General features: G+C 38.2%; 69 protein-coding genes, 2 tRNA genes and 1 pseudogene (2 of these 72 cut by a window edge). 31 read left to right on the top strand and 41 right to left on the bottom strand.

The genetic code is table 11. The features are described 5' to 3' along the window. The 6 genes in view from K1720_RS07025 to K1720_RS07000 are tightly spaced (at most 45 nt apart) and all read left to right on the top strand, a layout consistent with a single transcriptional unit that may run on beyond the window. Positions 1 to 647: the 3' end of an NAD(P)/FAD-dependent oxidoreductase gene (locus K1720_RS07025; protein ID WP_251947986.1), read on the top strand. 1,117 nt of this gene lie to the left of the window's left edge; 647 of the gene's 1,764 nt are visible here — the last part of the coding sequence; its start codon lies beyond the left edge, outside the window; the stop codon is at positions 645 to 647. Next, on the top strand, positions 644 to 1,900 hold the full coding sequence (locus K1720_RS07020; RefSeq protein WP_251947984.1) for an NAD(P)/FAD-dependent oxidoreductase: 1,257 nt from the start codon (positions 644 to 646) through the stop codon (positions 1,898 to 1,900). Before K1720_RS07025 ends, K1720_RS07020 begins: the two co-directional genes overlap by 4 nt. Further along, on the top strand, positions 1,884 to 2,249 hold the full coding sequence (locus K1720_RS07015; protein ID WP_251947982.1) for a DUF1667 domain-containing protein: 366 nt from the start codon (positions 1,884 to 1,886) through the stop codon (positions 2,247 to 2,249). Before K1720_RS07020 ends, K1720_RS07015 begins: the two co-directional genes overlap by 17 nt. Then, positions 2,250 to 3,755, top strand: a complete 1,506-nt coding sequence (locus K1720_RS07010) for an FGGY family carbohydrate kinase (RefSeq protein ID WP_251947980.1) — start codon at positions 2,250 to 2,252, stop codon at positions 3,753 to 3,755. A gap of 45 nt (positions 3,756 to 3,800) precedes the next feature. Next, complete coding sequence (locus tag K1720_RS07005) at positions 3,801 to 4,790, top strand: AIR synthase family protein (protein WP_251947978.1); 990 nt, start codon at positions 3,801 to 3,803, stop codon at positions 4,788 to 4,790. A gap of 30 nt (positions 4,791 to 4,820) precedes the next feature. Further along, positions 4,821 to 5,144, top strand: a complete 324-nt coding sequence (locus K1720_RS07000) for a hypothetical protein (RefSeq protein ID WP_251947976.1) — start codon at positions 4,821 to 4,823, stop codon at positions 5,142 to 5,144. Here the strand turns inward: K1720_RS07000 and K1720_RS06995 are convergent. Further along, a complete protein-coding gene (locus tag K1720_RS06995; RefSeq protein WP_251947974.1) occupies positions 5,128 to 5,949 on the bottom strand; it encodes a hypothetical protein in 822 nt (273 codons plus the stop codon). The genes K1720_RS07000 and K1720_RS06995 overlap by 17 nt on opposite strands. Positions 5,950 to 6,010: 61 nt before the next feature. On the opposite strand from K1720_RS06995, the gene K1720_RS06990 reads away from it, so the two are divergent. Further along, positions 6,011 to 6,232, top strand: a complete 222-nt coding sequence (locus tag K1720_RS06990) for an LSm family protein (protein ID WP_251947972.1) — start codon at positions 6,011 to 6,013, stop codon at positions 6,230 to 6,232. A gap of 5 nt (positions 6,233 to 6,237) precedes the next feature. Further along, positions 6,238 to 6,975, top strand: a complete 738-nt coding sequence (mobB, locus tag K1720_RS06985) for a molybdopterin-guanine dinucleotide biosynthesis protein B (RefSeq protein ID WP_251947970.1) — start codon at positions 6,238 to 6,240, stop codon at positions 6,973 to 6,975. Position 6,976: 1 nt separating this feature from the next. Here the strand turns inward: mobB and K1720_RS06980 are convergent, their stop codons facing one another. Continuing rightward, positions 6,977 to 7,381 carry a M67 family metallopeptidase gene (locus K1720_RS06980; protein WP_251947968.1) on the bottom strand — a complete coding sequence of 135 codons (405 nt, stop codon included), beginning with the start codon at positions 7,379 to 7,381 and terminating at the stop codon, positions 6,977 to 6,979. Positions 7,382 to 7,524: 143 nt separating this feature from the next. On the opposite strand from K1720_RS06980, the gene K1720_RS06975 reads away from it, so the two are divergent. Continuing rightward, complete coding sequence (locus K1720_RS06975) at positions 7,525 to 7,668, top strand: hypothetical protein (protein ID WP_251947967.1); 144 nt, start codon at positions 7,525 to 7,527, stop codon at positions 7,666 to 7,668. Between the two features lie 24 nt (positions 7,669 to 7,692). Here the strand turns inward: K1720_RS06975 and K1720_RS06970 are convergent, their stop codons facing one another. After that, entirely contained in the window at positions 7,693 to 8,403 is a 711-nt protein-coding gene (locus tag K1720_RS06970) for a 2,3-bisphosphoglycerate-dependent phosphoglycerate mutase (RefSeq protein WP_251947965.1), read from the bottom strand. Between the two features lie 178 nt (positions 8,404 to 8,581). On the opposite strand from K1720_RS06970, the gene K1720_RS06965 reads away from it, so the two are divergent. The 4 genes from K1720_RS06965 to K1720_RS06950 are packed head-to-tail and all read left to right on the top strand — an operon-like array spanning position 8,582 to position 10,999. Continuing rightward, positions 8,582 to 8,812: a PspC domain-containing protein gene (locus tag K1720_RS06965; RefSeq protein WP_251947963.1), complete on the top strand. Its 231-nt coding sequence runs from the start codon at positions 8,582 to 8,584 to the stop codon at positions 8,810 to 8,812. After that, a complete protein-coding gene (locus K1720_RS06960) occupies positions 8,778 to 9,227 on the top strand; it encodes a PspC domain-containing protein (RefSeq protein WP_251947961.1) in 450 nt (149 codons plus the stop codon). The genes K1720_RS06965 and K1720_RS06960 overlap by 35 nt, the downstream gene beginning before the upstream one ends. Before the next feature lie 2 nt (positions 9,228 to 9,229). Beyond that, complete coding sequence (locus K1720_RS06955) at positions 9,230 to 10,102, top strand: DUF4097 family beta strand repeat-containing protein (protein ID WP_251947959.1); 873 nt, start codon at positions 9,230 to 9,232, stop codon at positions 10,100 to 10,102. Between the two features lie 6 nt (positions 10,103 to 10,108). Continuing rightward, entirely contained in the window at positions 10,109 to 10,999 is an 891-nt protein-coding gene (locus tag K1720_RS06950) for a triphosphoribosyl-dephospho-CoA synthase (protein ID WP_251947957.1), read from the top strand. Here K1720_RS06950 and K1720_RS06945 read toward each other — a convergent pair. Then, the gene (locus K1720_RS06945) at positions 10,989 to 11,273 is read right to left on the bottom strand and encodes a family 4A encapsulin nanocompartment shell protein (RefSeq protein ID WP_251947955.1); all 285 of its coding nucleotides are present in this window, start codon (positions 11,271 to 11,273) and stop codon (positions 10,989 to 10,991) included. The two genes, K1720_RS06950 and K1720_RS06945, sit on opposite strands and share 11 nt — an antisense overlap. Positions 11,274 to 11,307: 34 nt before the next feature. Then, positions 11,308 to 11,706 carry an OsmC family protein gene (locus tag K1720_RS06940; RefSeq protein WP_251947953.1) on the bottom strand — a complete coding sequence of 133 codons (399 nt, stop codon included), beginning with the start codon at positions 11,704 to 11,706 and terminating at the stop codon, positions 11,308 to 11,310. 58 nt (positions 11,707 to 11,764) lie between these two features. On the opposite strand from K1720_RS06940, the gene K1720_RS06935 reads away from it, so the two are divergent. Continuing rightward, a complete protein-coding gene (locus K1720_RS06935; protein WP_251947951.1) occupies positions 11,765 to 12,607 on the top strand; it encodes an SPL family radical SAM protein in 843 nt (280 codons plus the stop codon). 73 nt (positions 12,608 to 12,680) lie between these two features. On the opposite strand, the gene K1720_RS06930 is transcribed toward K1720_RS06935, so the two are convergent. From K1720_RS06930 to K1720_RS06900, 7 genes are all read right to left on the bottom strand, one after another. After that, on the bottom strand, positions 12,681 to 13,388 hold the full coding sequence (locus K1720_RS06930) for a hypothetical protein (RefSeq protein ID WP_251947950.1): 708 nt from the start codon (positions 13,386 to 13,388) through the stop codon (positions 12,681 to 12,683). 252 nt (positions 13,389 to 13,640) lie between these two features. Beyond that, the gene (locus K1720_RS06925) at positions 13,641 to 14,063 is read right to left on the bottom strand and encodes a PPC domain-containing DNA-binding protein (RefSeq protein WP_251947948.1); all 423 of its coding nucleotides are present in this window, start codon (positions 14,061 to 14,063) and stop codon (positions 13,641 to 13,643) included. Positions 14,064 to 14,150: 87 nt separating this feature from the next. Then, on the bottom strand, positions 14,151 to 14,582 hold the full coding sequence (locus K1720_RS06920; protein WP_251947946.1) for a chromate resistance protein ChrB domain-containing protein: 432 nt from the start codon (positions 14,580 to 14,582) through the stop codon (positions 14,151 to 14,153). 109 nt (positions 14,583 to 14,691) lie between these two features. Beyond that, the gene (locus K1720_RS06915) at positions 14,692 to 15,150 is read right to left on the bottom strand and encodes a 6-pyruvoyl trahydropterin synthase family protein (RefSeq protein WP_251947944.1); all 459 of its coding nucleotides are present in this window, start codon (positions 15,148 to 15,150) and stop codon (positions 14,692 to 14,694) included. 36 nt (positions 15,151 to 15,186) lie between these two features. Beyond that, complete coding sequence (locus tag K1720_RS06910; RefSeq protein ID WP_251947943.1) at positions 15,187 to 15,327, bottom strand: hypothetical protein; 141 nt, start codon at positions 15,325 to 15,327, stop codon at positions 15,187 to 15,189. 635 nt (positions 15,328 to 15,962) lie between these two features. After that, positions 15,963 to 16,124 (bottom strand): hypothetical protein, encoded by a 162-nt coding sequence (locus K1720_RS06905; protein ID WP_251947941.1) that lies wholly within the window; start codon positions 16,122 to 16,124, stop codon positions 15,963 to 15,965. Positions 16,125 to 16,461: 337 nt separating this feature from the next. Further along, the gene (locus K1720_RS06900) at positions 16,462 to 16,791 is read right to left on the bottom strand and encodes a hypothetical protein (protein ID WP_055282663.1); all 330 of its coding nucleotides are present in this window, start codon (positions 16,789 to 16,791) and stop codon (positions 16,462 to 16,464) included. 881 nt (positions 16,792 to 17,672) lie between these two features. Here K1720_RS06900 and K1720_RS06895 point away from each other — a divergent pair. Beyond that, on the top strand, positions 17,673 to 18,455 hold the full coding sequence (locus tag K1720_RS06895; RefSeq protein ID WP_251947939.1) for a ParA family protein: 783 nt from the start codon (positions 17,673 to 17,675) through the stop codon (positions 18,453 to 18,455). A gap of 34 nt (positions 18,456 to 18,489) precedes the next feature. Next, entirely contained in the window at positions 18,490 to 18,783 is a 294-nt protein-coding gene (locus K1720_RS06890) for a hypothetical protein (protein WP_251947937.1), read from the top strand. 243 nt (positions 18,784 to 19,026) lie between these two features. Here the strand turns inward: K1720_RS06890 and K1720_RS06885 are convergent, their stop codons facing one another. The 4 genes from K1720_RS06885 to nikR form a co-directional block, all read right to left on the bottom strand. Continuing rightward, entirely contained in the window at positions 19,027 to 19,662 is a 636-nt protein-coding gene (locus K1720_RS06885; protein WP_251947935.1) for a DUF257 family protein, read from the bottom strand. A 125-nt stretch (positions 19,663 to 19,787) separates the two neighbouring features. Then, entirely contained in the window at positions 19,788 to 21,023 is a 1,236-nt protein-coding gene (locus K1720_RS06880) for an Nre family DNA repair protein (protein WP_251947933.1), read from the bottom strand. Positions 21,024 to 21,158: 135 nt separating this feature from the next. Next, positions 21,159 to 21,235, bottom strand: a tRNA-Thr gene (locus tag K1720_RS06875). A 276-nt stretch (positions 21,236 to 21,511) separates the two neighbouring features. Then, positions 21,512 to 21,928, bottom strand: coding sequence for a nickel-responsive transcriptional regulator NikR (gene nikR, locus K1720_RS06870; protein WP_055282673.1), 417 nt, complete (start codon positions 21,926 to 21,928; stop codon positions 21,512 to 21,514). A gap of 88 nt (positions 21,929 to 22,016) precedes the next feature. On the opposite strand from nikR, the gene K1720_RS06865 reads away from it, so the two are divergent. After that, positions 22,017 to 24,074: a hypothetical protein gene (locus K1720_RS06865; protein ID WP_251947931.1), complete on the top strand. Its 2,058-nt coding sequence runs from the start codon at positions 22,017 to 22,019 to the stop codon at positions 24,072 to 24,074. Here K1720_RS06865 and K1720_RS06860 read toward each other — a convergent pair. Continuing rightward, on the bottom strand, positions 24,038 to 24,571 hold the full coding sequence (locus tag K1720_RS06860; protein WP_251947929.1) for a flavoprotein: 534 nt from the start codon (positions 24,569 to 24,571) through the stop codon (positions 24,038 to 24,040). The genes K1720_RS06865 and K1720_RS06860 overlap by 37 nt on opposite strands. Positions 24,572 to 24,631: 60 nt before the next feature. Here K1720_RS06860 and K1720_RS06855 point away from each other — a divergent pair, with 60 nt between their 5' ends. Next, entirely contained in the window at positions 24,632 to 25,078 is a 447-nt protein-coding gene (locus tag K1720_RS06855; protein ID WP_251947927.1) for an HAD family hydrolase, read from the top strand. On the opposite strand, the gene K1720_RS06850 is transcribed toward K1720_RS06855, so the two are convergent. Continuing rightward, positions 25,068 to 26,177 (bottom strand): AAA family ATPase, encoded by a 1,110-nt coding sequence (locus K1720_RS06850; RefSeq protein ID WP_251947925.1) that lies wholly within the window; start codon positions 26,175 to 26,177, stop codon positions 25,068 to 25,070. The two genes, K1720_RS06855 and K1720_RS06850, sit on opposite strands and share 11 nt — an antisense overlap. A gap of 111 nt (positions 26,178 to 26,288) precedes the next feature. After that, positions 26,289 to 26,774, bottom strand: a complete 486-nt coding sequence (locus tag K1720_RS06845) for a type II toxin-antitoxin system VapC family toxin (RefSeq protein ID WP_251947923.1) — start codon at positions 26,772 to 26,774, stop codon at positions 26,289 to 26,291. 62 nt (positions 26,775 to 26,836) lie between these two features. Between K1720_RS06845 and K1720_RS06840 the strand changes: the two genes are divergently transcribed. From K1720_RS06840 to K1720_RS06830, 3 genes are read left to right on the top strand one after another with little or no spacing between them, the layout of a single operon-like run. Continuing rightward, positions 26,837 to 27,604, top strand: coding sequence for a LamB/YcsF family protein (locus K1720_RS06840; protein WP_251947921.1), 768 nt, complete (start codon positions 26,837 to 26,839; stop codon positions 27,602 to 27,604). 4 nt (positions 27,605 to 27,608) lie between these two features. Continuing rightward, positions 27,609 to 28,301, top strand: a complete 693-nt coding sequence (gene pxpB / locus K1720_RS06835) for a 5-oxoprolinase subunit PxpB (protein WP_251947920.1) — start codon at positions 27,609 to 27,611, stop codon at positions 28,299 to 28,301. Further along, on the top strand, positions 28,298 to 29,299 hold the full coding sequence (locus K1720_RS06830) for a 5-oxoprolinase subunit C family protein (protein WP_251947918.1): 1,002 nt from the start codon (positions 28,298 to 28,300) through the stop codon (positions 29,297 to 29,299). The genes pxpB and K1720_RS06830 overlap by 4 nt, the downstream gene beginning before the upstream one ends. Here K1720_RS06830 and K1720_RS06825 read toward each other — a convergent pair whose 3' ends face one another. After that, a complete protein-coding gene (locus tag K1720_RS06825) occupies positions 29,300 to 29,728 on the bottom strand; it encodes a UPF0179 family protein (protein WP_251947916.1) in 429 nt (142 codons plus the stop codon). A gap of 24 nt (positions 29,729 to 29,752) precedes the next feature. After that, positions 29,753 to 30,793 carry an NAD(P)-dependent glycerol-1-phosphate dehydrogenase gene (locus K1720_RS06820; protein WP_251947914.1) on the bottom strand — a complete coding sequence of 347 codons (1,041 nt, stop codon included), beginning with the start codon at positions 30,791 to 30,793 and terminating at the stop codon, positions 29,753 to 29,755. Between the two features lie 95 nt (positions 30,794 to 30,888). On the opposite strand from K1720_RS06820, the gene K1720_RS06815 reads away from it, so the two are divergent. The 4 genes from K1720_RS06815 to K1720_RS06800 all read left to right on the top strand — a co-directional run bounded on the left by K1720_RS06815 (position 30,889) and on the right by K1720_RS06800 (position 33,582). Further along, complete coding sequence (locus tag K1720_RS06815; RefSeq protein WP_251947912.1) at positions 30,889 to 31,695, top strand: DUF63 family protein; 807 nt, start codon at positions 30,889 to 30,891, stop codon at positions 31,693 to 31,695. Between the two features lie 2 nt (positions 31,696 to 31,697). Continuing rightward, positions 31,698 to 32,453 (top strand): bifunctional fructose-bisphosphatase/inositol-phosphate phosphatase, encoded by a 756-nt coding sequence (locus tag K1720_RS06810; protein ID WP_251947910.1) that lies wholly within the window; start codon positions 31,698 to 31,700, stop codon positions 32,451 to 32,453. A gap of 552 nt (positions 32,454 to 33,005) precedes the next feature. Next, positions 33,006 to 33,113, top strand: a tRNA-Met gene (locus tag K1720_RS06805). 25 nt (positions 33,114 to 33,138) lie between these two features. Further along, a complete protein-coding gene (locus tag K1720_RS06800) occupies positions 33,139 to 33,582 on the top strand; it encodes a hypothetical protein (RefSeq protein ID WP_251947908.1) in 444 nt (147 codons plus the stop codon). Positions 33,583 to 33,590: 8 nt separating this feature from the next. On the opposite strand, the gene K1720_RS06795 is transcribed toward K1720_RS06800, so the two are convergent. The 9 genes from K1720_RS06795 to K1720_RS06755 all read right to left on the bottom strand — a co-directional run bounded on the left by K1720_RS06795 (position 33,591) and on the right by K1720_RS06755 (position 42,439). Beyond that, entirely contained in the window at positions 33,591 to 34,250 is a 660-nt protein-coding gene (locus K1720_RS06795) for a segregation and condensation protein A (protein WP_251947906.1), read from the bottom strand. A gap of 10 nt (positions 34,251 to 34,260) precedes the next feature. After that, on the bottom strand, positions 34,261 to 37,794 hold the full coding sequence (gene smc, locus K1720_RS06790; RefSeq protein ID WP_251947904.1) for a chromosome segregation protein SMC: 3,534 nt from the start codon (positions 37,792 to 37,794) through the stop codon (positions 34,261 to 34,263). 65 nt (positions 37,795 to 37,859) lie between these two features. Next, a complete protein-coding gene (locus K1720_RS06785; RefSeq protein WP_251947902.1) occupies positions 37,860 to 38,264 on the bottom strand; it encodes a type II toxin-antitoxin system VapC family toxin in 405 nt (134 codons plus the stop codon). 35 nt (positions 38,265 to 38,299) lie between these two features. Then, entirely contained in the window at positions 38,300 to 39,532 is a 1,233-nt protein-coding gene (eif2g, locus tag K1720_RS06780) for a translation initiation factor IF-2 subunit gamma (RefSeq protein WP_251947901.1), read from the bottom strand. A gap of 105 nt (positions 39,533 to 39,637) precedes the next feature. Continuing rightward, positions 39,638 to 40,018 carry a 30S ribosomal protein S6e gene (locus tag K1720_RS06775; protein ID WP_055282705.1) on the bottom strand — a complete coding sequence of 127 codons (381 nt, stop codon included), beginning with the start codon at positions 40,016 to 40,018 and terminating at the stop codon, positions 39,638 to 39,640. Positions 40,019 to 40,658: 640 nt separating this feature from the next. Beyond that, positions 40,659 to 41,174 carry a permease gene (locus K1720_RS06770; protein WP_251947899.1) on the bottom strand — a complete coding sequence of 172 codons (516 nt, stop codon included), beginning with the start codon at positions 41,172 to 41,174 and terminating at the stop codon, positions 40,659 to 40,661. Next, positions 41,171 to 41,653, bottom strand: a complete 483-nt coding sequence (locus K1720_RS06765) for a permease (RefSeq protein ID WP_251947898.1) — start codon at positions 41,651 to 41,653, stop codon at positions 41,171 to 41,173. Before K1720_RS06765 ends, K1720_RS06770 begins: the two co-directional genes overlap by 4 nt. Beyond that, positions 41,654 to 41,998: a winged helix-turn-helix domain-containing protein gene (locus K1720_RS06760; protein ID WP_251947896.1), complete on the bottom strand. Its 345-nt coding sequence runs from the start codon at positions 41,996 to 41,998 to the stop codon at positions 41,654 to 41,656. It lies immediately after the preceding gene. A gap of 117 nt (positions 41,999 to 42,115) precedes the next feature. Continuing rightward, a complete protein-coding gene (locus tag K1720_RS06755; protein ID WP_251947894.1) occupies positions 42,116 to 42,439 on the bottom strand; it encodes a hypothetical protein in 324 nt (107 codons plus the stop codon). Positions 42,440 to 42,785: 346 nt separating this feature from the next. Here K1720_RS06755 and K1720_RS06750 point away from each other — a divergent pair, with 346 nt between their 5' ends. Next, positions 42,786 to 42,956, top strand: a complete 171-nt coding sequence (locus K1720_RS06750) for a preprotein translocase subunit Sec61beta (RefSeq protein WP_055282715.1) — start codon at positions 42,786 to 42,788, stop codon at positions 42,954 to 42,956. Here the strand turns inward: K1720_RS06750 and K1720_RS06745 are convergent. Next, positions 42,953 to 43,612, bottom strand: a complete 660-nt coding sequence (locus tag K1720_RS06745; protein WP_055282717.1) for a hypothetical protein — start codon at positions 43,610 to 43,612, stop codon at positions 42,953 to 42,955. The genes K1720_RS06750 and K1720_RS06745 overlap by 4 nt on opposite strands. A 71-nt stretch (positions 43,613 to 43,683) precedes the next feature. Here K1720_RS06745 and engB point away from each other — a divergent pair, with 71 nt between their 5' ends. After that, positions 43,684 to 44,259 (top strand): GTP-binding protein EngB, encoded by a 576-nt coding sequence (gene engB, locus K1720_RS06740; protein WP_251947892.1) that lies wholly within the window; start codon positions 43,684 to 43,686, stop codon positions 44,257 to 44,259. Here the strand turns inward: engB and K1720_RS06735 are convergent. After that, positions 44,228 to 44,692, bottom strand: a complete 465-nt coding sequence (locus K1720_RS06735) for an Lrp/AsnC ligand binding domain-containing protein (protein ID WP_167887402.1) — start codon at positions 44,690 to 44,692, stop codon at positions 44,228 to 44,230. The genes engB and K1720_RS06735 overlap by 32 nt on opposite strands. Before the next feature lie 152 nt (positions 44,693 to 44,844). Here K1720_RS06735 and K1720_RS06730 point away from each other — a divergent pair, with 152 nt between their 5' ends. From K1720_RS06730 to K1720_RS06720, 3 genes are read left to right on the top strand one after another with little or no spacing between them, the layout of a single operon-like run. Then, a complete protein-coding gene (locus K1720_RS06730) occupies positions 44,845 to 45,915 on the top strand; it encodes a Clp1/GlmU family protein (protein WP_251947890.1) in 1,071 nt (356 codons plus the stop codon). Positions 45,916 to 45,962: 47 nt separating this feature from the next. Further along, positions 45,963 to 46,802, top strand: coding sequence for a geranylgeranylglycerol-phosphate geranylgeranyltransferase (locus K1720_RS06725; protein ID WP_251947888.1), 840 nt, complete (start codon positions 45,963 to 45,965; stop codon positions 46,800 to 46,802). 3 nt (positions 46,803 to 46,805) lie between these two features. After that, a complete protein-coding gene (locus tag K1720_RS06720) occupies positions 46,806 to 47,186 on the top strand; it encodes a ribonucleoside-triphosphate reductase (protein ID WP_251947886.1) in 381 nt (126 codons plus the stop codon). Between the two features lie 31 nt (positions 47,187 to 47,217). On the opposite strand, the gene K1720_RS06715 is transcribed toward K1720_RS06720, so the two are convergent. The 7 genes from K1720_RS06715 to K1720_RS06685 form a co-directional block, all read right to left on the bottom strand. Further along, complete coding sequence (locus K1720_RS06715) at positions 47,218 to 48,018, bottom strand: OB-fold nucleic acid binding domain-containing protein (RefSeq protein ID WP_251947884.1); 801 nt, start codon at positions 48,016 to 48,018, stop codon at positions 47,218 to 47,220. Next, complete coding sequence (locus K1720_RS06710; protein WP_055282727.1) at positions 48,015 to 48,386, bottom strand: hypothetical protein; 372 nt, start codon at positions 48,384 to 48,386, stop codon at positions 48,015 to 48,017. Before K1720_RS06710 ends, K1720_RS06715 begins: the two co-directional genes overlap by 4 nt. 1 nt (position 48,387) lies before the next feature. After that, positions 48,388 to 49,449: an OB-fold nucleic acid binding domain-containing protein gene (locus K1720_RS06705; RefSeq protein WP_251947882.1), complete on the bottom strand. Its 1,062-nt coding sequence runs from the start codon at positions 49,447 to 49,449 to the stop codon at positions 48,388 to 48,390. A gap of 118 nt (positions 49,450 to 49,567) precedes the next feature. Beyond that, positions 49,568 to 50,140, bottom strand: a complete 573-nt coding sequence (scpB, locus tag K1720_RS06700; protein ID WP_251947880.1) for an SMC-Scp complex subunit ScpB — start codon at positions 50,138 to 50,140, stop codon at positions 49,568 to 49,570. A 113-nt stretch (positions 50,141 to 50,253) separates the two neighbouring features. Continuing rightward, positions 50,254 to 50,553, bottom strand: a complete 300-nt coding sequence (locus K1720_RS06695) for an antibiotic biosynthesis monooxygenase (RefSeq protein ID WP_251950600.1) — start codon at positions 50,551 to 50,553, stop codon at positions 50,254 to 50,256. 113 nt (positions 50,554 to 50,666) lie between these two features. Beyond that, positions 50,667 to 51,629, bottom strand: coding sequence for a hypothetical protein (locus K1720_RS06690; protein ID WP_251947878.1), 963 nt, complete (start codon positions 51,627 to 51,629; stop codon positions 50,667 to 50,669). 128 nt (positions 51,630 to 51,757) lie between these two features. Next, positions 51,758 to 52,540 carry a class I SAM-dependent methyltransferase gene (locus K1720_RS06685; RefSeq protein WP_251947876.1) on the bottom strand — a complete coding sequence of 261 codons (783 nt, stop codon included), beginning with the start codon at positions 52,538 to 52,540 and terminating at the stop codon, positions 51,758 to 51,760. A gap of 266 nt (positions 52,541 to 52,806) precedes the next feature. Here K1720_RS06685 and K1720_RS06680 point away from each other — a divergent pair. After that, positions 52,807 to 52,950, top strand: a pseudogene (locus K1720_RS06680) (helix-turn-helix transcriptional regulator); the annotation flags it as partial. Positions 52,951 to 52,990: 40 nt separating this feature from the next. On the opposite strand, the gene K1720_RS06675 reads toward K1720_RS06680, so the two are convergent. Further along, on the bottom strand, positions 52,991 to 53,179 hold the full coding sequence (locus K1720_RS06675) for a hypothetical protein (RefSeq protein ID WP_055282736.1): 189 nt from the start codon (positions 53,177 to 53,179) through the stop codon (positions 52,991 to 52,993). A 64-nt stretch (positions 53,180 to 53,243) separates the two neighbouring features. Continuing rightward, positions 53,244 to 53,892: the 3' portion of an SDR family oxidoreductase gene (locus tag K1720_RS06670; protein WP_423837310.1), read on the bottom strand. The gene runs 140 nt beyond the window's last position; the window shows 649 of its 789 coding nt (coding positions 141–789); its start codon lies off the right edge, out of view; it ends in the stop codon at positions 53,244 to 53,246.

The raw sequence follows: 53,892 nt of genomic DNA, 5'->3' as shown, positions 1-53,892 counted from the left end.
TGTGGGGACCAACTGCAGTTGAAGTTCCAGATAAAGAGGACACTTCAGTAAAAAGAGAGGAAATAGAGTTTGTTCTAGAGAGATATTCTACAATAATCCCCAACTTTCCCAGAGAGCAAATGATAAGATACTTTGCCGGTGTAAGAGCTCCCACATTCACAGAAGATTTTATAATTAGACCCGCAAAATGGGTGAAAAACTTCCTTCATGTTGCAGGAATACAATCTCCCGGCCTTGCATCAGCGCCAGCAATAGCAGAGTATGCAATAGATAAACTCAAAGCAATGGGATTAGAATTGAAAGAAAATCCACTCTTTAACCCAAGGAGGAACCCAATTCCAGCAACTGCAGAAATGAGCATAGAGGAATTAGACAAACGAATAATGGAAAATCCAAAGTGGGGAAATATCGTCTGTACATGTGAGCTCGTCTCAGAGGCGGAGATTATCGAAGCTATCAATCGAGGAGCTTACACACTAGATGCCATTAAAAGACGGACACGAGCAGGAATGGGTACTTGTCAAGGGAGTTACTGCACACTAAAAATAGCTGAAATTCTCTCCAGAGAACTTGGAGTCCCACTAAATGACATACTCAAGGAAGAATCCAAGCTCTTTAATGGGCCAGTAAGAGGTGAGGCCCCTTGAAAGCCTATAACTACGACGTTGTTGTAATTGGTGGTGGTCCATCAGGCCTCGCCGTAGCCACAAAACTTGCTGAAAAGGGATACAAAGTCGCACTCATAGAAAGAAAAGATGAACTGGGAGGAATCCTAGATCAATGCATTCACGATGGGTTTGGAACCAAGCTCTTCAACAAAGCCCTTTCAGGGCCTGAATTTGCAAGCGTTTTCATAAACAAAGCAGAGACACTTGGAATTGGTATACATTTAAACACGTACGTAAAGAACGTTGAAATCAGAGAAAACGAGAAAGAGATAGTAGCTATAAGTCCACACGGTATCAAAAACATAAAAACAAAAGCAATAGTGTATGCGGTAGGATGTAGGGAAAGGCACCAATTTGAAATAAAAATTGGTGGCACTAGGCCTGCAGGTGTATACACAGCCGGAATGGTGCAACGACTTATCAATCTTTATGGTATCCTTCCTGGAAAGAACATACTCATAGTGGGTGGTGGAGATGTGGGAATGATCGTCGCGAGGCATCTTTATCTTGAAGGAGCAGAAAACCTCCTTATTGTATTTCCCGAAAAACGATTTGCTGGATTACCAAGAAATGTACAACAATGTATTTTAGATTTCGGAATTCCATATCAGCCCCAGACAGTAGTAAAAGAGATAATCGGAAAAGAAAGGGTTGAGGGGGCTATTCTAGTTAGAGTAGATGAAAAATGGAAACCTATACCTGGAACTGAAGAACTTTATCCCTGTGACACAATCATCCTATCTGTAGGTCTTATTCCTTATTCATTAAAACTCAAGAAAATCGGAGCAAAAATAGATCCAAGAACTAAAGGACCCGAAATAAACGAATTCTTTGAAACCACAATTGAAGGAGTATTTGCAGTTGGAAACCTTGTTCAAATATTTGACTATGTAGATGACGCAGTTGAAAGTGCACTAATAGCTGCCGATGGAGTGGAAAAGTATCTAAACCAAGAACCAAAGGAAAAAATCATAGAATTCGTTCCCGGCAAATACATTAGAGCCCTTATCCCACACAGAATCGAGTGGAAAGACGATAGAAATATCATAGCATTTTTCCGAGCAAATATAGAAAAAGAAAACGCCCATATAGAACTAAGAGACGAGAATGGTAACTTGCTCAAAAGATACTTCCGAAGATACATAAGGCCTTCTACACTTGAAAGAATAGAAATCCCAAGAGAGTTACTACAAGACAAAAGGCAGGTGACCCTAAATGTCTCAGAGGACTGAGATTTTATGTATAAAATGCCCAAAAGGATGTCTTCTGAGAATAACTATTGTAACCAACGAAGTAAAGGTAGAGGGTAATGAATGCCCATTAGGAGAGAGATATGGAATAGAAGAGATTAAAAATCCAAAAAGAATCGTTACATCAACTGTTAGAATATTAAATGCTAGATATCCCCGTCTACCAGTTAGAACGTCTGAACCAGTCCCCAAAGAAAAGATAAAGGAAGTTATAAGCAATCTTAAGAATGTAGTAGTTAAGGCCCCTGTGAAAAAAGGGCAGATTATTGTTAAGAACGTAGCTAATACTGGTGTTGATATTATAGCAGAGAGGGATATGGAGAGGGTTTAGATGAAGTATTTTCTTGTTTTAGATGTTGGAACAACTAATGTGAAAGCATTGGCCTTTTCAGACGGAGAACTAATAGCTAACTTCGAGAAACGCCTAAAACCTCACTACCCAAAGCCTGGGTGGGTAGAAGAAGATCCAAATGAAGTTGTTAAGATTGTGTACAAGCTTTTAGACAAAGCTGAAGAAAAACTTGGAAATCCTCTCGGAGTAGCACTCACCAACCAGAGAAGCAGTACTGTCTTATGGGATAAAAATACCGGCGAACCACTTTACAACATGATTACCTGGCAGGATACTAGAACCGAGGCAATCATTGAAGAGTTCTCCTCTAAGTTCCTCGTTAAATTAGGAAATGTCCTTGGGAAGGTTCTTGGTCTCCTTTCCAAACCCCTACCATTCATAAAGAATACAAAAAAAGGAGCATATATAATTACACTTGCATACGTAAAGTTTGGCACCACTCACTCCTCAATGCATCTTCGATGGCTCATAGACAATATAGCAGAAGTAAAACCGGCAATTGAGAATGGAACTGCTCTTTTTGGTACTGTTGACTCTTGGATTGCATGGAACTTAACTGGAAAACAAGTAACAGATTGTACAAACGCAAGTGCCACCGGCCTCTTTGATCCTTTTTACTTAAAATGGAGTGATAATATTGCCAAAATCGTTGGCATCCCCCAAGGTATTCTTCCTAGTGTCGTGACAAATGACACCCCTATTGGAGAGATTAGGAACTATGGAATTCCTCTATTGACAATGATCGCAGATCAACAAGCTTCTCTGTATATGGCAGGAGTCTCAAAAGGAACTACAAAAATGACAAATGGGACCGGAACATTCATAGATATAAATGTTGGAGAAAAACCCTTGCCTGGAGCAACTGGTCTTTATCCAATGATAGCTCTAGGAACTAGAAAAAAAGTTCTCTATCTCCTCGAGGGTTCAGTGATAACATCTGGCTCTGCAATAGACTGGCTTATGAATCTAGGAGTATTAAAAGACTATTCCGATATTCCCAAGGCCTTTGATCAAAGTGAAGATGAAATTATTGTCATTCCCGCTCTCTCCGGGCTTGGAACACCTTATACTAAACCAAATGTAAAAGGAGCAATTTTTGAACTTACACGAGGGACGAAAAAGGAGGATCTCATCTGCGGAATGATAAAAGGCATAGCAATGAGATGCTCCGAAGTAATTGAACACATAGAAAAAAATTCCCAGATAAATATTCATCAGATAATGGCTGATGGTGGACTCTCGATAAGTGATGAATTCCTTCAGGCAGTGGCTGATTTCTCCTCAAAACAAATTTTACGGCCATTATATCTCAATGGATCAGCCTATGGAGCCTACATGATTGCAAATGCTGTTTACTTTAAAAAAGACATAATAAAATCTTGGAAAACTCCCCCCATTGGAAAAACATTTTTACCAAGAAAGCAAAAAATGGAATTTAAAGAGAACTGGAAGAAGAAAGTGGAAAAGTTGATTGAAGCTTCTTAGGCAACCTTTATATTTCTCCCCAGTGACTCAATAAGGGGATGAAAGATGCTTCCAGGAAAAGTTCCTCCAGAAGTTCTTGAAAAGATTGTATTTGGCTTTTTGGGAGCCAAAGACGAGAGAGTAATACTTAAATCAGGGGTAGGTATTGATGCTGCTGCAATTGACTTTGGTGAGAATGTTTTAGTTGCCTCAAGCGACCCAATAACTGGAGCAGAGAAACACATAGGCTTTTATGCAATTCACGTAAATGCAAATGACGTTGCAACTTTTGGGGCAAAGCCAAAATGGTTCCTCGCAACTATTCTCCTTCCCGAAAACTCCGATGAAACATTACTTAAAGAAATCATGGAAGATATGCACGAAAATGCGAAAAAACTTGGAGTTTCTATAGTAGGAGGTCATACAGAGGTAACAATTGGACTAAACAGGCCAATAGTGATAGGAACAATGCTTGGAGAAGTTAAAAAGGAAAAACTCGTCAGGTCAAATGGTGCTAAACCAGGAGACATGATAATTCTAACTAAGGGAGCTGGAATCGAAGGAACAGCAATCATAGCAAGCGAACATGAAGAAAAACTAAAAAACGCTTTTGGTAAAGAGTTTGTTAACAGAGCAAAAGAATTTTTAGAAAAAATTAGTGTTGTAAAAGAAGCCCTCATTGCAGCAGATATCGGGGTTAATGCTATGCATGACCCCACAGAAGGGGGAATCGCAAACGGTTTTCATGAGATGGCAGATGCTGCTGGTTTAGGGTTTAGAGTTTACCATGAAAAGATACCTATTGCCGAGGAAACTAAAAAACTGTGTGAATACTTCAATCTTGATCCACTGGCATTAATAAGCTCTGGCTCCCTTTTAATTGCTGCTCCAAAGGAGAAAGCGGAGGAGATAGTTGCAGCAATACAAAAGGAAGGAATAACCTCTGCAATAGTCGGAGAGTTTTTAGATGATAACAATATAAAAACTATTGTAAAAGAAGGAGAAGAAATCCCTCTAAAAAGGCCAGAAACCGACGAAATTTGGAAACTTTTTTAAAGTTTTTTTCTTACTATTCATGGTGGTTATATGGCCGATGTTGAAATGGCCAAAATGCTCATAAAAGTTGGAGGAATATTAAGTGTTATAGAGCCATTTCTTATAGCATTTATGCTTCTGTTAACGGTGATAGGAGTATTATTTGCAGTCCCCTTCGCCATCCTCGGCTTTTGGATATATAACAGGGCAAACGAATGCATTGAACTAATCGAAAATGAAGAGTACAAAAAAGCAAAAGACAAACTTTTGATCCCAGCTATAATTGCCCTCATTTTAACCAGTCGAGTTGGTGGAATCCTAATGCTCCTTGGTTTGGTGTTGCTACCCTCCGAGGAATCTACTTCAGCCTTCTAATCTTTCCTCCTTTTATATCTATACGACCTTCTTTTTCCAAGAGCCTGAGGATTCCTTCAAGGGCTTTTGTATTCACTACGTTTATTATCATTATCCCTTTTTCAGTTGGAATTTCCATGGGCATTGCCTTGAGAAAACTTGCAACTAAGTCATCTTTTGGAATCTTCTCATTATTAATGATGGTTAATATTTCATTTGAAACTATTCCTCGAGAGATAGCTGCAAAATAAGCTCCCATCACTATATCTTCCTCAAAGTACTTCGCTGCTATATGAAAAGCCCTGTTGATTTTGTCTATTTCCACTTCCCTTATTTCTATTTCATACTCCGGGAGCAAGTCTACAAAAGCAAACTGCTTTGCTATCTTCTCAATACTCTCCAAATCCTTTGCAAGTTGATATGGAAAACGGAACTGGAACTTAAGCTTTGTAACATCTACATCCTCTTTAAGCTTGGCCTTCTCTCCCTCAACAGTGATAGCCCCATTTTTAAAAAGCTGATCTAAGACATCCCCCATCCAATATCCTTCTTGGAGAAGGAGATTTATACTTTCCCCCTCCCTAAGATGCTCAAGAGCGTGATTAATTTGTTCCTTAAAGTTTAAAAAGCCCTGAAGGAGAACTTCCTTTTCTTCTCCTTGAAAAGAGTTTATAGTAGCACTAATCTCGTCAAGAGTTCCCTCAATCATATACCCAATAAAAGCCTCATACCCAAGTCTTTCTTTGACTACAAACTTTATTCTCTCTTTTCTAAGCTCATTCAAAAATGCTTCCTTTACAACTTCATTTTTTGTGACCAATCTCATAAAACCCACCAGATGGAAAAGGCTAAAAGACATTTATAGTCTTTTTGTATTAGGTGAGAATATGAGTGAAGAAAAAGTGGCCTTGCTTGACAAGACACTTGAGAAATGGAAGGGAAAAAGAGTTGCTCTTGCAGTTAGTGGAGACCATTCTTTCACTGGAACTCTAGAAGAATTTGATGAAGAAGTCATTGTGCTTGAAAACGTCGCAGATGTTGTTGGAAATAGAGGGAAATCCTTAATAGTTAAAATAGATGATATCAACTGGATAATGCTTCTAGAGTGATTAAAATGAAAGCCATAGCTTTTGTAGGTTTTAAAAAGAGTGGGAAGACCTCCACATTAGAAAAAGTTGCAAATGAACTCAAAAACAGAGGATACAAAATAGCAATAGCCAAAAGCATGCATACTAATTTTGATAACAAGAACACAGACACATGGAAATTTAAACAGGTAGCCGATTACATCATCGTTAAGGCCCAGGAAACCGACGCTTTACTTTTCGAGGCCAAGGATATAAATGCATTATTTTCAATAATTCCCGAAGTGGATTTCCTTCTTCTTGAGGGATTTAAAACAGTCAAGCACATTCCAAAAATAATATGTGCAAAAAGTGAAGAAGAAGTAGAGGCTCTCAATGACGGCCTAGCAATTGCAATTAGTGGAATTGTAGCAAATAACAAAATACACCAAATAAAAGGATTACCTGTGATAAATGCTCTCGAAAACCCTGGGAAACTAGCTGATTTAATCGAAGAGAAAGCATTTATGTTGCCAAATCTCGATTGTAGAATGTGTGGTCTCACTTGCTATGAAATGGCAAAATTAATTATAAGAGGAGAGAAAAGCATCAAAGACTGTGTTGTCATAAGCTCAAAACCTCAAGTAGTTGTGAAAGTTGATGGAAAAGAACTCCCAATGAAAGATTGGGTTCAAGAGTTAGTAAAAAAGACTATTAAAGGTATGCTTTCAGCCATGAAAGGGTATAAAGAAGGGCGAAAAATTGAGATTACAATAAATAACGAGTGATTCAATCCAGAACTACTACTCTAATCTCTTTAATTTCTCCGTCCTTTAAAAGGAATGCTCCATAAGTTCCAAGAGTGCTGACTATTAACCATGCATTTCTCCATAAATCCATTCCTTTTAGATCCTTGCCAGAGGGATAATGAGGACAATTAACATGAGAATGGAAAATTCCAATTATCTCTAACTCTTCCGTTTCAGCTTTTTGAAAAACTTCTAAAGTTTCCAATGGATCTACTTCAAATTCTACTGGAGAATTCAACTTATTTTTCGTGAAAACTATTTCCTCTACGAAAAATCCATCTTCATGTTCTTGTCCAAGTAAAAAACCACATATTTCAACATTGCTTTCTTTTGCCCTCTGAAGTATTTCGTACAGATGTACTCTTTTTATATAAAGGAACCTCATGACGGATTTTTCACCTTTGTTGTTTAAACATTTTTTGTTCATTAACGTATTTTTTTGTGCAGAAAGGCTTATAAAAATGTTTACAAACATCAAGATTTGGGCCTAATGTACTACTACTTAGGGTGATATGTGGGGGTGAAGGAATGCTCGCAAGAATAGTTTACTACAGATTAAATTCAATCCCCGAAGAGGAAATAATAGCTGCTAATAAAATTGAAAAAGCCATTGAAATGGCTGAGAAAAAGTTGAGGAACGATATAGTGGAATTTGAAATCGAGATAATCTGATTACGATCGCCTTCTTCTCCCCTTTTATTTTATATGCAAGCTTTTATCGTATCCCCATTCATAAAGATATCCCATTCTTTTAAGCTTTCCAGCTTGGTATTCATAGATTAATGGCACCCCAGTAGGAATATTAAGCTTCAAAACCTCTTCCTTAGTCAATCCTTCAATATGCATAACTATTGAGCGCAAACTGTTCCCGTGAGCTGAAACAAGGACATTTTTATCCCTCTCAAGTTCGGGCATTATTTTCCCCCTAAAGTACGGGATGGTTCTCTTGGCAGTGTCTTTAAGACTTTCTCCACCGGGTGGAGCAACATCATAGCTTCGCCTCCATAAAAGCACTTGTTCCTCCCCATAAATCTTTTTGGCTTTATCCTTGTTTAACCCTTGAAGTTGCCCATAATATCGCTCATTCAAATGCCATGACTTATATGTAGGCACATACCTTTCCCCATCTTCTCCATAAATTAGACTCCATTCTTTCATCATTCCATTTTCATGCTCTATCTTTGGAATCCCAGAATAGTTTTTACTCATTACAAGCATTGCTGTTTGGATTGCACGTACAAGCTCGGAAGTAAAAATCACATCAATCCGCCAGTATTTAAGAAGCTCCCCAGCATTCAAGGCCTCTTTTACACCTTTCTCGCTTAAAGGAACATCCACCCATCCAGTGAAAAGGTTTAATTTATTCCAAAGGCTCTCACCATGTCTTATTAGTATGAGGTTACTCATTAGGTCCACCTAAAATTTCTCGGCACTTGAATATAAATCCTTTTCTGCTCAAAAGTGAACAGTACTCTATTGTATCTTGACCATTGAAACTATCAGTGACAATACATTTAGAGAAGATTAAAGCTATATAAAACAAAGACCCAATACAATTTGGGTTTGGAAAGTGAGGTGACATCCCATGGAAAAAAAGCTGTATAGAAGCAGAAAAAATAGAATGTTATTTGGAGTTTGTGGTGGACTAGCAGAATATTTTAACGTCGATCCTACTCTTGTAAGGATACTTTTTATAATACTACTCATAGGAAGTGTAGGGACGGCGGTTTTGTTATATCTCCTCCTGGCGGTTGTAATGCCCGAGGAGCCTAAGGAAGGAGGTGAAGAAGTTGGAAAAGAGATTAAAGAGGAGTAAAAGAAACAAGGTATTTTTAGGAGTTTTAGGTGGTATTGCTGAATATCTTGAAGTGGATCCCACAATAATAAGGATATTATTTATCCTCTTGTGTCTCGTAGAACCCGTGTTCATCCTAGCATACTTCCTAATGGCTATAGTTATGCCCGAAGAGGAAGAAATAGTTACTGCAGAAAAGATCCCTCAAAAATTTGAAAAGATAGTTGAAGAGACTGGAGAAAAAGTGGAAGAATTCGCCAAGAAAGCTCCAAAAATTGAGAAAAAAGACGATACAAAACTCTTTGGAATAGCTCTCGTCATCCTAGGAACCGCATTACTCTTAAAAGAATTTATCCCAATTCCTTTCCTAGGTCTTAGAGAAATCGTTGCCGTGCTTATCTTGGTCCTTGGACTATACTTGGTGGCGAGGGGATAAAAATGAAGAGGCTTCTTGGCGTATTTTTAGTATTTTTTGGACTCTTACTACTTTTAAGAAGTTTCCAGCCACAATTTTATAATTATTTGCTACCTTATGCACAATACATCAAACAAACATTCTGGGGAGTCACATTACTTATCGCTGGTCTTTACATCTTAATAAAAAACCGAAATGCAAGAACCCTCTTGGGAGTCGTGTTTATTCTTTACCTCGCCCTTTATCTTGTAACCCCTGAGACAAGTTTCAGATGGCACTTTTCCTTCAGAGAGGCTGGAGATGTTAAAGAACTTGGAGAGTTCCAAGCATCCAAGATAGATATAGAGAACATCGCCGCGGAGATCAGCATCGTGAGAGTGTCTGGAGATGGTATAAAAGTCCTCAGCAATTTGCCATTAAGGATAAACGAAGGAGATGTTTTAGAGATAAGTTGTTCTGGATGTCCTGAGTACAGAAATGGGAAACTTTTCATTAAAGTTGGGGAAGAAGCAGACATTAATTCTCTAACTTTAAGAAACACCGTGGGAGATGTAGACATCAACATAGCTGACGTTACCTCAATCAATATAGAAAATGTTATTGGAGACTTTAAAGTCTCAGGGTCATTTAGCAGCCTCACAACAGCTAACTTCGTAGGGGAAATGGAAATAAGCCTCGAAAGATGCCCTGATATTGAAATTGAGGGATATTGCTCTCAAATTGGCATATACCGGGGAAGCGGTGAAGTTACTCTCTACATACCAGACAATATTAAGGTAGCACCAGAAATTGAAGGATCTTTAACATCAATAACCATAGATAAGGGGTTTGAAGTTGGAGAAAAGACTTTAAAATTAACAGCCAAGAACTTTGTAGGCAAAATAATCGTGGAATGATGTAGCATGGAAACATGGGAGGTTGTTAAAGCCTTTACCATAGGACCGTTACTAGAAGTAGCAATACCCAAACCAGGAAATGTAAATAGATATAAAGACTTTGAAGACCTTACATTTTATCATTTTCTTTTTGCCAACACAGCAGTTATGGATGTGTTTTTCGAGGCTGCAGAAAGAGGGAAACAAATTAAAAATAAAGAACTCTTACCCCGAGACGCAAGGCTTGGGAAACTCATAGAAAAAGCTGTTGAAAACTCCAAGAAAATCCAGAACTCCAATCCAAACTTTGGCATCATAACTTTAGCAGTCCCCTTAATCGTCGCTCTTACATGGAGTGGAGACATTGATTCCGCTAGAGAAAAAACTAAGCTCTTAATACGCTCCTCAACCCCCCAAGATACTATTGAGTTCTACAGAGCAATAAGAATTGCAAATCCAAAAGGAATTAGAAAAGGAGTAGAATACGATGTATATGACGACTCCTCATTTGATGCAATTGTGAAAGATGAAGTAAACTTGTGGAAACTCGCCGAAGTCTCAAGCAAAAGAGAGTTGATATTCAAAGAATGGCTAAATGGATATGAACTTAGTTATTCTACCTTTGAAAAGCTTAAACAACTTACCTCCTCACTTCCTCTTGAAAAAGCTGCCTTACGAGCATTTCTAGAACTTTTAGCAACTAACGTGGACACACTTATAATAAGAAAAGCAGGTATTGAAGAAGCTATTCTTGTCCAAGAGACTGCTAAAAAAGCATTGAATGGGAAAGTCACCTTCCAAGAACTTGATAGCTTTCTGAGAGAAAAGAAAGATCTAAGAAATCCCGGAAGTCTAGCGGACATTATGGCCATTGCTCTAAGTATGCTCGTTCTAAGTGGATACAAACTTAATCTTTGATTATCTTAACTCTCTTAGCCCCTCCGAGGCCAAGGCCTAAAATTTTTGAATCAATAACGACAGCATCTTTTCCGAGCTCTTCCACCACCCTTATTGTAAGTCCAGAAATCTCTGAGACTGTATCTTCTCCTCCAAATTCTGCATTAACTTGACTTTTCAGGAATTCGTATGCCTCTTTCCCAAACAGAACAATATCTGGCTCAAATCCTTCCATCTTAAGTTCATTGGCCTTTTCTTCAACACCACTTAAAACCCTAATAAGTTCTCCCCTCATTAAACCCACCATATAAAATTTAGAAAAGAGAGCCTTAAACTTTTTCCCTAATAATCTCGTAAGAATAAGTTACCTCAGTGCCACTTAATTTCAAATGAGCCCCCACAGAACAGTATTTTGTTTGACTGAGGTCTATTGCTCTTTTAGCTTTTTCCTCGTTTACGTCTCCATAGATTTTATAATGGAGATGGGCTTTTGTGTAGATTCTAGGGTGCTCATCTCTCCTTTCACCAGTTATTTCGACCTCTAGACCTTCTATGGGCTCCCGCATTTTTTGCAATATCATTACTACATCTATTGACGTACATCCAGCAACACTAAGAAGGAGAGTCTTCATTGGAGAGATGCCACTTTCTCCAAAAATTATTTTCCCACCCTCCTCTGTCAGAGCTTCGAACTTCTTATCCTCAATCCATTTGACAACTCCTTTCATAGGACCACCTAACCAAAATAGGGAGAATTTTTTAAATCTCTTTTGTGAACCTTAAGTTATGTATATTAGATCTTTTGACCCATGGAAATCCAAACTTTGCACATGTCCTTTTAAGTACACTCTCAATATATATACTGGATGCGACCACGCGTGCGTTTACTGTTATATAACCTCATACATCCCCAAGGCCTTTAAAGTGAGGACAAAGGAGAATCTTTTCCTATACCTAGAAAAAGAACTCAGAAGCTTCGACAAACGCTTTATAATAGCCTTGTCATATTCCTCTGATCCATATCCTACAATAGATAAAGAGCTTAAAATAACCCGAAAAGTCCTCAAACTCTTACAAAGATACGATGTCAGATGTTTAATCCTCACCAAGTCAAATTTATTCGAACGAGACTTGGATATACTAAAAGGTCTAAAGTGTGCTGTGGGAATCACTATAACAACAGTAGACAAGAAAAAAGCCAAATTATTGGAACCAAATGCTCCTTCTCCATCAGAGAGAATTAAAGCCCTAAAAAAGGCAAAAGAAGAAGGAATTCCCATCTACGCCAGAATTGATCCTATAATACCATTCTACACTTGGAAAGATTTTGATAAGACTCTAAAAGCATTGGACTTTGTCTCCCATATTACTGTTTCCACCCTAAAATTGCGGGCTGACTCATGGAAGAGAATGGAAGCAAAATTCCCTGCATTAATGGAAAGACTTTCCCCTCTTTATAAAAAGGGAGAAAAAATTGCTGGATACTACTATCTACCCAAAGAAATAAGGTTCAAGATTCTCAGAGAGGCCCGAGAAAAGATTGAAGGAATGGGTATAACATTTGGCTCTTGCCGAGAGGGATACTATTCCTACCCAAGCTGCGATGGCTCCCATTTGGTACCCCCATGAACTACCACTTAAAATGTGGCCTACCCTAAAGAGCGAGACTTTCGAAAGAAAAATATAATGGCCCAAAACCCTGCTAACGAAGAGTTTTAGGTATTGTTAAGGCCTTTATTTGAAAGACTATTGGGTTAAAGCCATGTTCAATGCTTTTAAGGATCACGATATTCTCATAGAATTCACCTTTTTCAAAAAACCCCTTACTCAAAATTACGTAATCACTCACGCCAACAAGCCAAGAATGAAGACCCTCTGGAATGACGTCCCTGTTAACTAGCATAATTGTATAAAACTCTCTACCTTCTTGGATAAGCTTTTCTGTATGAGACATATACATAGAAATCATGTTTTTTATAAAATTCCCTCCAAAATGCTCATACAGAGCATCCAACGTTGCAAACATTGCAACAACCCTTTTATCTCGAAAGTTGTACTTGCGACCCAGGTTTCTCATGATATTCTTGTATTTCGGAGAAAATGTTTCCTCATCAAACTCAACAAAAGGATACACAAAGGTATGATTCACCAAAGGCTCTTTAAACCCATTAATCACTGCAATACTTCCCTTATCTCCATGTTCAAGTAGATTCAAACCAACTGCGCCTGCCCTATATACAAGCTTTCTAAAAGGTACTGTAAAATTGGCTATTATTCCAAATCCCCCATTTTCCAATTCTTGCTTCAGAAAATTCACTCCGATTTTCCATCCTAAGCTGTACTGCCCGTAAGAGACTAATACTATCCCTCCTGGGATAATCTCACCCAGATATGCCCTTATTTCATCCATAGGATACCACCTATAGTAATTTACCTAATTCGTGAATCTTTTTTAGTTTTTGGCAGATGGTTGTGAGAACATTAAGATACGAATCTAAAGTAATCTAAGAGTCTCCACATTTGGTACCAAAATCCCAAAAAGAAATCTAAAACAACTAAAATTTTCAGAGTAAGAAAACTCAGATGGCAAATCTCCTCAAAAATATGTGAAAAGAAGGGGAAGGCATATATCCCCGTTAAATTTCACACCCATTCTCCCTAACTAACTTTCTTCAGTATCCCACAAAGCTAACCCGTTTTCTTTAGGCTTCCTCTCCAATAACTCTCCTAGCAACTCCTGAATAAACACTTCTGCCACGAAAACTTCGCCTTCTACTAAATGACCACCAAGCATCCTCCCTTCCTTGTCTCCTAGGCTTACGTGGATATGGGCAAAAGGCTCATCATCTTTGAGACTTATGTTCCCTAAAGCAGAAATAAGTTCATAAGTCCCCTTGAGCTCAATAACTTTGTATTGTTTCTTGTCCTCTTCAAAATACCCGATTTTAGGATCTCTTAGAGTGCCTATCACACTAACAGTTCCAATCAGCACATTGTGCTTTTTGGCAAATTCATTGATAAAACTTAAGAGTTCCTTTCCTTCCGGTACTCTGAAAAGAAATGCTCTACCTTTTGAAAATCTCATGGTAATCACCTAAATTAAATAAAGGACTAAGATTAATTTAACTTTTTAGGTTGAGGTTTAAAAATAAAATCCAAAAACAAAAGGAGGTTAAGTTTCTCCCTCCTCTAGTTCTTTCTTGAAATATGCATACAACGCGTCATAGAGATAAAATTCCTTTTCTAGTGTCTCATAGTCATCCTTACAGATCATCCTATAGCCTCTAGCAATAATATCAAGAGCTATGGCCAAGGGAGAGGGGTTCTCAACGTGAGTGTCTGCTTCTCTAACTATTTCAGCTATCTTTAACACTGCAGGGTCCGTTATATTGTACTTCTCTATAAATGCGTCAAAGGAGCATTTTCCATTATGGTGACCTAGTTCAACCCCCTTAAAATCAAATGGTATCCCTTCAGTTATAGTTGCGGGATCCGTATCACGCGGCACAAAAATAAACTCGGCTTCAGGATCTATAAATCGTTTTATAAGCCACGGGCAAGCAACTCTATCCACATGAACATGTTCACGTGTTACCCACTTCATAATACTCACCTTCAGTAATTTACTATATTAAATTGGAGAAAGAAATATTTAAATCTATTCTACAAATTAGAAAAGATACGGAAAACCACTACTTTACAAAATTAAAGGGTTAATATTCTAAGACTACCTCTGCATAACTCCTTGGATCTTCCCATATCTTTACCCTGATTTTTTTCACATTTTCCCCAGCCTTTTCAGATATCCTTTCAGCAAACCACTCCGCTATGAGTTCAGCAGTTACATTTGGCTTGTTGAGAACTACTACCTCATCTTCCGGCAACTCTAATCGCTTGCCATTTCTCTCGATTATTATATAAGAACCTTTTTTTTCAGTTATCCACTCCTCGCTTACCAGAATCTTATGATCTAGGAGCTTTATTAAGCTACTAAGGTGGTTAAAGTCAAAAATCATCCCATTTTTATTAAGATCTCCCCATATCTCTACATCTACGTTATATGTGTGTCCATGAATCCTAAGACACTTACTCTCATATGGAAGCACCAAGAAGTGGGAACTATCAAAATCCTTATGCCATCCAATTTTTCTCTCAACAATCTTGAATCTCATGAATCCCACCATAATCAAGAACGAAAAATAGACTTATTAATCTTTTTGGCCATGCTTAATACCTCTTATATCCCCTCTATTCAGCGTATGTTCCTCTAAGATGTGTTTTTTCAATTCTTCAAGACTTTTTGCTCTATAGCCACAAAAAGGACATACAAAATTTTGAGTCTCCCTCATACTCTCTCACCGTGAATACATATATCCCACAAAGTATAAATAACCTTGGGAAATACTTACTCTGGTTAGTAGTATTTCAGTGTGCATTTATTTCCTTTCTCCCTCAACTTTTACTTCAAATTATTACGATAAATTATATAGTTTTAATTAAAATCCTATATAATATCTTAACAATATTGTCCACGATTAATGACTATTAAAATTATATGATATATCCTATACTATAATATTATTTGATTCTAATTATTACTATTATAGAAAATTACAAAATATGTATTTTTTACTATATTGAGTTGTTCTGAGCTCACGGAACAATTGATTGAACTTAACCCCTGCTTATGCAGTCTCTCCAAGAATTTGCAAATAAGTATTGAATAAGCCGGCATCTCAAACAATTTTTATGATTACAAGCCAAGGTGGTAATAATTAGAAAGTACCTCTCTACTTTACTGCCAATTATTCCATGTATCAGAGGAAGTATATAAATTAAGGCAAATATAGGGAAGATTTTGGATGGACAGGTAACTAAAATTTGTCCCACTTCCACATATGTTAACGGGTGCTGAGGAGAAATTTAAAGAAAACAAGGGATAAATACCAATAAATATCATTAAAACTCAATTTTATGCTATTAATTAAAGCTGGTCGACTCTATACTTGTAGCACGGTCCAATACAGCTCTCTTCTAAGAGTTTGTTATAGGCACTAATTATCTCCTGGGCTAACCCAAGATCACTATCTTTGATATGATGAGGATTTATTACATTTTCAGAACCTCTAATAATAACCCCGACCATTACCCATCACGCTCCTCAGGTTCAAACACCTTTTCCTTTATTATAACACAATTCTATTCACATCATTTCGAGTATGTGGCAAGGGGAGAGAGTCTTTGTCTCCCAAGACCATGTCTTTTCCTGAATGTATCCCTCAAGGTCACGATAAGGAATTATAATTGATTTAAGTCCACAAAGAAGGTTCGATTGATAGGTATATTTAGATAGTTACTAGATAATATTTTGTTCATTGTTATATATATTTGTGGAGAATTTTAGATATAAGGCACATTATATCTAAAATTATGTACAGAAATGATCATCAAAACAATTGAGAAAAGTGGGAAAGAGAGAACAATCATCCCTTCCAAGACCTCCAGAGACCGATGACAAAGGCTGGTGCGAGCAGGAGAATTGGAGTCACGACACTGTGCATATATAGGTAAAATGATGTTGCCCCCAGGCCGAATGATGCTACGTTCAAGAGAAGCATTAGTCTTTCATCCTTCTGTTTATCTTGTCTCCTTATATCAGAACTGGCTTGCTCTATCGACCAAAAGGCAAGCAATATATAACCCAGTGCTGCTGGAAGTGCTAATAGCCGCGAAATACCTCCAGAGAATGCTGCTATAAACAGTATCACAAGGGATGCTCCAGCATAGAAAATGAACCCAAGTATATCCAGCATATTTTATCACCTCATATTATAACGCATTTAAACTTTAAAAGCATATCTAATATGTCATGAGTCTTCCAGAAGGTGGGATAGTATTCTCATCTATAGGAAGTTTCTTTGAGGCTTTTTTCATACATGGGCCCAAGTGTGTATTTTACTATGTCGCTGGCTTAAGGAATAAAATAATAACATAATTAAATAATTATTGTAATTCCTGGTACATTGATCGACTGTTCCCTGTCCTAGATGTTTAAACGAGAATCAATAGAACTGTCACTACATCTTCACTAGGAGTCATGTATGTTAATGGCAATTTAATCCTCTCTCACCCCTTGACTTTCTCTCCTTTTTAAATAATAAAGTAATTAAATAATTATTGTATTATTTAATAATGTGATGCATTTTTTCCAGGAGATGCGGCCCTATCAGAGAAGATCAATACATGTTTGTATAAATTATCTACTATCAAGAATAATAAAAATTTGGTATTTTTTACTATAGTTTATTTTATTAGTTATAATATATTCATTTGTTCTTAAGAATAAACCAATAAAGTATAATAATTGTGAAAAAATTTTATTTTGTAATTGAGAATTATTTATAGTAATTGATTTATAACTATATATTTAAGTAAAAAATTAAGTCAAAGTTTGAGAGTTGAAAGAGCACCTTTTATTTTACTATTATAAAACAATAAGATAGATATCTAAAAATAGCAACTGAAACTCCATTCTTGATCCTTTAAATCAATATTAGGAAGATTAATTGTCTTCAACAAACAGACAAAAGTCCAGCTACATTTTTGTGTCTCTTAAAATGAAACCTCACACTAGAATCCCAATATTCAGCAAAATTATTAAATAATTATTGCATTATTTAATTATGGTGATCAAATGGCGATTATAATCAGTATTGCTAATCAAAAGGGTGGTGTTGGAAAGACTACAATAAGTCTCAATTTAGCCCATGCACTTGCTAAAAAGGGTTATGATACCTTAATAATCGATACTGATCCCCAATTCAACCTTACGTTTGCTCTAATCGGCATGAATATAATAAATTACAGCGACAACAACATAGGTACACTTCTCATAGAGAATTCAGTAAAAAAGACTCAAATTGAGGATGCCATAGTCCACATAGATGAGAATCTATCTCTCATACCCTCCCACCTAAAAGTTTCTGCGATCGAAAGATTGCTCATGACAGCATACATGCGTGAACAGAGACTCAAAAGAGTTTTAGAGAAAATAGAGGATGAATATGACTTTATAATAATTGACAACCCACCAAGTCTAGGAATATTCTTAATCAACTCTCTTGGAGCCTCAGATTATGTCTTAATCCCAACTGAGTTGGGGTACTTTAGTGTCATGGGTGTGCAATTAACGCTTGATGTCATCAGGGAGATAAAGTCTACTGAACTCAACCCAGACTTGGAAATCATGGGTATCGTTGCAAACAAATTTACACGTCAAAGCAAAGTCCCCCAGGTGAGGTTAGATCAGCTAAAAGAGGCATATCCTGACTTACCGATAGTTGCAATTTTGCCAAGAGCAGTTGCAGTTGAGAAGTCTCAAGAAGAGGGTAAGCCAGTTTTTGAGTTCGAACCAAACAATAGGGTATCCAAGGCTTTCTTAAAACTTGCGGAGAGTGTGATTAGAAATGTCAGGTAAAAGTAGAAAGAAAACTTTGCCCAAGCTCCCTTCCATGAGCAGCGAGGTCGTGAGAACCCTAACAGAAGAACCAAAAAACAACAGAACAAATGCGAGGAAAGATACCGAGAAGAAGATGAAAACCCTATACATAAGCGTAGACGCGGATAAGCTGTTAAGACTACTTTATGCTGAGGGAGAAGGCAAACAGAATGAGATCTTTGAAAAAGCCATAAAACTGTACTGGGCCCTTAGGGAAGTTCTACCAGAGGAAGAATTTAGAAGATTGGTAAAGCTGGCCGAAAAGAAGGAAATCGAAAAGATAAAGCGACGGCTTGAGTTTAAGTGATAAAATAATACAATAATTATTTTATTATTTTATTGTTGTTTTATATTAGGGAATACTTTTTCTCTTACAATTGATGAAATTCAAAATAAAATTGAGTTAAAGAATACAATAATTAAATAATTATTGAAATTAAAAATTGCCGTACTTAGTTATTCAAAGATTCTAGAAGCCTTTAAATGGGCTGAAAAGCTCTAACATAGATTCAACGTCAATCAAACTAATAATGTAATGATAAAACAAAACTTAAAACTCATAGTTCTTAACACTAAAACCAAGACCATTGTTTACTCTCCCTAGCTCAACCACAGTAGTTGCAATCTCTTCAAGAAGCGGTAGAGCCCATGGGATAGCCTCTTCAAGCGCATTAACATTCACAAAATAAAATGCTGTTCTCTGAAAGCTCGAGGTAAATGAGAGTATCATTGATAAAGTAGCGAAAACTTCCCTTGGTGATTCACTTAATATTAAAAGTTTTTCAAATCCCAAAACAGGGTTAATTATTCGTTTTTCACTATCCAAGTGTGGGAGTGCAACTTCTAAGTACTCTTTTACTCTTATATGGGGCTCCTTAAGGGCCAAGCGTCCGATAACATCCCCTACGTCCAATGTCCCTCCAATTTTTACTACTTTAATGTCATTCAGTATCTCACTATTTAAGCCCTTCAAGTCCATTTTAATCTTATAAATAGGCAGAGTGTCAAGGGTATCATCTATTATCACCTGGTAGCCATTTTCTTTGGCCCAGATGATTAACTCGTACAAAATAATGGCAGAATTGATAATTGGAGAATATTCAATTAACACCGTTTCTCCCTCTCTTACTTCCTCAAAAAGTTGAGGGAAGTTCTTCATAAACCCTTTAAGAATATTGGCATTCATAAACATCACCTGGTTTTCGATATGGCATTTGTTTTATAAAAGGATTTTCTTTTAGAATATTTTTAAGCACATCCATCAAAGATTATTGGAATAATACTTATTGATTGGTTAGAGATGATTTTCTTTCAGCTCCTTTTCAAAAACTCATCTATGGTCTTTGTGAACTTTATTCTCCTCAAAAGTGCCGATGATGAAAGCCACTTACCACTGCCAAGCTTTGTCTCATTGTCCAAAAGCTCCATGACCTCATCCAAGTTGTCTGTCTTTAAAACTGGTGGAGAATTGAACATTGCCCTAACACTTTCTCTAACAAACCAGACTCCTACGGGGATTTTAAATCCGGGGTAAATCTCCCTAAGGAGTATAGCGGTGGCTTGTCTTTTTATTCTCTTTAAATACTCAAGTGTTGCAAGCATGCTTGCATAGTAGCATCCACCTATGCCTGGGTAGGTTGTCCTTCCATGATAACCCTCATAATCCCCCTCAATAACCACATTATCTAACCCAGGGTTCCATGTGGATCCGGGCCACCATGCTTCCATCCATTCGTAACTCCATTTGGCTGGATATAGTATTGCTATAAACAGATTATCATGAAGGCGATACCTGAAGACCAAAATCTCGTTCAAGGGATCGTATTCTTTTATCTCTTTGATGAGTTTCCTCGAAAGTATGCTGTCCACCGCAGTGATGCTCCATCTCGTGGGGACAAGTCTTCTCCTACCTTTAACACCAAATGCACCAGTACTAAATATCTTCTGTATGTGTGAAACCGGCACACCAGACTCGTAGAGATATGTAACTGCCTCAAGTGCAGGTAGGTCAGTGTCATCATGAGCCTTTTCCACAGGTCTAGGGATTGATGGATTTCCAAGAATCTTCATTTTAGTAAGAGGAGAACGGGGGCCCTGTGGTGGTTCATGCTCACTAAATGTCATAAAAGGCCTAGGAGGCTTTTTAAGAGCAATCTGCACATCCACAGGTTTAGAACTCATTGCCAAAAGTCTCAACTCATCAATAAGCTTATCTTCGGGTTTTTTCACATCTGCTATTTTAATGCCAGTTATAAGACTCCATCGATACTCAAGGATATCCTCTATTTTCTTCTCAATCCACAGCTCAGGATAGTCAAACACTTGGGTGTCTCCAACTAAAGGTGGTGCAGCTGGCCCTATCCTCACGTAAGGATATCCTATCCTACCTATAAAAATCGATGGAGGGCTAGAACCCTCTATAATTTTTGAGGAAACGCGTCGTTTAACCATTAAGGTGGCCCTGGCCCTAGCTATTACAGGACAATATGCAAGACCACACCATCCTCTACCTCTGCAGAGTATACATAAATTCGGATCCAGTTTCATCGAGTTAGTTACCCATATATGTATCGGTATGAAGGGATAATTAAAGATTATCACAAATATCGTGAACTAATATTTAATGTCTCTAAGAAGGGAATAATATATTGTTTAGCAGCTGACTCAAAAAACTAGAAAGATTGGAGCCGGGACCGGGATTTGAACCCGGGACCTGCGGATTACGAGTCCGCCGCCCTACCGAGCTAGGCTACCCCGGCACGTCCCAAGGATGTTGGTGAACTGCCCTGCCCTTGTGGACGGGCTTCGTGAGAGTTCATTTGGCATCCCGTTACCGATAGCCTCACTCCCACCGGCCGGTTCACGCGGCCATTACCGGCTATCCTCCCAACGGAGGAATCGCCGGCTACCTCTTAAATGTATTGAATCACTCATTACTATTGGCAAGAGTATTTAAACCTTTCGGGCTCTCATCCCCTTCTTTCGGAAAAGGTCTTCCCGCCCAAAACAAATAAAAGAGAAATTTATAAGCTTTTTCATACTAGTTCCTTGCCTGTGGTAGTCATTACCAGCTTTCCGTGTTTTACCCCCTTTAAACTTATCAATCGTTCCGCTATCTTTTTCACCCTGCTGGCTTCGCCCTTCACCACTATCACTTCAAGACAGTTGTGCTCATCCATGTGAACATGAAGACTTGAAATGATTTCATTCACATAGTCATGTTGCATCTCAAGAAGCTCTTTCACCACATCGGCCTCATCATGGTTGTAGACTATTGTTATAGTGCCTGCTACTTCTTTATTCCCTTCTTCCCACTCGTGCCTCACTATAAAGTCCCTAACCAAATCTCTTATAGCCTCACTTCTATTTGCATAACCTTTTTCCTCTATTATTGCATCAAATTTTCCAAGCAAATCCTCAGGCATTGAAACTCCAAAGCGGATTATTTTCATACTTCACCACCGTTGTAAAATAATCGCCTCTAATATTTAAATTTTGAGAAAGGAAAAATAGATAAGGAAGGTTAAGGAAAAATAAAATATGCAAAAAAAGTTTAAACTGGATGCTGGAAAGCTCATTATTATCCTGTTTTTAGCATACTTAGCATTTCTTTTCTGGAGTATGAGAGCAGTTCAGCCCCCTCCCCATCCACCGCCAGAAGAGGAGCAAGAGATTATGGTTATTGCCGAAAAACTTGGTTTTCTCAAAGATGGTAAGTTAAGTGAAGACGAAAAGAGCATAGCAATCAAAATTTACCCTCTCTATAAATATCGTACAACTCTCTTTGATGAGGTGGAGACTGATAACCCCTTACTCCTCGCAAATCTAAGCGAACAAATTAGTGAGATATTAGAAAGAGTCCCCCTTCCTCTCCAAGATGACATGGTCCGCTTTCTGTTCTCCGAGAGTCCATATACCCTTGAGGACTTTTCAAACAGAGTGATGATATTTAAGTCTCAAGTAAGTGAGTTTCTCAAGACTTATGAGAAATTACCCCCAAGAATTAAGAATGGGATAGAGAACTCAAAAAACATTTACGAAGTAAACACACTCCAAGATTATATAGCCATAGTAAAGCTACTCTACATGAATATATATGAACTTCCACCTGACATTATAACAGCAATAGACAATACTCAAGGCATTCTAGATGGCTTTGAACCCCATGAGATAGAAGAATTTCTAGAGAGTCTTAACTCGATTAAAGAAAGATTTTTTATGAACCAAACGTTTAGGGAGTGGTTCGTTGAAAATTCAAGATACTTTGATGCAACTAACATCGAAGCAAGCTGGGATAAATTTGTACAAGAAAGCCAAAAAGATACAACGCCTCCAAAGATATGGGGTGTTGTAACAAGTGAAGGAAAAAATATCAGAGTAAGCTTCACGATAAAAGACAATGTAAATGTTCCAAAAGAAGTAATCATCGAAATAGGAGCAAAAGTAATTACTCTTCCGATTTCTACCAATTCCCTTACATATAGCAGTGCCATAGAGTTTGAACAAGAATGGGGAGAGTATAATATAACAATCACAGGTATGGATACAAAAGGAAACAAACAATCTGCAAAAATTGAGTTCTCTCATTACCCTGAAATATTTGAAATAAAGTTCGATGAGAGTGGCGAGGAATTCCAGAATGCTCAGCTTTACACCAAAGAAGAGCTCACAAAGATGTGGCGCTATGCGGCCAAATACAAACCACTGCAGATTTACAAGATCGTTTATCCATACCTAGGGTTTGACAGATATGGAAAAGTAAAATTTGATGGTGCAATGGAGTTCTTTTACGAGAAAGCAAAAAGGGATCTTTTCAAATTCTATCACAAGCCTCTCCCCTTCTATTCGATAACTCCCCTTCATATTGTGTACTTTGTAAACAGTTATGTACACTCATACAACATGCCCTACATAAAAACATTAAGATCCTCCATATGTGGATATGATGGAGAAACGCAAGTAGTACTTATGAACAACCTTTTCCTGGACTTTAATCTCAAAGCATGGGGCCTTCAGGTACCTGCAAGTATAAGTGGCTGGCGACTAGACCACTCAGAGGTCATTGTTATATGGGAGGTTCCCCTTCTGGTAGGAAGCAATTACAAAGGAGTTTATGTATTGGGAAAAGACCCCTATATTCAGAATGATAATCTCTTCTATCCTTACGATCCTGATTGGTTTTCTACATATTATGATGACACCGTAGAGATGATGGTCCTTGGAATACTTCCATACAGGCCAGATATGGTCTCTGTTGAAGACTTCTACAGACGTTTTAACCTCCGCGTAACTCCTGCATATCCATATAAAAATCTCATGAAAGAACTCATCACCGGCTACGAGTTTTTTGCTTCTTACGTAACGTTTAACATAAGCAGAGACTACGTACAGGGTCTCTTAGAAAAAATACAAGAGGGAGACTTAAGTGTACTCGAAGATTTAAATAAACTTGAAGCAGCAAGAGGTTTATGGTACAGGCTCGATGGACGTAATCTCTATTACGGATCTAAATATACGCCAGATTACGTTACAGTTACAAAAGATGGGAAATTTTATTATGTTCACAGAAATCGTTCCAAAATATTCTCTACTTCGTAGGGATGCTCTAAAATTATCACTCCCTCCTCTTTCAAGGCCTTAATATGCTCAAGATCGACTTTCCTCGGATATATTTTGAAAACTTTGCCATTAGGTGCCTTTGTCTCGACAACAGGTTTTGAATCTGTGGGGACCATTATCAAAGGAACTCTGCTTTTTAAGGCCTGTGAAGCACAGCATGAAAGAAGAGAATCCGCAATTCCAAGTCTTATTTTGGCCACCGTATTCGATGTCGCTGGAGAGATTACAAAAACGTCAAACTTACCTAGATTGAACGAACCGCATGATGGAAATGCATGTCCTTGTTTTGACTCCCTTACAATGGGGAAATCCCCTATTCTTTCAAGAACTCCATAAATCCTGGCCACTTCCTCACCCGCTGAAGAAAGGAACACTTTAAGCTCATGGTGATCCCTTAAGCGTTCCAGTACATCAACACTTTCTAGAAGCAAATGTCCTGCACCGCTGATCCCCCACGCAATTCTCAACGTTGTCACCATCCAAAGTTCGAGAACAAAGTTTTAAGTATTTTTGCCAAATCCCAGGTGGTGAAGAATATGGAAATCCCGAACTATGGAAAAATAATGGCAAGGACAGTTGTATTTGATTTGAATGGAACACTGGGAGTTGAAGGAAAAGTAAAAGCAGACGTTAAAGAACTCTTAAAAGAACTTAGTGAAAAATATGAAATCGTGGTATTAAGCTCCGACACATTCGGAACCTTGAAAGATGAATTCAACGAACTTGATATAAAGATAGAAAGGGTTAAAGATGGCAATGAAAAGCTTCAGAAGGCCCTTGAATATGAGCCTTACATTGGTGTAGGCAATGGAAACAACGACGTTAGAATGCTTGAAAACGCTGAACTTGCTATTTGTGTAATAGGAGAAGAAGGAGCAAGTATTGAGGCCCTTCTGGCTAGTGATATCGTAGTTAAAGACATTAAAGATGCAATCAATCTGCTGTTAAATGAAAAAAGACTAATAGCAACTCTTAGAGGTTAAAACGCTCTTTAATAACCCTCTCAATAACTGGATCAATTATCTTATATCTCTTTCCCCCATCCCTATATTCTGTACTAATCCAACTCATCTTTTGAAGGGCCTCTAAAATAGCAGCCAGTCGTGAATTTGGTATTTTACCACTTCTAGATTCCAAGAATTCTTTTATGAGTGTCCATCTATCAAACCCCATCGAAATAGCTCTTAACACCAAGATATATCTAGGGCTCCGCTTTTCAAGTTCTCTTAACTCGCCTTCAAGGAATTTTTCTGCTTTTCTCATTACTCCTTTTATAGCATTTTCAAAACTTTTTGTTTTTATGTAATTGTATCCAAACTCAACTAACCAACCAGGAATTCCTCCTAAAATCTCGGCAGCGTGTTCTATTTCTTCTTCCCTTATTTTTATTCTCGCCTCAACAAATCCTTGTCTCAAGAATTCAATTGAGAGTTCTCTGGAAAAGGGAGAGATAGTGATCTCATTATATATCCTACCATACAGTGGAGATTCATAATCTGAAACGCCAATAAGATCATGCAAAAGTCCTATTTCAGAACCTGTGAAGATAAAACTTATATTTGGCAGATTGTCATATGCATAGGCCACGAGGGTTAAGAACTCTTTTCCTCCTCTCCGTCCGTAGAACCTCAAATATTGGGCCTCATCAAAGGCTATGACAATCTTACTGCGTTTATTTAATGCCTCCAAAATCTCCGAGAGTGAGACTTCAGGTTCAAAGTTCAATTGAACCCCTGCAATTGATACTCCCTTCACTCTTTTCAGGTACTGAAAGAGTTCCCTTTTTATAGGATGGTTAAGGGAGTTTAATCCATTCTCAAAAGCTTTTAGCAAAGACTCATTTGTTATCCACCCTCCAGACTCAAAATGAAGCTTTCTCACATCTATGTATATTCCACTTTTTAACTCATTTAGCACAACTTTGAGTAAAGAGGATTTTCCTACCCGCCTTATCCCCAGAATAAGGGTAATCGGATATTCCTTAGCAGAATTCTTTATCATTTCTATCTCTTGTTCTCTGTCAAATATGTCTTTCCTCTTTTCCTTTGGTCTTGGGTCAAACAACATAGGTAATGCCCCCATTATTTAGTAATGGCCCCATTACTTATAAAGCTTTTGAGGGAAAGTTAAAAGGCAAGAAGAAGATAATATAATAGCGGATGATGATGAATCAAACCTGATTGATGAAGAACCCTATGAGCGCTGACGCCTTTTTCTCTTCTTTTTAGGAAGAAGCCTAACCTTACTCCCACAATCAGGACAAACATCGTCAGGAGGCTGAGTTTCAAACTTTTTCCCACAACCTACGCAGACATAACGCCACTTTATCACTCTTCTTATACCTTTTTTCAAAGTCCTAAACTTAAGCCCTAGAAGGGTGGCAATGTTCTGAAGGTTATAATCATCAGTAAAAAGTTCTCCTTTAAGTTCATAGGCTAGAGCCAGTATTTCAATGTCAGCATCACTTAATTCTCCAAGTTCACCAGTTTCAATAGCCTTTTCTTTAATTTTTTCAATGCTATCCTTTGAAGGTACCATAACTCTAACTTTGCCTGCACTAATGAGGCTTTCCAGTAAAAGTCTTGATTCTGGGTCTTTAACCTCCTCAATTACTTTTGGGGTTGTAATGCCCTCTACATCAATACCCTGAATAAATATGGCCGCATCTATAATCAACATGGGATTTAATTAGAAGAAAGAGTTAAAGGTTTATCGTCTCATCTATGAAGTGGTGAAAAACTATGAAAATTGACCTTAATTCAGATCTTGGGGAAAGTTTTGGGAGGTATAAGCTAGGTCTCGATGAGGAGGTTATGAAGTACATAACCTCAGCCAACATTGCCTGCGGATGGCACGCAGGAGATCCCCTAGTAATGAGGAATACTGTGAGACTTGCAAAAGACATGAACGTTGAAGTTGGCGCTCATCCAGGATATCCTGATCTTATGGGATTTGGAAGAAGATATATGAGCCTTACAAGAGAAGAGGCCAAAAACTATATCCTGTATCAGATTGGGGCCTTATATGCATTTGTGAGAGCTGAAGGATTAACATTACAGCATGTCAAACCACATGGAGCTCTTTATAATGCTCTCGTTAGAGATGAAGAACTTACAAGAGGTGTTCTTGAAGGAATAGCTGATTTTGATAAAAACATAATCTTCGTCGGGCTTTCTCTGTCAAAACCCTTAGAAATTGCAGAGGAAATGGGACTAAAAGTTGCTCATGAAGTTTTTGCAGATAGAGCTTACAATCCTGATGGAACCCTCGTTTCACGAAGGAAATCAGGAGCGGTAATCCATAATAAAGAGGAGATAGCCGAGAGAGTTATCTCCATGGTAAAGGATGGTGGAGTAAAAGCGATCAATGGGGAGTGGGTTGAACTCAAAGCAGATACAATCTGCGTCCATGGGGATAATCCAAAAGCTGTAGAGATAACAGCCTACATAAGAAAACGCCTCGAAGATGAAGGAATTAAAATAGTTGCAATGAAAGAGTTGATGCGGTGATCAAATGTTCCCTAAGTTCAAACCTGCTGGTGATTCAGCAATAGCCATAATCTTCGGCAGTGAAATTAGCGAAGAGATAAACAAAAAAGTGCATGCTGTGGCGGAAACAATAGAACATACTTCTCCAGAATGGCTAGTTGAAGTTGTTCCCACATATACAAGCGTTTATGTGTATTATGATCCTATTAAAATTTCCTACTCTGAGATAGCAGAGGTCCTGAAGCCTTTTTTATCAGCCGAACCTAAGAAAGAGGAAAAAAGAATAGTTAAAATACCCGTTGTCTATGGAGGAAGCTTTGGCCCGGACATAGAGTTCGTTGCTCAATACAACAATCTCACCATAGATGAAGTTATAGAGATTCACTCAAAACCCCTATATCGAGTTTATATGCTCGGATTTCTCCCTGGATTTGCGTATCTGGGTGGCATGGACGATAGAATAGCAACGCCTAGACTTGAAAAACCCCGTTTAAAAGTCCCTGCTGGAAGTGTGGGTATAGCTGGAAAACAAACGGGGTGGTACGCAATAGAAAGCCCTGGAGGATGGAGACTCATTGGCAGAACTCCCTTAAAAACGTTTGACCCCCGTAAAAAACCTCCAAGCATTGTAAAAGCTGGAGATTATGTGAAGTTTGTTCCTATAAGTGAAGAGGAATTTCAAGAGATTTACAAAGATGAATGGGGAGAGGAAAGATGATAGAACTCGTCAATGTGCCTTCTTTAATTACAGTGCAGGACTTAGGAAGAAGAAAATACCAGAGTTTTGGAGTTCCCGTTAGTGGCGTGATGGATGAGGTTTCTGCAAGACTAGCAAACTATCTTGTAGGTAATGAAGATAACACTCCACTTCTAGAGTTCGTATTAAAAGGGCCCACCATAAAGTTCCATTCCTCGACGGTTTTTGCAGTAGGTGGAGATGTAGAAGTAAAGCTTAATGGCCAGCCAATAAAAGCATGGAGGAGCTATTGGGCAAAAAGAGGAGATATACTTGAGATAGGCACCCTTAAATCCGGAATGTATGGCTATATAGCGTTTGCCGGAGGAATTGCATGTGAACCAATTTTAGGTAGTTGCTCCACATACTTAAGAGCAAAATTTGGAAAGGCTCTAAGTTCTGAAGATAAGCTTAAACTTGGTTATGCAATTTTAACTGGTAAAGAAGGAAAACAACTGCCAAAAGAATTTGTTCCAAAATATGAAAAGGAAAATATAGTTAGAGTTACCCTTGGTCCTCAAGAGGAACACTTCACCAAAAGAGGCATAGAAACCTTCCTAACATCAGAATATACTGTAACTTCTGAATCCGATAGAATGGGTTACCGCCTGGAAGGGCCAAAGATAGAGCACTCTGATAAAGGAGCAGACATAATAACTGATGCAATTCCTCTTGGGTCAATTCAAGTACCAAAAAATGGAAAACCCATAATAATGCTTGCAGATAGACAGACTACTGGAGGGTATGCAAAGATTGGTGTTGTGACAAGAGTTGACATCCCCCGAGTAGCCCAAACAAGGCCTAATGAGAAGATTAGATTTAGAACAGTTAGTGTTGAAGAGGCTCAAGATGCTTTGAGAAAAAGAGAACAAATGATGAAAGCAGTAAAGCTTTTTCTCAAGGGAGAACTTAGAGCATACAAATTGAGAGTCTCTGAAGAAGAGGTGATAGCCTTCACAAAAGTGGAAAAGAAGAAGTGATCATTCTTTCTCCCGCATAACACGAGCAACTTTGTAGTGCTTTCCATCACATTCAAAATCATCTAAAATTTCAAGAATCTTGACAATATCACCCTCAAAGAGGCCTTCTGGCCTAGTAAGGGTTTGTTTTTCAGGATCACTGCATTCAACAAAGCTTAATTTTATTTTCGAACCCACTATTGCAACTCGTGGTTCCATCGCTACTTCTATTGCTGGTTCAATAACCTCGACCACTCTAACCTTACCTTCGTGCAGTGGGCATGAGTGCTCTATGTTTCTAACCCGTACAACCTTGTACCTCCTTCCTGGCTCCAAATTTCCTACACAAACTCTTGCAAGTCTACAACTTTTGCAGGGATCAGCTGGCCCATAATAAATGAATTCAACTCCTGGTTTTGCAAGCTTTTCCCCAACCAACGTGATTGTCATTTTAACACCTCCTATGAAATATGATCATATTACTCCAGTTACCTTGGCTGCTTTTTCAGCAGCCTCTTTTGTTAATCCATCTTTGCCCAAGATAGTATACCTTTCAGGTCGTATAGTATGAGCAATAGTCAAAGCCTCTATTATAAACTCCGGGTCAATTCCTAGTTCATATGCATTAGTTGGTGCCCCAACCCTCTTTAATGTTTCTCTAATTTTTTGCCATTTCAAGCCATGTAAGTATGCCATTATTATTGTTCCAACTCCACATTGTTCTCCATGTAATGCGGGTTTTGGAGCTATTGCATCCAATGCATGGCTAAATAGATGTTCAGCTCCACTGGCAGGCCTTGATGAACCTGCTATGCTCATTGCAACACCACTCGAGATGAGGCCTTTTATGACTTTCCGAACACTCTCTTCGTTACCTAATCTTATTATGTTAGCATTCTTAATTACCATTTTGGCACTCATAAGAGACAAAGAAGCAGCATACTCACTGAAATATTCTCCCTTTATCTTATGTGCAAGTTCCCAGTCTTTCACTGCAGTCAGGTTGCTTATCATATCTCCAACTCCTGCTGCAAGATACCGATAGGGGGCAGTCTTTATAACATTAACATCCGCAATAATAGCCACAGGTGGACGTGCTTTTATAGACGTCTTGGCATTAAGATCCTTTATTGACGCATTTGCACTCGCTATCCCATCATGAGAAGCTGTTGTTGGGAAGCTTATGAAGGGAATGTCTGCTTTAAATGAGGCAAGTTTAGCAACATCGATTATACTTCCACCACCTACCCCCAGAAGCCAGTTAATATTCTCATTTTCAATAAGCTCTAAGGTTTTTTGCACTTCTCTCATTGAGGCCTCTTTTATCACCATATTTCTTACATTAAATGAATTTTTCAAATGTTTTTCAACATCCTTTCCTGCTATCTCCTTTGTTTTGGGCCCATAAAGAATCAGGGCATTTTCCCCTAATTTTAACCTTCTAGCTACTTGACTGACTTTATCCTTCAAGTCTTCTCCGAGAAGAACTTCCCGAGGTAACTCCATTAAATGCATGAGACTCACCATCCTATTCTTAGGGTTTCAAAGCTTAAAAAATAATTGGAAGAAAAAGCTTTAACCTTTCTCACAATATTCCTCTGGGTGATCAAATGGGAATTGCGGAAGTCTTTCAGAGATACTTTATAGATCCAATAAAATACAACCAAGGATATAATATCGTTAACACATTAACATATGCCCTAATTCTTGGATTAGCCTCTTTAGGGGTTTATAAAATTTTAAAAAAGCTCAATATAAAGTATGATAACGCTTTCTTTAGGGCCCTTATGCCCTACATGATCCTGGGAGCCTTTGGACGAGCCTTAACTGATGCAACCATAATACCTAGAACGTATCTCACAGTCACGCCGGGGATTTATATTCTTGTATTTACAATAACGTTCTCTGCTTTATTAATAACCCACAAACTTTTTGAAGATTGGCAAAAGGTCTTCTTATACTTTGGTTGGAGTCTCGTTGGGATAGAGGGGTTACTTCTATTATTCAACATTGATAAAGTCGATTTTAACCTCACAGTCTTAAAATACTTTATTCCACTTGCGACGATAGCCCTTATAACAATATATCTACTTTCAAAAAAGATCTGGCTGGTTAAAGAAAACTCTTACCTCTTCTATGCCCATTTCTATGATGCCACAACAACATTTGTAGGCGTTGACTTTTTGGGTTACTGGGAGCAACATGTAGTCCCAAGATACCTGATGGAACTTACAGGAACTGCTGCAGTGATGTATTTATTGAAGTTTGCTGTACTAATTATCGCTTTATATCTCATGGAGAAGCTGGAAGAAAGTGAAAGTGATAAAGAGCTCATGGATTTCATAAAAATGGTAATGTTCATTCTTGGTTTTGCTCCTGGTACTAGGAACCTTTTGAGAATGCTCATGGGGGTTTAGATATGTATGAGTGGAATGAGATAGCACTTAATCTTGCAAAGGATATTGAAAGGGAAATTATGCCACTTTTTGGCACAAAAAAAGCTGGAGAATTTATTGGATTCAGCCCAAGTGGTGATAAAACAAAGTTTGTTGACAAAATAGCTGAAGATATAGTTTTAGAGTATCTTAAACCCCTTGGAGTGAACATCATAAGTGAGGAAATTGGAAGCATAGATACCGGGAGCGAGTACTCTGTCATCGTTGATCCCATTGATGGTTCTTTCAATTTTATTCATGGAATCCCAATCTTTGGATTCAGCTTTGCAGTTTTTAAAGAGAAAAAGCCAGTGTATTCCATGTTATACGAGTTCATACCTAAAAATGTTTATGAAGGAATTCCAGGAGAGGGGGCATACCTAAATGGAGATAGAATAAGAGTAAAAACGCTAAATGAAAAATCGATCTCAATAAGCTTTTATACAAGGAGAAGGGGAGCAAAACTAGTTGAAAAAGTTAGAAGAACTAGGGTATTGGGAGCCATTGCGATAGAGCTAGGATATCTTGCTAGAGGCTCTCTTGATGGGGTTGTGGACATAAGAAACTACGTTAGACCCACTGATATAGCTGCCGGTTACATAATCGCAAAGGAAGCCGGAGCCATTATAACCGACGACAGTGGAAAAGAAATTAGATTTGATCTTAGTGCATCAGAGAAATTGAATATAATAGCTGTAAACGACAAGAGACTTCTCAAACTGATACTCGAAGAGATCTAACTTAAACTAAAAAATGAAAAACAACAAAAGTACTCAACTCTCTCAAATCACCGGACCTCCTTCCACCCTAAAGGACGAGACTTTCATGAAGTAATTTCCTACGTTGTCTATGCAGATTAAGACGTATTCTTCAGCAGGTATGGCTACCCCATATTATTCTTCATTGACTCCATATCCCCTAATAGGTTCCATGATATACATTACTCAAAATATTGCCACTCCTCACCTTTTTCATATGTGATTAAGACAATATGAATACCCCTTTGCTCCTCTTGAACTACGACCTTCACTTCTGAAAGAGTATTATGTTTCTCCCCTCCTTCTATAGTGCGATTGATGTATTTACCCATTACATTGTCAGCTAAAAAGAATTGCAGGAATTGCCTAGGAATATTTGAATATTTGACAAGTATTGCTTCATTAATATGAAAAGTATCTCCTCTAAAATAATTATAATGTGATCAATTATTAGACTAAAAAATATAAGAAAACCAGAAGATTCAAACGGGCGAAAGATTTAAAAATAAATCACAAAGAGGTATATGCGGAAGTGCCGGGGTGGCTCAGCCTGGTCAGAGCGCCCGGCTCATAGGGCCGCTCCCTCTTGGGGGAGCCTGAGAAACCGGGAGGTCGCGGGTTCAAAGCCCGCCCCCGGCACCATTAAAAGTCTTTTCTAGGTGTTACAATGTTGCTCACAAACCACGCAAAAGAAAGGATCATTAAAAGACTTTCAAAACGACGGAGACTCGATCTAGTCTACTCCTCCATTCTAAAGTTTCTAGAAAGTGCAAATGAAATAAAGATAAACGAAAAGATTATTATTTTTACTGATGGGAAGAAGTCTCTTGTGTGCACTAAATTGCCCTCCAAGATTCTAACTAAGAATGAAACTGAGAAAATAAAGAAAATAGAAGATAGTTATGAGTGCATTTTCTGGGGAAAAGAAAAGTTTGCTCGTGTCACAACTCCAAAGAAGTTCCTAAATAGTATCACAGAAGAGGGATTTTATTTCTATCTCAATCGGGAGAAAAAAGTCCTTTATATCGGAAGCACTCAACCACTATTAGCTATAACATTCAGACCAGCGAAAAAAGATGAGAGAAACCTATTTATAAGTCTCAAAGCATGATGAAATCCTCAGTTCTCTATAGGTACTACAAATATCTCTCCAAATGGTTCTTCCTGAATGAGCTCTATTTTCCCCATATTTGCCAGGAACAACAGATACAGAAAAGTCCTTGCCACTATTTTGGGACTAGGATCAAATATAAGCTCCCAAAAAGTTATTTTGTCCTTAGTATTATTGTAGAGCTCTTTCACTATTTCATACAGCTTATTAACATGCTTTTCAATGTCCACACGAAAATCATCGACAACGAATATTTCTTCTTCAATTTGTACTTTCTTTTTCTTTTTAGGTTTTCTTTTCTCAGTCTCTTCAAGGGCATCCATTAAAGCCTCTATTAAATCATCCAAAGTATAATACCTTTCCGCTCTCCTAAGAGGTGGAATGTATGGATCAACATCTACCCTTATTCTTTCCTCTTCCTTCTGTTCCTCTTCTTCTTCATCCTTAGCATAGAGCAGAGCCTCAGTTTTCATTCTAAGGAGAATAGAGGCCGCTAGAATGGCCCTTGCTGAGATTCTCAAATCTAAGTCTCTCATTTCTCTTATACGTTCAATGTATTTTTCAGTAATATCCACTATATCAATGTTCCACGGGTCAACTTTACCCATAGTGACAAGTTGCAAGAGTATATCAATTGGGGTTATTTCTTCTTCTCTTCTATATTCCATCTTATTTCACCTACAGACCAAGGGCATTTGCATTTTTTGCCCTTGCTTTCTCCAAGTACTGCATGGCCTTTTCAAGGCTTAAACTGACAACCCTTGAAACTCCTCTACGCATTGAGACACCAATTATTTTATCAGCGTTCGACATCATAACATCCCTTAATGTAATAACTATGAACTGACTGTCTTTTGAAGCTTCCTTTATTAAATCCGCTACTCTTTTAACGTTTGCATCGTCAAGGTGAGCGTCAATCTCATCAAAGAGGTAGAATGGAGCTGGCTTAAAGTGCTGTATAGCAAAGACAAAGGCCAATGCAGTTAATGCCTTCTCTCCACCACTCATAGCTTCGATTCTCTTTACTTCCTTTCCAGCTGGCTTTGCTTCTATGTCCAAACCTCCACTAAATGGATCCTCTTCATTCTCAAGGACAAGCTTTGCCTCTCCTCCCGGAGAAAGTTTTGCAAAAAGTTCTGAAAAGTTCTTCGCTATTGCATTTAGCGTTTGCATAAATACATTCCTCTTTTGACTCTCTATTTCATTTATGAATTCAACAATACTCTCTTTCTCAGCTTCAAGGCGTTCTCTCTTTGACTTAAGCTCTAGATATCTCCTCTCAACGACTTCATAATCCTCAATGGCTTTCATGTTTACTGGTTCAAGTTTTCTAATCTCATCTTCCATTTGTTCAATCTCTTCCCTAAGCTTTTCAAGATCCTCTGGTATTTCTTTAACAACTTTAACGTCGTGATGTTTCAATTCACTGGTCTTTTCTTTAAGTTGTGCCTCATATTGGGCCATTCTTATCTTAATAGAATTGGCTTCTAACCTAAGTTTTTGCAGGACATCTCTCAACTTCTCTTTTTCTTCTCTCATTTGAGAGATCTCCTCTCTAAGTTTCTCTCTCTCATCTCTTAGGGATTTAAGTTCATCTTTTACTTCCTGTTCTTTCTCTTGGAGTTCTTTAAGCCGCTCTTGTAGTGACTTAATATCCTCTTCATTCTGCACAATGCTAGCTTTGAAAGCGTTTATTCTGTTGATAAGCCCCTCAATTTCTTCCTCAAGATTTGCTTTTCTTGGGATAAGCTCATCGTTGATTCTTATATCAAGATTCTCAAGCCTTGACTCTATTTTGCTGAGTTCCTCTCTAAGACCACTTATTTCATGTTCAACTTCTCTTATCTTCTGGTTGAGTTCTCTAGCTTCTGGATTATCTAATGCTTTTCTAAGCTTATTCCTCATCTTTTCAAGTCTCTCTATTCTTCCACTGAGTTTTGCAAGATCACCTTTTGTCTGATGAATCCGTTCTTCCAATTCTTTTAATCTCTGTTCTCCCATCTCAATTTCTTCTTTCAAACCTTTATCTTCATTTAAGAATCTCTCCATGTCTTTCTGTAACATTTGCAAGTCCTTAGACACATCACTCTTTTTCATTCTAAGTTCAAATAGTTCTCTCTCCAATCCTCTTTGCTCAAGCTTTAGAGCATTTATTTTAGATTCAAGTTGTTCTTTCTCCCTCTCACGTGCTTCTAATGCCATCCGTATCTCATCAGTGTTAACAGCAAGCTTCGTTCTTGGTCGGTAATATCCTCCAACAATAGCGCCACTTCTCTCCAAAAGCTCACCTTCGAGCGTGACCATTCTAACCTTACCAATACCTACCTCTCTTGCCTCATCCATATCATTAACTATTAATGTATCTCCAACGGCAAATGAAACGGCATTCCTAAACTGTGGATCATATTCAATAACATCCATGACTGGAATCCCTTTAGAAGTACCATTCAGTTTTCTTGGCCTTATTTTATTAAGAGGTAAAAATGTCAGTCTTCCCAGCTTATTCCGTTTTAAGAAGTTTATAGCCTTTTCAGCTACTTTATCATCTTTTACTACAACATTATCCGCGTGTGAACCTAAAGCAACTTCTACAGCTGTAAGATAGGTATCATCCCTAACCTTAATGAGCTCAGCCAAAGAACCATAAATTCCAGGGATATTGGCCTTTTTAAGAGCTTCAAGTGTCCTATTTTGGCTGATTTCCTTTCGGGCCTCGGCCTTGATGAGTTCTTCGTTGAGCTTTTTGATTTCGGGAGTTATTTTTTCTAATTTCCTTTGAACCTCTTCTAGCTCTTTTTCGATTTTTCGTACTCTTGCACCAGCTCTTTCTATCTTCGAGTCTATTTCTGAAAGCTCAGATTTCTTAGAATTTATTTCCTCTTTGAGCTCTTCAATTTTATTCTTCAGAACAAGTCTTCTAGTGGAATTCTGGGAATTCCTAGCTTTAATTCGCTCTATCTCTTCTGTCATTTTTGTAATTTCGCTTTCTTTGAAATATTGTTCTTTCTTTGCATTCTCAAGATCCTCTTCGACCTTATCTAGTTCTTGTTTTGCAATAGTGAAGTTTTTATCTATTTCAGCGAGCTTTAGTATTAGTTCATTTCTCTCTTTCTCCTTTTTCTGAATCTCACCAAGAAGTTTTTCCCGCCTTTTCTTCCATCTCTCAATAGCAGATTTACCTTTTTCAATTTCTTCAGAAACAGTTTTTAATTCCTCTTTCACTTTTGTAAGGCGCCTTTTGCTCTCATTTATTTCCTTGCGAGCAAGCTCTATGTTCTTTTTAGCTAGCTCTATTTGAGAAGTGACCTCGCTTATCTTTTTCGTGACATCAAGTATTCCATCTTCACTCTTCTCTTCAAGCTCCCTTTCCACCTGACTCAGAGTTTTCTCCTTCTCAAGTATTGTTTTTGCAATTTTCTCCAGTTCTTCGTTTATACGCTCTATTTCAGACTCTATCTCTTTGTCTCTCTCTTGACTTGTGGCAATAAGATTTTCCAATCTCCTAACTTCTCCCACAAGGAGAGTGGTCTTTGCAATTTCGAGTTTCTCTTTTAAGTCAAGGTACCTCAACGCATCATTTCTTTCTTTTTCAAGCTTATCGAGTTGTGTCTTAACCTCTCTAATTAGAAGGTCAACTCTTGCCAGATTCTCCTCTGCTTGCTTAAGTTCTTCCATTGCTTTTTTCTTTTTCTCATCATATTCAGCTATCCCCGAGATTTCATCTATTATCATTCTCCTTTCTGTGGGACTCATTTTGATGAACTTAGTTATGTCTCCCTGAAGAACAAGATTGTATCCATCTGGAGATATCATGGCTGCACTTAGAACATCAAGAATATCACTCCTGCTTGTCCTCTTTCCATTTAACCAATAAGCACTCCTACCATCAGGATAAACCCGTCTTTTGATTACTACCTCATCCTCATCGATTGGAAATCCACGATCTTCATTGTTAAAGTACATTGCAACTTCAGCATATTTAGCTGGAGGTTCATCCTTAGTTCCAGCGAAGATTAAATCCCCAATCCTAGTCGCACGCATGGCTTTTGCAGATAACCCACCAAGGACGAAAAGAATAGCATCACCAATATTGCTCTTCCCACTCCCATTAGCTCCCACTATAGCCGTGAATCCACGAGAAAAAGGAACTACGATTTTTCTACTTCCATATGATTTGAAACCCTTCATTTCAAGCTTCTCTACATAGGGCATATTTAACACCTGAGCGAAATTAAGGTGAAATGTAGTTATATATCTTTCCCATTAGAGCGGGATTATTAAACCATGCCCTCAAGCTCTAAAATCTTCTTCTGACGCAGATATATTACGGGAATGCCATTTTCACGAAGCTTTTTCTTTAAAGCCTTATCATTAGTGCATACGATTACATTTGGCATATTTAATGCGAATTCCAATATTTGTTGATCTATAGGTTTCTCTCCAAACCTACCAATTTCAAGTGTAATAAACTTTTCAGCCAGCTTCTTGGCCATCCTAACTGCTATAAGGTCTCTTCCTTTAACTTTACGCTCTATCAAATCCAGCTCATTAAGAACGACATTTGGGATAGCAATCTCAAAATTTACGTCAAGAATACGTTGGAGTTCACCCACTATATCAACTCCGAATTGTCCCGGAACTAAGAGAAAATTTGTATCCGGCACTACAATCCACTTTCTCATGAAGTCCACCATTAAGAAATTGAAAAATAAAGTTATTACTCCCTTATGAAACCATAACCAATGAGTCTCCATCTTGAGCCTACTTGTCTACTTATAGCAACTCTCTCTCCAGGCTCTGCACATATTGGTATCTGAAGCTTTAGTTCTATCTCATCTTTGCCCAATCCTGTAACTAGACCCATTGTTCTAGCTGTTCCCACATTTAATAACAGCACTTCTCTTCTTTTTATTGGTTCCACTCTAAGTTCTTCCTCGGTTCCTACAACCCTTTCTAACAAGTGAACCTCTAATCGAAGCTCTTGCCATACAGGTGGAAGATTCCCAGGTTTTCCTACAACGTTGCCTGCCATAAGATCTCCCTTTGTGAGAAACGGATCTAATTTAGTTCCAACACCCACTAATCCACCTGGATAAGCCTCTTCTACGAACCTACCCCCTGCTTGGAGCGATATAATTTCCGTCGTTATTGGTTCATACTTTATTCTACCATGCTCTTCATAGGGGACCCCTGGCCTTATTTCGATTTCATCTCCAACTTGTAACTTTCCTTGGATAATTGAACCTCCAATAACTCCACCCACAAGTTTCTCTGGGGCTGTTCCAGGTTTATTGACATCAAAACTTCTCAGAACAAGCATCCTAGGAGGTTTATTTGGATCTCTCTTGGGCGTTGAGATTATATCCTCTATTGCGTTTAATAAAATATCAACATTAGCACCATGGAGGGCCGATATCGGAATTATCGGAGCATTCTCAGCTACGGTACCCTTAACAAACTCTTTAATTTGCTCATAGTTTTCTATAGCCTGCTCTTTTTTAACAAGCTCTATTTTGTTTTGGGCAATTATTATATTTTTGTTACCTACTATTTGGAGAGCCATCAAATGTTCTCTTGTCTGTGGTCGTGGACATGGTTCATTTGCAGCAATAACTAAAATGGCCCCATCCATTAAAGAAGCACCTGCAAGCATAGTAGTCATCAAAGCCTCGTGACCTGGAGAATCAATAAACGAAACCCTTCTTTCAAATTCAGTTTCAGCACCACAATACGGACACTTTGGAGAAGTTGAATATTTGCCACAGCTTGGGCATTTTCTTATTTCAGCGTCAGCAAACCCTATTTTAATTGTAATACCCCTCCTAAGTTCCTCACTATGAGTATCTGTCCAAATGCCAGTTAGGGCCCTCGTCAATGTAGTCTTACCATGATCAACGTGACCTACCATACCAATATTAACCTCGGCTTGCTTAAACTTTTTCTTCGCCATTTCCCTCGCCTCCAAAAGTAAGGATTCATTCTCCCTTATTAACCTTGCCACAAGAGCTTTTAAAATTAATCGATGGAACAGAAATTAAATAAAAGGGAGAAAACCTCATGGATACACTATTTTAACGTTTATTTGGGCAATTTCGTGGCTTATTGTATTGCCCCTAACAGTCTTCTTCCTTCTTTCCCCTCTTTCTTGAGGTCTGAATCCAGGACCTCTGGAGAGGAGTATTCTAACCCTCCTTGGGCCGTGAACATCTGGTCTCATTGGAAATCCATCTTTATCTGTCCCACCAGTTATTTTGAGCTTAACCTCAGCAGGAATTTCATTCCCAAAGATTTCACTCAAATTAAGCCCAAGCTCTTTTGGTTCAATTTCGTCTCCTATTCTTAATCCTATAAGCTTCTCTGCTTCCGCTCCGGTAATCTCAACTTGTTTTGCGACTCCACTTTTTGTGTCAGATATTACAAGCTTGAATGTGGCCATTTCCTCCCACCTCCACGTTCATTAGCGGGATTCATTGGGTAAACCCCTTGTCCACCATGGGCTAACTGACCTCCTCCCCGTTACAGCGGGGAGGTTTGCGGGCTCATCACTTACTCGCGTTACCGCTTTCGGTTCAGCCCGAGGGCCGGGTCTTCGGCCAGTTACCCCTACCGCAAAGCGGTTCGGGGTTATTGCTTCAAAGGCCACTCCAAGAGTTTTCAACCACTTGAAGGCGGTTCTTGAAAGGACGCCTAACGGCGTCTTCCCTCCGAGGGCGGAGGGACACAATGAAACCCCTTTGAGAGGAGTTGTTTTTGAGTGGCCCCCTCGAGGCCTTACTACGTTGTTGAATTTAAAAGGGTTTCGACTCACAACAGGCTAGATTCCAATTACCACATCCCTGCCGTGAACGGCGAGGCTTTCAAGAGAAAAATGCTGAAACAAACCGCATGCGCACTGTTAAGTGACGTTGTTTTAAATCTCCCCCGTATGGCAGATAATATCGTCTTGGGATCAAACACTTATATCTTCTTCATCTCCTATATGTTCTCCTCGAAAACCTTGTCGTTTTACGGTAGGGTAGGCCATGGATTATCTTTTACTTTTAAAAGACTTGGTACTCACGAAGGAAAAATGGCAGTTATTTTTTATTACTCCATTCGATTAATTTTTCTATAAACACTCCCATAATGACTACAAAGATAATTGTCAAAATGAGCCTTATTGCCATAAATTTTAGTCCAAGAAATTGAAGTTCTACCATCTCTTGTGGGAGTTTTATACACGCCCATGACGAAAGAAAAACGATGATATTTGATATTTTAGCACCTTTCTTAAGTAGGGTAGCGGCTATTGGAAAGGCAATATAAAGGGGCCCAGTCGGTAATGTACCAAGGACTATCGCGAAGAGGATACCCTTCATACCAGATGTGCTTCCAAGATACTTCACAACAATATCCTTTGGGACCCATACTGCAAAAAGACCTAATATTACCATCACTGCAGGAAGTATCCACACCATCTCAATAAAAAACTCCCATGATGTACTGAGTACCACTTCCTTTTTATCTGGAAAAATTGATAGAAGGCCTACAAGGAGTATTGAAATTAATCCTAACAGAATCCAATCTCGAATCATTTCCCTTTCCTTTTTCATAAGATTGCCCCCATAATCAAGGCAATAATAATTGCGATGATAAAACTCAATCCATTCCGGAGAAACGCTATCCTCTTTCCTAGTTCTTTTATCTCTAAGGGGAGTGTCACTGTTCCAATCATGGTTAATGTAGTTATAAATGCAACCACTGCACTAACTGATGCACCATTCTCAAGAAGAGAGGCTGCCAAAGGGAATGACAATAAAGCAGGGATGTGCATTAATGCTCCAAGTACACCAACAAGCAATATTCCTTTAATTCCTGATTGCTCACCTATAAATCCCGATATTTGTTCAGGTGGCACAAATCCGAGAAGTAAACCAATGACAATTATAATTATAAAGACCATCGGAAGCACTCTAATGAAAGACTTCCCGGCTATTTTGAGAGATTGTATAGCTTTATCCTTGTCCTTAGCAAATGCTATCAAAAGGCCAAAGATAGCCATAGTATTAATAATGAGTGCAGTGATATTCATTTAATCACCTTCCCCCTCCGTTTCCAACAGATTTATTACTATTTTTTTCGTCTTTAATCTCCATACCTTTTCTGGCGCTCCGCCACCCTCTTCTATATATCCAGCAACTTCTATGATACCTGCATTTTTAAGTTCAGAAAGATGATAATATAATCCAGATCTTGTTAATTGTTCTCCTTTTTTAATTAGATATTCATAAATTTCCCTTGTACTTCTACTCTCATTGCCAATATATCTAATTATCAGCCATCTAGTTGGAAAGCGTAAAGCCCTAACAAAATTACGAAGCTGAAGCCAGTTTGGGGGCACGTCTTCTGGGGGTTTGCATGAGCCATCATTACACATGTGAATCACCACAATTCTATAGTTATTAACAGTAATATACTAGTAATATATAAAACTTTCTTCAACGACAAAAAAACCACAATAGCGAGAAAATTAAAAAGAAAATAAAAACTCAACTCACTTATCGGCAAGGCTAATAACCATCTTCCATATCCTCACAACATACTCTGTGGTAGGTGGATAACTTTGTGTAACTTCAACAGTCTCTGCTCTCTTTTTAAAAACTGGAAAGTCTTCCATAATACTTTCGAGTATCTCCTTATTTGGTGCATTCCAGATAGTATACGAACCATATGCAAAGTTATAGCTGGCTAAGAACTCTACCCCTTTGGGAAGGTCTACACCTTCAACCAAAAAAGATTCAAAGAATCTAGCGGCTTCCTTTGTTGCAGCTATGCCTTCTTCAGGGTTCCACTTATGGGTTATGATATACATCGGCAATTTCTACACCTCCAAAATAACTCCCTGAGATCTCTCATGGCGTTAGAGGAGCACACAAGGGAGAGGAAGAATTGTCCAAGGCGTTCATGGTGCTCTAATCAATTAGTTACTCCTCTTCCTAGCTGAATTTTTTCAATTATGGCTAGTGTTCTTGTTATATTTAAAGATTTCCATAATCAAATCAAAAGTTAAGTAACATTTAATTTTACTTAGAGCATTAAATCTATCATCAAATCTTTATAAACCCATACAATATCACAATACTGGAAACTCTCGAATAATTCAGTTTAATATCAAAACTTTTTTATATACCTTTACTTACCTCTTCAACAAAGAGGTGAGAAAAATGGCGAAGGAAAAAACGACTCTTCCACCAACCGGTGCAGGCTTAATGAGGTTTTTCGATGAAGATACAAGAGCAATAAAAATAAGCCCCAAGGGGGCCATAGCAATAGTATTGATTTTCATTGCCATTGAAATACTCCTTAACGTCTTTGGAAGCCAAATCTTCAGTTAAAGGAGTGTTTTCTTCAACCCTCTTGCATTTAATTCCTCATTCACTATCCTTCTAATGGCATCTTCAATATACCCTTTGAGAAGGGTTTCAACATCAGCCTTTATCTGATCAATATCATGCCTTAATCCCTCGAGAAGTCTTATGTATTCCTTGGCCATTTCAAGTTGCCCCTCTTGTTTTATAAGTTGCTCCTTTAAATGTTCAAAATCTTCCTTAATCACTTGAAGCCTCTTTAATTCTCTTGTAAGTTCATCCATTTGTTTTATTAACTTAGAGTTTTCCTCTTTCAATTCTGCAATAACTCTTTCTTTATGCTCAAGTTCTTTTACGAGTGCATTATATTCCGAAGCAATATTGTGAAGTTGCTCAATCTCCCTTATGGGGGGAACTTGCCCATTTCCAAGGATTATTACATCAGGTCCAACATTCACTATATCTGAAGGGCGGATTCTTATTTTTCTTTCGCTTGAAAACATTCCTGTTTGAACTTCACCAGTTTTAGCAAGGTTTTCTAGAGTCTTAATTTTAAATATAAAATAGAACTGGTCATGATCCACTTCAACATTAATGTCCGTTACATAACCCAGTATTTGTCCCTCGGTTAACGACACCACGAACTTATTAACAAGTTGATTTGCCTGTTGACTTTCGGCCATGGCATTCACCTAAGAAAGATTTTTGAAGTTACTATACTTAAGCCTTTCTCGAAGTTAAAAAGGTGAAGATCATGATAGTCTTTGTAGGTCGTTCAAATGTTGGAAAAAGTACCCTCATATTTAGGCTCACAGGCAAATACGTCAAGCGAGGAAAGAGACCGGGAGTTACCAGAAAACCTATCGAACTCGGTTGGAGGGGCAAGACAATAGTAGATATGCCTGGATTTGGATTTATGAGCGGAGTACCAAAACATGTTCAAGAGAAAATAAAAACTGAAATAGTGAGATTTATTGAAAACAATGCTGATAAAATTGACCTAGCTGTTCTTGTCATAGATGGTAAAAGTGCCCTCGAAATTATCGAACGCTGGGAAAAACGAGGAGAAATCCCAATAGATGTCGAATTCTTCCAGTTTCTTCAAGAGCTAGAGATTCCAACCATTGTAGCTGTTAATAAGATGGACAAAATGAAAAATATTCGTGCTACAATAAACAAGCTTATAGAGAAATTTGGACTTTCCGGTAGTTGGGATGATCATAAAGATACTTTTATACCAATTTCAGCAAAATTTGGTACAAATCTCGAGGAACTCAGAAAATTAATAGAAGAAAAGATCAAAAGGTCTCAAGAACAACGTGGGTTATAGTTTCCCTAACACCGTCAAGAGAAGCTACTTCTTCTAAAATCTCATCAAGTCTTGTCTTGTCTGCTTCCACAATAAGATCTATGTCACCAGTAACTCTGTGAATCCGTTTAATTTTAAGCTTTCTAATGGACTCATAAACTTGTTTTCTTTTTGTGGGTTCAATTCTAACAAAAATAAACACATCCCCTTTCTTCTCCCCAAGGAATTCTAATGCTCTATCTGTAAGATCGATAAACCCTCTTCCAGTTCTTATATATCCAAGCTCTTTGAGAGTCTTAAGATGATTGCTCAGAGCTTGTCTCGTTATTCCAAGCTCATCTGCAATTTCATCTTGTGTTTTCTCAACTGTGTGTACCTCTATAGTTTTCCCCTCTTTGTAAAGCTTCTTAAGCAATTCTATCTGCCTTGATGTAAGTGCAGTTTCATTATTCATTTTCAATCACCCCTTACTATTTTCTTTGCCATCATAAACCAATACGTTTGAGAGTTTAATAAATCTTTTGGTCTTTGTAAACAAATCCCACTACTTATTGCCATCCAATGCTCAGGGTTAATTTTTTAATTACTTCCTTTTTAATTTTAACTATGAATAAAGCCAAGTACACGAACAGAGTTCCAGAAGATAGAAAAGAAGTTGTCGAGGTCATCAGAAAGCTCAAAAAACCTGTAAAGATCATGATAATAGGGAGCGTGGATAGCGGAAAGACCACGCTCACAGTTTTTTTAGCAAACGAACTGTTAAAAGAGGGCCTTAGAGTAGGAATAATTGATAGTGATATAGGTCAAAAGGGAATTCTTCCTCCAGCAGTCATTAGCCTTGGATTTCCAGAGGAAGTGTTTACCTCTCTAGATGAGATAAAAGCCAAAAAACATTATTTTGTAGGTACTATTACTCCTAATCAGTTCTTTGGGGAGATGATAACTGGAGTAAAACTTCTCGTTAATGAAGCCATTAAAAGGGCGGATGTTATTCTCATAGACACTACTGGCCTAGTACATGGCCCAGGTGTAGAATTGAAACGAATGAAAATCGAGGTAACTAATCCCGACATTATTATTGCCCTTCAGAAAAAAGACGAGCTTGGAAATATTATTCAGCCTTTTGAGGGCAAAATAAGAATATTCAAATTAAAAATTAGTGAAAACGTGAGAATTCACACCAGAGAAGAAAGAAGAAAAATAAGACGAGACAAGTGGAAAAGATATTTCAAAGAATCCCATGAATGGGAGATTGACCTGCAACAGATAAACATAAGTGGCACGCTAATGTTCCAAGGAACAAAAATCACTGAAGAAGAGAAAAATATGTTAGAGAGTCTTTTTAGATGGATAATATTTCATGGAAGAAAAATTTCCAATAAGTATTTCGTGGTAAAAGCAAATATTGGAAACTTTCCCAGAAGTTTTGATCGAAACACGCTCATGGCCTGTGATTTCGAAAACTTAAGCAATCTTATCGTTGGCCTTATAGACAGGAAGGGATTTTGTTTGGGATTAGGGATTCTCAAGTTCATAAATTTCAACGAGCTTAAAGCTCACTTAATGACTCCCCTAAATAAAGAAGAACTTGAAAAAATTACGGAAATAAGGTTAGGCAGAATTAGAGTTAGGGAAGACGGGGAAGAGCTCGGCCTCCTCCCTAGAGAAGCCCTTTAGAGAAACATTTTTAACCAAAAAGTGTCTGGTAGTATTAGGTGCTCCTAATGGAACTCAAAGGACTCATTGAAATTGTAAGACCAGCTAATTGTATTATCGCAGGTTTAGTAGGTATCCTTGGCGCTACTGTAGCCTTAGGTAGTTTACCCCCTAACAAAACAAGTTTGCTGATATTTTTAGTAGTTTTCTTGGGATGTAGCTGGGGAAACACAATAAATGATTATTTTGATTATGAAATTGATAAAATTAACAGACCAAAAAGACCTCTTCCGAGAGGAGCCTTTTCCAGAAATACTGCCCTCATTTATGGTCTCTCTCTGGCACTTTCAGGCCTTTTTATAGCATATTTAATTGGCATTGAAGCATTTCTCTTTGCATTAGGTGCATATTTATTGATGTTCCTCTATGCATGGAAACTCAAACCCCTGCCATTCATCGGGAACTTAGCCGTTGCAACCTTAACTGGGGCAACGCCTATTTACGGCGCAATCGCTGTTGAGAAAATAGGGCTAGCAGGTTATCTCGCTCTCTGTGCATTCTTGGTAAACGTTGCCAGAGAAATTTTCAAAGATGTCGAAGACATAGAAGGTGACAAAACCCAAGGTGCAAAGACTATCCCTATTATTTGGGGTATTAAGAGGGCTTCCATGATTGGAGTTTTGTTCAACATAACTACCATTATGGCGTCGTTCCTTCCTGTAAGAGCAGGAATAGGCCTTGGATACTTCCCCATAATCTTTGTAGATGGAATAATTTTATGGGCAAGTTACGAAGTTTTAAAAAGCCCTTCTCCTACAACTGCCGGGAAGGTTCAAAGAAAGCTGAAAATTGCCATATATTTGGCAGTGCTCAGTTTTTTACTAGGATCAATAACAAGGGAGGTGTAATAAATGGAATTTAGAGATGTAATCGAAAAAGAGTTGGCTAATCCTAAACTTTGGACTCTCATCACATTTAAAACCCCATATGGACCCGGTGAAACCATGGATCAACTAGCAAATCTTCTTGAAGAACTGGGATGGAAAATCACCTTTAAAGCAAATTGGTGGACTGCAGACATTCCATATGGGGTAATTAGATTAGATGCAGAACATGAGGGTCGAGAGAAAATAATCTTGGGGAGATGGATACTTGGAAGCAAGTGTGAACTTCTTAAAATCGAGAACCTAGACTTAGAAAAGGGTAAAAATGAGTTCTACAGACTAGTAGACGGAATTACATCAACACTAATACACGATCCAGTTATTAGAACTATGAGAGAACAATATTAACACCACTTTTTAATATTTTAAAAAGGGAAAATCATTCAAGAATCTGATAATAGCCTATCTCTGGTTCAAAGATTTCGCCCTCTGCCAAAAGGGTCCTAATGGCCTCTTCAATGGTTTCTATATCGTACTTGTCTTGCAGTTTTCTTTGGATAAACTTAAGTGAAACAGCCATTCCCTTTGATCGAAGAATCTCAAGTACCGCTCTCTTAACTTCTTCCAAACCTTCCTTAACTTTTTCGGCCTCTTCAAAGAATTCTTCCTCAAATGCAGACTCCTCAGCTTTTTGCTCCATTATCACAGCATACAGTTCATCAATGGTAGCAAGTAAATCTTCGGATATTCCTTTGTTCTTAGCTATTACTCTAGCTTTTGCTGTTATTCCATACGTATTGTATATCTCAAAGGCAAGTCTTGCTTTCTTTATGTGCTCCACTTTATCTCTTAAGGTCTCATAGCGATGTAATATCCACATGTTTGGGTCTACTTTGGTCACTCCTTCAATCAGCACTTGCTTATCGTCTCTCCATTCTGTAATTTTACCAATTAGCTGAACCATGTCTCCTTTTTTCACTAAACGAATAAACCTCGTATCATCCCTAAACCCAAGAACCCATATCACTCCAGTTCCGTCATCAATCTGGAACTTACCATAAGTTTCATCCTCTGCAATAATCGGTTCTCTGACTACAGTCCCTACAATTTTTGCTCTGTAAACTTTCCTTGCATCCTTTGTGATTAAATAATTAGGTTCGAAATCCCCCTCACTTTTTACATAAAATCCTTCAAGTATATCCTTTATATAAACCCTAGTTGAAGGTAACCTCTTTTTCATTCTAACCACCCTGCAAGAGCATTTTTAATTTTCGGGAGAAGCTTTTTTTCGAGTTCTTGCACTTCCTCTAGATATTCTATGTCCACATTGCTAAAGTCCTGAACAACCTCACCGTAAATGTGCATTTCTTCATTTCTAATGACTCTACCAATTATCCTCACTGTCTGACCAATTTTTGGTAAGATGTTCTCTTCACATTCAATTGGGACAACTCCAGTTCCGTCATCAAGCCAGAAAATATAGTCTATCTTATCCACCTTGACAACTTTACCAATAAGAGAGACTCTAAGATCATCAAGAGTAATTTCAGAGATTTTTCTTTCCACAGCAGGTCTGCGTCTTTTAATCCTAACTGGCATCTCTTCCATATCACTCTACCTCCTCCAAAAGCTCTCTCCTAACTCTTTCAATTTCTCTTTTACAATCCACATCATCCCAAGATGAAGCCTTCAATATCAAGCCTAAGAAGCGATCTTCAACAACGTTTCCTCTAACTACTATCTCTTTACCAAGCACATGGTAAAATTCATCCTCTGCTAGCTTTCTACCAGCTTCCCTTGTAGTCATGCCTGTTTTTATCAGTTCCTTAAGTTTCCCACCTATTTCTTCAGGTTCTACACCGAGAATTTCTACCACGTCATCTCCAAATAAAGTGACTCTAATGTAACCTGTGGAATCATCCAGACCAAAGTCAAGAATCGTAGCAGTTATTGGTTTTACTTCGCCATGTTCTATGCATATCCATACGTTTGTCGCTGGATCATAATCAACTTTTCTCCTACATTGAGGACATGCATCATAAGCAATGACTCTGTAAAGTTTGGCTATTGTGCCCCTAACTTCTACAAATTTCTCTCCACCCATTAACTCCCCAATCTTCTTTCTTGTGTAATTATAGCTCCTAACCTCCTCAATAGGTGGAATCTCACTTACTCTCGGGTCGTCCGGATTTAAAATGAGTCTGCTCCTGAAGCTTACATGAAGCTCTGGAAGACCTCTAAGACTTTCCCTTACATCGGCGTTTATTATCTTAACCACACTTCCAACTTGTATTTCATTGTAATACTTTGCAATTTCAGAATCCCACAACACAACTCTCGCCTTCCCAGTATTATCATAAATTAGAAGTCCTGCTACCCTTCCTAAAGAACCATCTTTCTTCTTGTATTCCCTAACAGGATATTTTCGGAGAACTCTTCCGACTATATTAACTCCTCTCATTCCTGGGACCAAATCAGCAAGATGCATAAGTGGAGCTTCCTCTTCTTCAGTTTTTATCCCGAGTTCTTCTGCCAGTAACAGGGCAGCGGCATGCTCAGAGATCTCATTAGCCCGTGCAATCTCATTGATTTTAGCTTCTATCTCCTCCATACTCATACCTGTTTTTTGCCGTATTCTTTTTACAATCTCATCTTTAGTTATAACTACCATATACACTCACCTAGATAGTAATTAATAGAACAGGTATTTAAAGTTTTTGAATTCGTAATAAACCCTTAATATTTCCCTATATCTCTGAAAAAGAAAAAATAAGCAACATAAAGAATTACTACTCTCTGTTTTCGTTTTTTTGTTCCTTCTCTATCTTAGATATCAAGTCAGAATACTCCGCATGAACAACTTTTTTAAAGGCCTCTTTAATTATGAGAGGATCATTCTCCGGGAACCCATAAAGCTCAGCAAACTTTTGGGTTGTTCCAAGGATTTTTGTTCTTTCATAGGGCTCCGCATACACCAAACCCATTTCCAGCAGACGTTTTATATGTTCATACACCTGGCTTCCTCTGAGCTTCACTAATTTGCTTTGCTCTATTGGCTGAAGATATGCTATCAATGCTAGTGTTTTAAGTTCTCCTGTTCTCAGATCTGGCCTTGGCATTAACTGAACTACCCTTTGAGAATACTCTTGCTTAACCTGCATTACATATTTGTCTCCTAAAACCCTCACTACCTCTATAGCACTGTTTCTTTCTGCATATTCCGCTGCTATAAGCTCAATAAGCTTCTCGATATAGTCAAGGGATTTTATTCCCAAAGCCTTCGAAATCTCTTTCACGCTCAGTGGCCTACCAGATACGAATAAAGCAGCCTCAACTAGAGCCTTGTCCTCAATTAACCCCATGATCATCACCTAGAGAGATATTTCAGAATTAATATTGTATTATTCTTTACATTTTATATTGGTTTCGCATTAGTTACCTCTTGAAAGCCTCGTTCTTTGGAGCGGGAAGGAAGTCAGTTCTCATAAAACACATGATATATGGAAACGTATTTCTCCTTTTCCAGTAAGAATTCGTCGTCTTCTGGATAATACTTCGCAATTTCTGGATTTTCACCAGCGAATTTCTTAATAGACTCCATAGAATCCCAGATAGTCACGAGAAGGAAATGAGCCACTGTGTCTTCATCTTTTCGTGTGAAGTATAGTTTTAGTAAACCATCAACAGAGTTATAATCCGGTACTGCCCTTTCAATTAAGAACTTCTCGTACTCATCAGCTTTCTCAATAGGAACTTTGCCATGCCACAACCTCATAATTGCCAAAATATCACCTCCTCTTTACTCTATGAACATTCCATGATATATGAACATTGTGCATTCAAATAATAGGATTGCTAAACTGGAGTTCTGATAATCTTACCATCCGATCATGCTTTCAATGCCCATTTAGCACTTTTCCAAAAGCTGGTTATCCCTATACCGCTTCCAACAAGCCAAAGAACAGCGAGTATAAGGAACTTGAGCTCATGAAATTGCACTTCAAGGATTGAGAACAACACTGCTGAGATCGTGAAAATAAGAGAAAAAACAAACAGTTGGTAAAAATCAAGCCCACACTCAAGTCTTTCTATATCCTCCCTCTTTGACTTCTCCAGTGCTCTGTAGATTAAATAGAATGTCAAAGCATAGAGTAACCAAATAACAGCCTGAGGCCCTATTTCCGGTATTGCTGCTGGATTTATCCCAAAACCTAGAACTACATAGTATAACAACAACACGGGAATTAAGAACCTAAGCTCCCTCTTTGTAGGAAGGAGTCCTTCCATCTCATCGTCTCTATCAAATTTTTGCCTCCAAATGTAGATTAAAAGAAGAATAACTCCAAGTGTACTCACAGCAGATGTGAAAGATGCAAATGGTGATGGAGAGTTAGAGCTTTCGAGCATCCCAAATATAAAGGCAAAAAGATAGGGTCTTTTGAGTAGTGGGCTGGGTAACACCTTCCTTTTAGATGTTAGTAGTTCAGCAAAGCCTATAGGGAGTATAAAAGACATAAATGGGTGCCAAAAGAGTACTATTACAAGAATCTCAAAGATGCCTATGCCTGCAATGTGAATTGGTGACTCCCACCCAGGATTCCATATAACTTTCGTTATGTATGCCTCATAAAGACCGAAAATAACGCCTGCTAAGTAGAGTGTTTCGAATCTTGGTCTCCCGAAGCGGTAAACAACTGAGCTTAAAATTAGAGTGTGGAGTCCATAAAGGGGAAGAATTACGAGCAGTCCCCAGGAAGTAAGGAAAGGATAAAGAGTTGCTCCTATCGTAACTTCACCAAAGAAAGCTGAGAATGAAGCAATGATGAGCCAGAAAAAGGGTCTTCTCACCATTTCACCCCCACAACTCACCAACTCTTTTTCACGCTACCTCTTTTTTTTACTTTATGAGTTTTTGACATATAAGAGGGTTATGGGTATGAGAGTAAGACACGGATAAAAACGAAACAATGTGGGATTTTCTACCCTTTGACTGCTTTTTGTGCGATAAACAGTACGACTTTGGAATAGTGTCCCATTCCATGCTTTTCTATTCTCTCTCTAAATTTCTCCCAAACCTCATCAAAGGATGGAGTACCAATACCATATATCTTTGGAACATTCTCACATGCGAACTCTATTTCCTCCTTGGCCTGCTCTGGAGTGAGTTTTTTGCCAGTATAATATGCCTTTTTCGTGAGGAGCTTAAGCCCTGCCTCTTTGAGCATCTCTTCGTATTCTTTTGCACTTAGCCATGTAGCACTGCAGATATAGGAAAACACTTCATTTTCCAGCTTTTGGGCATCGCTCTCCATTTCCTCTGGAGGCATTGCAACAAAGCAAAAGTATCCCTCTGGCTTCAGAATGCGGCTGACCTCATGAAATGTCTTACGAACGCCTTCTTTTCCTCTTGTCATATGGATGTCTTCTAATCCCAGAAAATTAACTACCATGTCAAAGCTTTCATCAGGAAAAGTCATGCTAGTGGCATCCATTTGAACAACCCGTATGCGATTATCGAGGCCATGTTTCTTGATGTTGTCCTTTGCCTTTATGATATCATTTTGGGCAATATCAATTCCGGTGATTCTAACCGTCCCCTCACACTTTGCTATCTCTACAGCAAAAAATCCATAGCCCGTTGCTAGGTCTAATATTTTCATTCCTGGTTTAATTGGCAAATCTTTTGCAATTTTTGAGCGCAGGCCATTGAGTTTTGAAAAATATGTGGGATACTCATGGCTGAATATATATTGTTCGTTCATGGTATCACCTAACTGACTAGTAATCTTGACTGTTATAACGATTGTGAATTTTTACAGCTTGAAAAAACATTATCCTCTTTGAAGCGTGGCTCATCCTTGTGGACGGGAGCTTTATGACGATTATCCTAACGGCATTTCTTGTGACAAGCTTTTTTTAATATCAAAAACTCAAAACAACAGTTGGAGGACAGAATTTATAGCCAATCAAAGAAACAATCTAAAAAAGAGCAATTGGAATCAAAGTTAATTTTTAGAACTTAACACAGGCGGAGCTTGCAAAGATGGTAGGCGTGAGAAGGGAAACAATAGTTTTCCTTGAGAAGGGGAAATATAACCCATCGCTCAAACTGGCTTATAAAATAGCAAAAGGCCTAAACACGACGATAGCAGGAGCTCTTTATATTCGATGAGGATGAACTTTAGAGTTTCTCTATTACTCTCATGACCATGTTAAAAATAATTGCTCAGCACAAAGAGTACAAAACCTACAACAATTAACCCAAGGAGTATCACTATTGCACTCTCAAGTTTTGAGTAGTCTCTAAGCTCCCTACTCTGACTCAGAAATTCTTTCTGTTTTACCTTCGACATTATTTCAGAATCTTTAATGGTTTTCTGGTCAGGAAAAGGACCTCGCATTGAGCTCACCTATTTATTTTCATCTTCAAATTTTAATAAACTTCTCGTTTTTAAAAGTGAAACCTTAAAAGACAGAATTCAATCTACCACCATCAACGGGTATCATTGCACCATTTATGTACGAGCCGTATTCACTTGCCAAGAAAGCCACAAGATAGCCAATTTCTTCTGGCTCCCCCAAACGAGCAAGGGGTATAGACTTAGTATATTCGCTTAATGCTTCCTCGAGTGTTTTTCCTTCCCTTACTGCTCTATCCTTTGCTAATTGTACTACCCTATCTGTTCTTATTATACCTGGCAGTATGCCATTTACGGTTATTCCATATTTTCCAACTTCTTTAGCTAAAGTTTTTACAAGCCCAGCCATTGATATTCTAACAACGTTGCTTAATGCTATGTTTGGAATTGGCTCTTTTATGGCAACACTTGTAGAATAAATTATTCTCCCCCATTTCTTCTCAATCATTTTTGGCAAAAGTGCTTTTGTTAGGTAAACAGCAGGATAGAGAAGTAGGTTTACAGCCTTTTCCCAATCCTCCATTTCCATCTCCATAAAGTAGCCGGGTTTAGGACCACCAGTTGAGAAGAAGAAAATATCTACATCTCCGATATCTGCTATTTCTTTCACGCTTTTCTCCAAATCTTCCCTCTTTGTTAGGTCTGCAACAATATAAAAGGGCTTTCTTCCAGTAAGCTCTTCAATCCTTGCTTGA

Source organism: Thermococcus argininiproducens (assembly GCF_023746595.1).
In the GTDB taxonomy this organism is placed as follows: domain Archaea; phylum Methanobacteriota_B; class Thermococci; order Thermococcales; family Thermococcaceae; genus Thermococcus_A; species Thermococcus_A argininiproducens.
This window is presented reverse-complemented; position numbering and strand designations above follow the sequence as displayed.

What these genes read in the sequence shown, in the direction of transcription:
- K1720_RS07015 (WP_251947982.1), top strand. Translation starts at nt 1,884, where the DNA reads ATGTCTCAGAGGACTGAGATTTTATGTATAAAATGCCCAAAAGGATGT.
- K1720_RS07010 (WP_251947980.1), top strand. Translation starts at nt 2,250, where the DNA reads ATGAAGTATTTTCTTGTTTTAGATGTTGGAACAACTAATGTGAAAGCA.
- K1720_RS07005 (WP_251947978.1), top strand. Translation starts at nt 3,801, where the DNA reads ATGCTTCCAGGAAAAGTTCCTCCAGAAGTTCTTGAAAAGATTGTATTT.
- K1720_RS07000 (WP_251947976.1), top strand. Translation starts at nt 4,821, where the DNA reads ATGGCCGATGTTGAAATGGCCAAAATGCTCATAAAAGTTGGAGGAATA.
- K1720_RS06995 (WP_251947974.1), bottom strand. Translation starts at nt 5,949, where the DNA reads ATGAGATTGGTCACAAAAAATGAAGTTGTAAAGGAAGCATTTTTGAAT.
- K1720_RS06990 (WP_251947972.1), top strand. Translation starts at nt 6,011, where the DNA reads ATGAGTGAAGAAAAAGTGGCCTTGCTTGACAAGACACTTGAGAAATGG.
- mobB (WP_251947970.1), top strand. Translation starts at nt 6,238, where the DNA reads ATGAAAGCCATAGCTTTTGTAGGTTTTAAAAAGAGTGGGAAGACCTCC.
- K1720_RS06980 (WP_251947968.1), bottom strand. Translation starts at nt 7,381, where the DNA reads ATGAGGTTCCTTTATATAAAAAGAGTACATCTGTACGAAATACTTCAG.
- K1720_RS06975 (WP_251947967.1), top strand. Translation starts at nt 7,525, where the DNA reads ATGCTCGCAAGAATAGTTTACTACAGATTAAATTCAATCCCCGAAGAG.
- K1720_RS06970 (WP_251947965.1), bottom strand. Translation starts at nt 8,403, where the DNA reads ATGAGTAACCTCATACTAATAAGACATGGTGAGAGCCTTTGGAATAAA.
- K1720_RS06965 (WP_251947963.1), top strand. Translation starts at nt 8,582, where the DNA reads ATGGAAAAAAAGCTGTATAGAAGCAGAAAAAATAGAATGTTATTTGGA.
- K1720_RS06955 (WP_251947959.1), top strand. Translation starts at nt 9,230, where the DNA reads ATGAAGAGGCTTCTTGGCGTATTTTTAGTATTTTTTGGACTCTTACTA.
- K1720_RS06950 (WP_251947957.1), top strand. Translation starts at nt 10,109, where the DNA reads ATGGAAACATGGGAGGTTGTTAAAGCCTTTACCATAGGACCGTTACTA.
- K1720_RS06945 (WP_251947955.1), bottom strand. Translation starts at nt 11,273, where the DNA reads ATGAGGGGAGAACTTATTAGGGTTTTAAGTGGTGTTGAAGAAAAGGCC.
- K1720_RS06940 (WP_251947953.1), bottom strand. Translation starts at nt 11,706, where the DNA reads ATGAAAGGAGTTGTCAAATGGATTGAGGATAAGAAGTTCGAAGCTCTG.
- K1720_RS06935 (WP_251947951.1), top strand. Translation starts at nt 11,765, where the DNA reads ATGTATATTAGATCTTTTGACCCATGGAAATCCAAACTTTGCACATGT.
- K1720_RS06930 (WP_251947950.1), bottom strand. Translation starts at nt 13,388, where the DNA reads ATGGATGAAATAAGGGCATATCTGGGTGAGATTATCCCAGGAGGGATA.
- K1720_RS06925 (WP_251947948.1), bottom strand. Translation starts at nt 14,063, where the DNA reads ATGAGATTTTCAAAAGGTAGAGCATTTCTTTTCAGAGTACCGGAAGGA.
- K1720_RS06920 (WP_251947946.1), bottom strand. Translation starts at nt 14,582, where the DNA reads ATGAAGTGGGTAACACGTGAACATGTTCATGTGGATAGAGTTGCTTGC.
- K1720_RS06915 (WP_251947944.1), bottom strand. Translation starts at nt 15,150, where the DNA reads ATGAGATTCAAGATTGTTGAGAGAAAAATTGGATGGCATAAGGATTTT.
- K1720_RS06910 (WP_251947943.1), bottom strand. Translation starts at nt 15,327, where the DNA reads ATGAGGGAGACTCAAAATTTTGTATGTCCTTTTTGTGGCTATAGAGCA.
- K1720_RS06905 (WP_251947941.1), bottom strand. Translation starts at nt 16,124, where the DNA reads ATGGTCGGGGTTATTATTAGAGGTTCTGAAAATGTAATAAATCCTCAT.
- K1720_RS06900 (WP_055282663.1), bottom strand. Translation starts at nt 16,791, where the DNA reads ATGCTGGATATACTTGGGTTCATTTTCTATGCTGGAGCATCCCTTGTG.
- K1720_RS06895 (WP_251947939.1), top strand. Translation starts at nt 17,673, where the DNA reads ATGGCGATTATAATCAGTATTGCTAATCAAAAGGGTGGTGTTGGAAAG.
- K1720_RS06890 (WP_251947937.1), top strand. Translation starts at nt 18,490, where the DNA reads ATGAGCAGCGAGGTCGTGAGAACCCTAACAGAAGAACCAAAAAACAAC.
- K1720_RS06885 (WP_251947935.1), bottom strand. Translation starts at nt 19,662, where the DNA reads ATGAATGCCAATATTCTTAAAGGGTTTATGAAGAACTTCCCTCAACTT.
- K1720_RS06880 (WP_251947933.1), bottom strand. Translation starts at nt 21,023, where the DNA reads ATGAAACTGGATCCGAATTTATGTATACTCTGCAGAGGTAGAGGATGG.
- nikR (WP_055282673.1), bottom strand. Translation starts at nt 21,928, where the DNA reads ATGAAAATAATCCGCTTTGGAGTTTCAATGCCTGAGGATTTGCTTGGA.
- K1720_RS06865 (WP_251947931.1), top strand. Translation starts at nt 22,017, where the DNA reads ATGCAAAAAAAGTTTAAACTGGATGCTGGAAAGCTCATTATTATCCTG.
- K1720_RS06855 (WP_251947927.1), top strand. Translation starts at nt 24,632, where the DNA reads ATGGAAATCCCGAACTATGGAAAAATAATGGCAAGGACAGTTGTATTT.
- K1720_RS06850 (WP_251947925.1), bottom strand. Translation starts at nt 26,177, where the DNA reads ATGGGGGCATTACCTATGTTGTTTGACCCAAGACCAAAGGAAAAGAGG.
- K1720_RS06845 (WP_251947923.1), bottom strand. Translation starts at nt 26,774, where the DNA reads ATGTTGATTATAGATGCGGCCATATTTATTCAGGGTATTGATGTAGAG.
- K1720_RS06840 (WP_251947921.1), top strand. Translation starts at nt 26,837, where the DNA reads ATGAAAATTGACCTTAATTCAGATCTTGGGGAAAGTTTTGGGAGGTAT.
- pxpB (WP_251947920.1), top strand. Translation starts at nt 27,609, where the DNA reads ATGTTCCCTAAGTTCAAACCTGCTGGTGATTCAGCAATAGCCATAATC.
- K1720_RS06830 (WP_251947918.1), top strand. Translation starts at nt 28,298, where the DNA reads ATGATAGAACTCGTCAATGTGCCTTCTTTAATTACAGTGCAGGACTTA.
- K1720_RS06825 (WP_251947916.1), bottom strand. Translation starts at nt 29,728, where the DNA reads ATGACAATCACGTTGGTTGGGGAAAAGCTTGCAAAACCAGGAGTTGAA.
- K1720_RS06820 (WP_251947914.1), bottom strand. Translation starts at nt 30,793, where the DNA reads ATGCATTTAATGGAGTTACCTCGGGAAGTTCTTCTCGGAGAAGACTTG.
- K1720_RS06815 (WP_251947912.1), top strand. Translation starts at nt 30,889, where the DNA reads ATGGGAATTGCGGAAGTCTTTCAGAGATACTTTATAGATCCAATAAAA.
- K1720_RS06810 (WP_251947910.1), top strand. Translation starts at nt 31,698, where the DNA reads ATGTATGAGTGGAATGAGATAGCACTTAATCTTGCAAAGGATATTGAA.
- K1720_RS06800 (WP_251947908.1), top strand. Translation starts at nt 33,139, where the DNA reads ATGTTGCTCACAAACCACGCAAAAGAAAGGATCATTAAAAGACTTTCA.
- K1720_RS06795 (WP_251947906.1), bottom strand. Translation starts at nt 34,250, where the DNA reads ATGGAATATAGAAGAGAAGAAGAAATAACCCCAATTGATATACTCTTG.
- smc (WP_251947904.1), bottom strand. Translation starts at nt 37,794, where the DNA reads ATGCCCTATGTAGAGAAGCTTGAAATGAAGGGTTTCAAATCATATGGA.
- K1720_RS06785 (WP_251947902.1), bottom strand. Translation starts at nt 38,264, where the DNA reads ATGAGAAAGTGGATTGTAGTGCCGGATACAAATTTTCTCTTAGTTCCG.
- eif2g (WP_251947901.1), bottom strand. Translation starts at nt 39,532, where the DNA reads ATGGCGAAGAAAAAGTTTAAGCAAGCCGAGGTTAATATTGGTATGGTA.
- K1720_RS06775 (WP_055282705.1), bottom strand. Translation starts at nt 40,018, where the DNA reads ATGGCCACATTCAAGCTTGTAATATCTGACACAAAAAGTGGAGTCGCA.
- K1720_RS06770 (WP_251947899.1), bottom strand. Translation starts at nt 41,174, where the DNA reads ATGAAAAAGGAAAGGGAAATGATTCGAGATTGGATTCTGTTAGGATTA.
- K1720_RS06765 (WP_251947898.1), bottom strand. Translation starts at nt 41,653, where the DNA reads ATGAATATCACTGCACTCATTATTAATACTATGGCTATCTTTGGCCTT.
- K1720_RS06760 (WP_251947896.1), bottom strand. Translation starts at nt 41,998, where the DNA reads ATGTGTAATGATGGCTCATGCAAACCCCCAGAAGACGTGCCCCCAAAC.
- K1720_RS06750 (WP_055282715.1), top strand. Translation starts at nt 42,786, where the DNA reads ATGGCGAAGGAAAAAACGACTCTTCCACCAACCGGTGCAGGCTTAATG.
- K1720_RS06745 (WP_055282717.1), bottom strand. Translation starts at nt 43,612, where the DNA reads ATGGCCGAAAGTCAACAGGCAAATCAACTTGTTAATAAGTTCGTGGTG.
- engB (WP_251947892.1), top strand. Translation starts at nt 43,684, where the DNA reads ATGATAGTCTTTGTAGGTCGTTCAAATGTTGGAAAAAGTACCCTCATA.
- K1720_RS06735 (WP_167887402.1), bottom strand. Translation starts at nt 44,692, where the DNA reads ATGAATAATGAAACTGCACTTACATCAAGGCAGATAGAATTGCTTAAG.
- K1720_RS06730 (WP_251947890.1), top strand. Translation starts at nt 44,845, where the DNA reads ATGAATAAAGCCAAGTACACGAACAGAGTTCCAGAAGATAGAAAAGAA.
- K1720_RS06725 (WP_251947888.1), top strand. Translation starts at nt 45,963, where the DNA reads ATGGAACTCAAAGGACTCATTGAAATTGTAAGACCAGCTAATTGTATT.
- K1720_RS06720 (WP_251947886.1), top strand. Translation starts at nt 46,806, where the DNA reads ATGGAATTTAGAGATGTAATCGAAAAAGAGTTGGCTAATCCTAAACTT.
- K1720_RS06715 (WP_251947884.1), bottom strand. Translation starts at nt 48,018, where the DNA reads ATGAAAAAGAGGTTACCTTCAACTAGGGTTTATATAAAGGATATACTT.
- K1720_RS06710 (WP_055282727.1), bottom strand. Translation starts at nt 48,386, where the DNA reads ATGGAAGAGATGCCAGTTAGGATTAAAAGACGCAGACCTGCTGTGGAA.
- K1720_RS06705 (WP_251947882.1), bottom strand. Translation starts at nt 49,449, where the DNA reads ATGGTAGTTATAACTAAAGATGAGATTGTAAAAAGAATACGGCAAAAA.
- scpB (WP_251947880.1), bottom strand. Translation starts at nt 50,140, where the DNA reads ATGGGGTTAATTGAGGACAAGGCTCTAGTTGAGGCTGCTTTATTCGTA.
- K1720_RS06695 (WP_251950600.1), bottom strand. Translation starts at nt 50,553, where the DNA reads ATGAGGTTGTGGCATGGCAAAGTTCCTATTGAGAAAGCTGATGAGTAC.
- K1720_RS06690 (WP_251947878.1), bottom strand. Translation starts at nt 51,629, where the DNA reads ATGGTGAGAAGACCCTTTTTCTGGCTCATCATTGCTTCATTCTCAGCT.
- K1720_RS06685 (WP_251947876.1), bottom strand. Translation starts at nt 52,540, where the DNA reads ATGAACGAACAATATATATTCAGCCATGAGTATCCCACATATTTTTCA.
- K1720_RS06675 (WP_055282736.1), bottom strand. Translation starts at nt 53,179, where the DNA reads ATGCGAGGTCCTTTTCCTGACCAGAAAACCATTAAAGATTCTGAAATA.